Source organism: Nocardiopsis nanhaiensis (genome assembly GCF_054778635.1).
Genome location: NZ_BAAGZJ010000064.1, coordinates 1 through 43693 on the forward strand (window position 1 = coordinate 1; position 43693 = coordinate 43693).

A 43693-nucleotide genomic window follows, 5' to 3' on the forward strand; every position below is an offset into this window, starting at 1 on the left:
CCCCGCTGTGCGATGCTGCCGAGCTTGCGAGGCAGTGCACAGTAGGGGAACTCCTTCTTCGGCCTTGTGCCAGCACCACTGGATGCGCCGCTCGCGACGGGCAGCATCCACCGAACACGCCCTAGCCGGGGCGCTCTGGTGCCCCAAGGGCGGCTTACGGTACGGTCATGCTTTGACACGGTCTGTCGCTTAGTGTGCCTGTCACGCAATCGTGACACTTACCTCCCTAAAATGGTGAGTGGTAGAGATCACATAAGGGCGCTCTGTGGCGACGAGAACCCGCGCCGCAGGTCGGCGGACGTGTTTTATGGCGGCTAAACATGTTATTTGGTAGTGACATATCGCCTGAACTGTGCGTACACATCTCGGTAAGGTGGCGCCCCGACGTGAACCAGGTAGCGGTTTCGCCCATTTTGGGCGCGCACGGGGGGGCTCTGCGCGGGCCGACTACCTGAGGGAACCGCGGGTCGTCCAAGGAGCTCAGGGAGCTACCGGTGCGTCTCGCGGCAGGGAAAGCCCCATAGAGGAGACCGTGCCAGCAGTACGCGCAGACAACCTGTACAAGGTGTTCGGGAGACAGCCGAAGGCGGCCGTGGAACGGCTTTCCGACGGCAGCCACCGGGACACCATCGCCGACCTCGACGTGACAGCCGCCGTCATCGACGTGTCATTCGAGGTCCAACCGGGCGAGATCTTCGTCGTCATGGGCCTGTCCGGGTCGGGTAAGTCGACCCTGATCCGGATGCTCAACGGGCTCCTCGAATCGACTTCCGGCTCGGTCGAGATCGACGGCGTGGACATCACCACCCTGAGTAAGAAGAACTTGCTGAGCCTGCGGAGCCAGAAGATCAGCATGGTCTTCCAGCACTTCGCGCTGCTCCCGCACCGCACGGTGCTGGAGAACGCCGCCTACAGCCTGGAGCTGCGCGGGCTGCCCCGCGCCGAGCGCCACGCCAAGGCGAAGGAGACCCTCGCACTCGTGGGGCTCGACGGCTGGGAGGACAAGCTCCCCCAACAGCTGTCCGGCGGCATGCAGCAGCGCGTGGGCCTCGCCCGCGCCCTCACCGCCGACACCGACATCATCCTCATGGACGAGGCGTTCAGCGCGCTCGACCCGCTGATCCGCCGCGACATGCAGACCCAGCTCCTGGAGCTCCAGAAGAGTCTGGGCAAGACGATCGTGTTCATCACCCACGACCTCAACGAGGCCATGCGCCTCGGCGACCGGATCTGCGTGCTCCGCGACGGCCGTGTCGCGCAGGTCGGTACGGCTGAGGAGATCCTCAACGACCCGGCCACCGAGTACGTCGCCCGCTTCATCGAGGACGTGGACCGGACCCGGGTACTCACCGCGGCGTCCGCCATCGACGACGGTGAGACGGCCGACGCGGGAACCCCCGAGGTCCCGGCCGCGACACCCATCGCCGAGCTGTACGACAGCATGGCTACCGCTGAGCGCCTCAGCGTTGTGACGGAGGACGGGGAAAGCCTCGGTGTGGTCTCCCGGAGCTCCGTGCTCGCGGCGCTGTCCACGGGTAAGGAGGTGCAGGAGTGACCCCCGTCGATTTCCCACCGAGTATTCCGCTCGGTGCTTGGTTCGAGGCTGGCAACCAGTGGCTGAAGAGCAACTTCGCCTGGTTCTTCGACGTCGTCGGAGACTTCATCCGCTGGGCCGTCGGCAACCTGTCCGACTTCTTCATCTCCCCGGGCGCGGGCCAGCTGGCCTTCATCGCCGCGATCATCATCGCCGTGCCACTGGTGCGCACACGCCGGATCCCCCTGCTGGCGACCGTGGCCGTGGTCTCCCTGCTCTACATTCTGGAAGTCCAGGTCGGCCTGGTCAGCGCGCTGATCAACCAGCTTCCGCCCTTCCTGTTCCTGTGGGCGATCGACCTGTTCAGCCTGCCCGAGCGGGTTGACGCCTACTTCATCGTCTCGCTGGTCTTCCTGATCGCGGTGACCGTGCTCGGTGTGCTCGACAGCAGCAGCCGCACGCGCACCATCGTGATGACGGCCGGCTGGCTGGGCGCCGTCATCGTCGGCTGGCTGGTTCTGCCCATGCTGGTCACGAACCCGATGTCGGTCCTCGTGATCCTGCTGCTGAGCCTGCTGGCGGCCTCCGTCGCCGGGTGGCGACTCGGTGTGTTCGGGCTCATCGCCCTGACCCTGGTCGCCTCCGTCGGACAGTGGACCAACGCGATGGACACCCTCGGCCTGGTGTTGGTGGCCAGCAGCATCGCCGTGGTCATCGCGATCCCGATCGGTATCCTCGCCGCCTACAACGACCTGGTCAGCAAGATCGTCAAGCCGGTCCTGGACCTGATGCAGACGCTCCCGGCGTTCGTCTACCTGATTCCGGCGATCTTCTTCTTCTCCATCGGTTCGGTGCCCGGCGTGGTCGCGACCATCGTGTTCGCCATGCCGCCCGGCGTGCGCCTGACCGAGCTGGGCATCCGCCAGATCGACAAGGAACTCGTGGAGGCCGGTGAGGCGTTCGGCGCCCCGACCCGCAAGGTCCTCACCGGGATCCAGCTGCCGCTGGCGGTTCCGACGATCATGGCCGGTGTCAACCAGGTCATCATGCTGAGCCTGTCCATGGTCGTGATCGCGGGCATGGTTGGTGCCGGTGGCCTGGGTAACCAGGTCTACCAAGGCATTTCCCGCAACGACGGTGCACTGGGCTTCGAAGCCGGTATCGCCGTGGTCATCCTGGCGATCTTCCTCGACCGGATGACGGGGGCGATCACCCGCAACACCCCGCAGGCGCGCGCCGAGCGCGCACGCTCGTAAGAGTGAACGATGACGCAGTTTCCAAGGGAAGGAACACTCATGAACAAGCGGATCACCGCGCTCACGGCCCTCGGCCTGAGCGGCGCGCTCCTGCTCTCGGGTTGTGGTGAGGGAAGCGATCTGGCCGATGGGCCCGAGGAAGAAACCAACGGTGCCGCCGACGAGTGCACCCCCGGTGCTGAGCCGCCGGAGGTCGAGGAAGCGGAACTCCCCCTGGTCGACGTTCCCGACGACGGCGAGGACGCCGACGAGATCAACTTCGCGCTGATCCCGTGGGAGGAGGCCATCGCCACCACCCACCTGTGGAAGGTCATCCTCGAAGAGCAGGACTACGACGTCACGGTCACCGACCTGGACGTGGCCCCGATGTACCAGGGCGCCGCCAACGGCGACGTGGACCTGTTCATGGACACCTGGCTGCCCCAGACCCACGGTGACTACTGGGAGGACTACGGTGACTCGCTGGAGAACCTGTCCGTCTGGTACGACGACGCCAGCCTCAAGCTGACGGTGCCCTCCTACATGGAGGACATCAACACGATCGACGACCTGCGGGCCAACGCCGACGAGCTCGGCAACCAGATCGTGGGCATCGAGGCCGGTTCCGGTCTGGTCCGGACCACGCGCGAGCACGCCATGCCGGGCTACTGCCTGGACGACGACTTCGAGCTGTTGGAGTCCTCCACCGGCGCGATGCTCGCCGAGTTGGACTCCGCGATCCAGGCCGAGGAGCCGATCGTCGTCACGCTGTGGCGTCCGCACATCGCCTACGTCCAGTACGACCTGAAGGACCTCGAGGACCCCGAGGGCATGATGGGCGGCGCCGAGACCATCCACGCGGTCGGGCGTGAGGGCTTCGCCGAGGACTACCCCAACTTCGCTTCCTGGCTGGCCGAGTTCGAGCTGGACGAGCCCGAGCTGGAGAGCCTGGAGGACCTGACCCTCGAAGAGCACGAGGACGACCCGGACGAGGGCGCCCGCGCCTGGCTCTCCGAGAACCCGGAGTTCCTCGAGCGCACCATGGGTGACGACGCTGACGGTCTGGACTTCTAAGTCCACAACCGCACATAAGCTCGTTTTACGGGCACATACATGAGACGGCTGCTCCCGTACCGGGGGCAGCCGTCGCCTGTGTGTCACCGCGGAGCCCGTATCGATGGCACCCCCCTCACATCGGTCCGCTCCTTGGAAGTCGAGTACTGAGGGAAGGCGAATCCACGATGGACAGGCGTAAGCGCACGGCTCTGGCAGCCGCGGGTATGAGTGGCGTACTCCTGTTGTCCGCCTGCGCAGGCGAGGGCGAGGGCCTGCTCGACGAAGCGGGCGGCGGGGACGACAAGGAGATCGAGATCGCGCTGATCGCCTGGGAGGAGGCCATCGCGGTCACGCACATGTGGGAGGCGGTCCTCACGGAGATGGGGTACGACGTGACGGTCACCGAGGTCGACGTCGCCCCCGCCTTCGAGGGCGTGGCAGCGGGTGAGATGGACCTGTACCTCGACATGTGGCTTCCGGTCACCCACCACGAGTACATGGACGAGTACCGGGGGCAGATCGAGACCCTGGGCTCTTGGTACGACAACGCCGTCCTCACCCTCGCGGTGCCCGGGTACATGGAGGACGTGCACGCCATCGACGACCTCCCCGGGAGTGCCGGTGAGCTGGACGGCACCATCGTCGGTATCGAACCGGACGCCGGCCTGACCCGGGTCACCAAGGAGGAGACCATGCCCGGCTACCAGCTGGACCAGGACTTCGCCCTGGAGACGTCGTCGGGATCGGGCATGATGGACGAGCTGGGGCAGGCCATCTCGCAGCAGGAGCCGATCGTCGTGACGCTGTGGCGTCCGCACCCCGCCTACGCCCAGCACGACCTGAAGGACCTCGAGGATCCCCAGGGGCTGATGGGCGACACCGAGAGCCTGCATTCGGTCGGGCGCGACGGGTTCTCGGAGGACTACCCCGAGCTGACCGAGTGGCTCCAGAGCTGGACCATGGACGACGAGGAGCTCGCCTCCCTGGAGGTCCTCACGGTGGGCCCCGAGGTCACCGACCCGGAAGCGGGGGCCCGGCAGTGGCTGGCGGACAACCCCTTCTTCCTGGAGCGCACCATGGGTGAGGACGCCGAAGGCCTGGAGTTCTAGGCCGTCGCGCCGTGCGCCGTGCCAGCACCGGGCTGCGCGCCGTGCCCCACTCCGCGCAGCTTGTACTAACGGAAGGGCCGCCTCCTCGAGGGGAGGCGGCCCTTCCGCGTCGCTGCTGGATCCGCTCCGGGCACCGGGCTCAGGGAGCGTAGTAGCCGCCCTGGGCGCCTCCGGGGTTCCACTGGTTGGTCTGGGCCGGCTTGTCACGCTTGGGCAGTGTGTAGGCGGCGATGAGGCCGCCGATGAAGCCGAAGAGGTGGGCCTGCCACGAGACTCCGGGGTGCTGTGGCAGGACCCCCCAGATCATCGTTCCGTAGAAGATGACCACGCAGATCATGATGACGATGTCGACTGTCTTGCGTTCGATGATGCCGCGCAGGACGGTGTAGCCGAAGTAGCCGAACACCAGTCCGCTGGCGCCCACGGTCAGAGTGTGCGGCGCGGAGAACAGCCACACGCCCACGCCGCTGACGAGGGCAATGATCAGTGTGGTGAGCAGGAACCTGCCCAGGCCGCTGAAGGCCACGAGTGAACCCAGTACGAGGAACGGCAGCGAGTTGCCGATCAGGTGGGCGAAGTTTCCGTGCATGAACGGTGCGGTCAGCACGGTCCAGGGTGCGTCGGTGTCCCAGGCGCGCAGCCCGAACTGCCGGTCGAGCTGGCCCCCGAGTGGGGTGTCGAGGATCTCGAAGACCCACATGGCCGCGAGCATCCCCGCTACGGTCAGGATGGCGGTGATTCTGGACTGCTTCACACCACCGAGGGTAGATGAATCAGCCTTGTGACGGTATGTCCTTGAGGCGCGTGGGGGCGAAGAGTCCGATGTGCTGGGAAAGGTCTCACGAGGTCAGGGAGCGCTTTCGGGGCGGGATACCGGAGACGGCCATGAACGACTCCACCTTGGCGGGGTTGGTCATGCCGGTCAGTGGCAGGTAGGTACGCGAGGTCCGGCGGCTCTTCAGCGACGGGAAGCGCTTCGGTCGGCCCGCGTGGTCGCAGAGCCCCAGGGAGCGGATACGCCCGGGCAGGACGTAGTACGAGCCGATGTCGTTGAAGGGGACCGTGACCACGTAGTTCCCGCGCTCGTAGCGGAACTCCTCCTCGGAGACCTCCAGTACCGGCGCCTTGATGAGATGGCCGTGGACGGCGAAGGCGGCGCCGCCGAGCGCGAAGATGGCGCCGAGGACGATGGTGGCCCAGTGCCCCGGGTCGACGAGCGCGACCACGAGTCCGAGTGCAATCAGAGCGTAGCCAGCCCACAGCTCCACGTACTTGCGTCCTACAGGGCAGACCAGACGGACCGATTCGGACACGGCGGATGCCTCTCTCGCTGGGCGGGGCGGCTGGGGGTGACGGAGGCCGTCACCCGGAACCCTATCCGGTTCATGGGCGCTGGGTTCCCGGTTTCGGTCAGGTCGTGCGTGGGGTTCGGGACGTCTCAACGCCGCTGTGGCCGGGGCTGGCGGCCTTCGCTTGGGAGTGCTGCATGACATCCCTTCATCCCATGATTGGTTTAGTGGATGTATAAGAATAGTCCCGGGCGGATGCCTGCTTGAGTCCACCACGATGTATCAGCCCTCAACGAGTGACTTGGGGTGTTTGTCCGCTTCTCGGTGAGTGATCATGTGTAACGGCCTCGTGCATAAACAATGTTTACGCTTCTGTGAAGGGCGCTCCAGGGGAACCCGTGTCCGGCAATGCATTTCGGGAGCGTCCGAATCTCCGTCCAAGTGCCGGATTCTCGTCTGACGCCGCTGGCCTGCGGGTATGCCTCGTTGACTACGTGTTACCAGCATGTTGAGCTGCGATGTCGACGTTGGGGGCCGCATGAGCGCGAACCGGTTGCGGATGGGTCACGAATCCGGCAGTAGGGCTATACAGACATTTCGCTCAATGGTCTTCTGAACGACTAATCGCCTAAGTTCGGCGGGGTATGCGTGTACCGCGCAAACGCCGCATGCACGGCTCGTTTTAGTGATCAAGGGTGTAAGTAATGCACAAACGCGGAAAGACCATGGCAGTCGCCGCTGCGGCGGCGTCAGCCGTGCTGGTGGCCAGCGGTTGCACCGGCGACGGCGGCGGCGATGGAGCGGGCGGTGACAAAGAGGTCACCTGGGTGATCAACAGCCTGCCGGCCGCCTGGCAGGGAATCAGCGCCGCCGGCGGCAGCGTCTACGTCATCCAGATGCTCTCCGGTGTGCTGCCGAGCACCGGCACATGGCTGCCGGACGCGGAGACGTACGAGTACGACATGGACGTCCTCGCCGAGGAGCCGGAGCTCATCAACGACGACCCCGACGAGGGCCCGTTCGAGTGGACGATCACCCTCGCCGACGATGCCGTGTGGAGCGACGGCGAGGACATGACCGGTGAGGACCTCCGGACCACCTGGAAGCTGGCGACCAACCCCGAAGAGGGCCACTGCACCGGCTGCGACTCCCGCCTGTCGACCGACTACGACAAGGTCGAGGACATCGAGGTCGACGGCAAGACCGCGACCATCCAGCTGAAGGAGGGCCTGGGCAACCCCGAGTGGGAGAAGCTCTTCGACGCCCACAACGTCGCCGGCGGCTTCCTCCCCGCCCACCTGGCCGAGGAGCAGGGCTGGGACGTCGACGACCCGGACGACCTGGGCGAGTACTACGACTGGCTGCACGCCGAGCGCCCGGAGTGGTCCGGCGGCCCGTACCAGATCGTCGAGGGCGACCTGGAGAACGAGGTCATCAAGGAGCCGAACCCCAACTGGTTCGGTGAGACCGAGCCGGCCCTGGACCGGATCACGATGCCCTACAACACCGACGAGGGCACCTTCGTCAACGCGTTCGTCAACGCCGAGATCGACGGGGCCAACCCCGCCGACTACAACGAGGACGTCGTCGTCCAACTCGATGACCTCGAGAACGCCGTGATGGAGATCGACGAGGGCGCATCCTGGGAGCACCTCAGCTTCAACTTCGAGAACGAGGCCCTTCAGGACGTCGAGCTGCGCAGTGCGATCTTCACCGCGATCGACCGCGACGACATCGCCGCCCGCAACTACGAAGAGGGCTACCCCGAGTACGAGCTGAAGAACAACCACACCTTCCGGAACGACAGCGAGTACTTCGTCGACCACTACGCGGACGAGACCCAGGGCACCGGCGACCTCGACGAGGCCCAGGAGATCCTGGAGGACGCGGGCTACGAGCTGGACGGCGACACCCTCACCCTCGACGGTGACGAGGTCGGCCCCTTCAGCCTGCGCAGCACCGACTCAGACGTGCGCAACACCTCGGTCCAGGTGATCCAGTCCCAGCTCGAGGAGCTCGGCATCACCACCAACATCGACATGACCGACGACCTGGGCACCATGCTCGCCGAGGCCGACTACGACATCGTCCAGTTCGGCTGGCAGGGCAACCCGTGGTTCGCGACCAACCCGGACCAGCAGTGGAACAGCACCAGCGCCAGCAACTTCGGCGGCTACGAGAACGAGGACGTCGACGAGCTGACCGCCGATGTGGCCAACGCGCCGGACCAGGACACCGCCGCGGAACTGGCCAATGAGGCGATGGAGATCCTGGTTCCCGAGGCCTACGTCATGCCGATCATGGCGGAGCCGAACTACTTCTTCGCCAACGAGGACTTGGAGAACGTCTCCGACCACCTGTTCTCCAGCTACCGCGCCACCTACAACATCGGTGAGTGGGACTTGGCCGACTAGTTCGGCCCGGTGCCTCAGACCCGGCCCCGGGTCACCAACCCGGGGCCGGGTCGGTCCTCGTTCACCCCTGAAGGATCACACCCATGCTCGTTTACACGATGCGGCGGCTCCTGAGCGCGATTCCCGTCCTCGTCCTCGCATCCATCCTCACGTTCGTGATGATCGACGTCTCCGGTGACCCGCTCGCCGACCTGAAGACGGCCCAGCCCCCGCCGGAACCCGCGGTGATCGAACAGGAAGAGGAGCGCCTCTACCTGGACCGGTCGATGCCGGAGCGCTACGTGCTCTGGGTCACCGGTATCGGCGGCGACGGGGACATCGGCCTGCTCCAGGGCGAGTTCGGCCCCTCCGTGCAGGGGCCCCAGTACGACATCGGCGAGAACATCGCCGAACGCCTCTGGACCACCCTGCGCCTGGTCGGTATGGCGATGCTGTTCGCGCTCGGTCTGGCCGTCCTCGCCGGTGTCGTCAGCGCGATCAAGCAGTATTCCAGGATCGACTACACACTGACCTTCATCGGCTTCCTCGCACTGGCGATGCCGACCTTCTGGTTCGCCGGAATCGTCCAGGCGGGCGGTGTCGCCTTCAACGAGGCGGTCGGTGACCAGATCTTCAACACCATCGGGGACGGGCGGTTCAGAGCCGAGGGCGAACCGTTGTGGGACCAGTTCCTCAACGCCTTCGCCCATATGGCCCTGCCCACGATCGTGCTGATGCTGACCACCTTCGCCTCGTGGAGCCGGTACCAGCGCACGTCCATGCTGGAAGTGCTCAACAGCGACTACGTACGACTAGCCAGGGCCAAGGGCCTGCGCAACCACGTGGTCATCCGGCGGCACGCCCTGCGTACCGCGCTCATCCCGTTGACCACGGTCGTCGCCCTGGGCGTGGCCGGCATCATCGACGGTGTCATCCTGACCGAGGTCGTCTTCCAGTGGCGCGGTCTCGGCGACTTCTTCATCACGGCTGTGGAAAACAACGACTCCTACGCGCTGATGGGCTGGCTGCTGCTGAGCGGGGTCGTGGTCATCGTGGCCAACCTCATCGCAGACCTGCTGTACGGCGTGCTCGACCCGAGGATCCGCTATGAGTGACAACGGCAAGACCGCGGCCGATCGCCGCGGCCCCGCCGGGGGCGGGGTCGGGCCCCGTAAGGATCGCACCCAGCTGCAGATGGTCCTGAAGCGGTTCTCCCGCCACCGGCCGGCGATGATCAGCCTGGCAACCCTGATCGCGATCGCCGCGTTCGCCTTCCTCGGTCCCTTCTTCTGGACCTGGGACCACACGGTTTCGCGGGAGATCGCGAGCAACCAGCCGCCCAGTGGCGCGCATCCCCTAGGCACGTCGTCTGCAGGGCAGGACGTCCTGGGCCAGCTCATGAGGGGTGCCCAGCAGACCCTGAAGGTCGCCCTCACGGTCTCCTTCTGCGCCGCCGCCTTCGGTTCCGTGTGGGGAGCCACCTCCGGGTACTACGGGGGCCGTACGGACGCGGTCATGATGCGGGTCGTGGACGTGTTCATCATCGTCCCGCCCCTCGTGGCCGTGGCCGCGCTCGCCGGCAACACCACCGGCGGTACCACCTGGGCCACGATCGCGCTGATCATCGCCCTGTTCGCCTGGGCCACCATCGCCCGTGTCGTGCGCGGTGTGGTGCTCTCGCTTCGGGAGCAGGAGTTCGTCGAAGCGGCCCGGGCCTCCGGCGCCTCGGCCCCGTGGATCATCCTCCGCCACCTGCTGCCCAACGCGGCGGGTCCGATCATCGTCGCCGCGACCCTGCTGGTGGCGGTCGCGATCCTGATGGAGGCGGGCCTGTCCTTCCTCCAGTTCGGTATCCAGCTGCCCGACATCTCGCTCGGGCAGATGATCGGCGACGCGCGGACGGCGGTGTCCACCCGGCCCTGGCTGTTCTACCCGCCGGGTGTGCTGCTGGTGTTGATCTGCCTGACGATCAACTTCATCGGTGACGGACTCCGGGATGCCCTCGACCCACGACAGACCACGGTGCGGCGATGACGACTACTGAGCACATGAGCAACGAAGAGGCGGCCCTCGCCGAACACGACGAGGTGGTGCTGCGGGTCAGCGGTCTCAGCGTCACCTTCCCCTCCGACGACGGGCCGCTGCCCGCCGTCCGGGAGGTCTCCTACGAACTGCGCCGGGGCGAGGCCCTGGGCATCGTGGGCGAGTCCGGCTCGGGCAAGTCCGTGACCTCGATGGCGATCATGGGACTACTGCCCAGGAACGCCCACGTGGAGGGCCGGGCGGAGCTCCTGGGACAGAACGTCATCGGGCTGTCCGACAAGGAGATCAGCAAGGTGCGCGGGCAGAAGATCGCGATGATCTTCCAGGATCCGCTCACCTCGCTCAACCCCGTGTACACGGTCGGGTACCAGATCGCCGAGGCGGTCCTCGCGCACCGGAAGGTGGGCAAGAAGGCCGCGATGGACCGGGCGCTGGAGCTGCTGGAGATCGTGGGGATCCCTTCCCCGGAGCAGCGGCTCAAGCAGTACCCGCACGAGCTCTCCGGCGGTATGCGCCAGCGCGTGGTCATCGCCATCGCGATGGCCAACGACCCGGACGTGATCATCGCGGACGAGCCCACCACCGCCCTGGACGTCACCGTCCAGGCCCAGGTGCTGGACGCCCTGCAGGCTGCCCGGCGCGAGACGGGTGCGGGACTGGTGCTCATCACGCACGACCTCGGCGTAGTGGCGGGCCAGGTCGACCGGGTCGGCGTCATGTACGCCGGGCGCATCGTCGAGATGGGTGCGGTCGAGGACGTCTTCTACCGGCCTGAGATGCCCTACGCGCTGGGGCTGCTGGGGTCGCTGCCCAGGCTGGACGGTGAGCGCGACGACCGCCTCACCCCCATTCTCGGCACCCCGCCCTCCCTGATGGACCTGCCTCGGGGGTGCGGCTTCGCGCCGCGTTGCCCGATGGCCAGGGACCTGTGCCACGAGGAGGAGCCCACGCTGCTCCTCACCAGGGAGAACGGGGACCGGGGGGCGGCCCAGGAGGGTGATTTCAGTGCCCACGTGGCCGCCTGCCACTTCAGTTCCGAGTTGTCGGAGACCCGCGCGGACGAGCTGTTCCAGGCGACCGCGGTGGACACCGAGGGCATGGAATCGGTGGCTGAACTGGCCGGTGCCGAGTCGTTGGCCGCCGAGGCGGCCGAAGAGCTGAAGGAGGCGGCAGAGGAGCCATCGGAAAGTGCCGGGGACGCCGACGGTGCCGAGCCGGAGATCCTCCTGAGCGCGACCGATCTGGTCAAGGAGTTCCCGATCCGGTCCAAGGGCCTGTTGAGGCGCAGGATCGGCGAGGTTCAGGCGGTCTCGGGGGTCTCCCTGGAACTGCGCGAACACGAGACCCTCGCGCTCGTGGGCGAGTCCGGCTGCGGGAAGTCGACCACGGCCCGCCTGCTGCTGAACCTCATCAAGCTCACCTCGGGTGAGGTGGCCTACATGGGTAAGCCGCTGCAGGGCCTCTCGGACAAGCAGATGCGTCCGCTGCGCCGAGACCTCCAGCTGGTCTTCCAGGACCCGTTCGCCTCACTGGACCCCCGGATGACGGTCTCGGACATCATCGCTGAGCCGATGAAGATCCACCGCAAGGGCCACGGGGCCGCGAAGAGCCGGGTGAAGGAGCTGCTGGAGCTGGTGGGCCTCAACCCCGAGCACGGTTCGCGCTACCCGCACGAGTTCTCGGGCGGTCAGCGCCAGCGCATCGGTGTGGCCCGAGCACTTTCACTCAACCCCAAGGTGCTGGTCCTCGACGAGCCGGTGTCGGCGCTGGACGTGTCCATCCAGGCGGGTGTGATCAACCTGCTGGAGGACCTCCAGGACGAGCTGGGCCTGTCGTACCTGTTCGTCTCGCACGACCTGTCCGTGGTCAAGCACATCGCCGACCGGGTGGCCGTGATGTACCTCGGCAAGATCGTGGAGACGGCAACGACGGAACAGCTGTTCCGGGCTCCTGCGCACCCGTACACGCAGGCGCTGATCTCGGCGATTCCGCTGCCGGACCCGGTCAAGGAGCGGACCCGCGAGCGGATCACCGTCACCGGTGACATCCCCAGCCCGGCCAACCCGCCGTCGGGCTGCCGGTTCCGGACCCGGTGCCCGAAGTTCGCCAACGAGCTCTCGGAGCTCGAGCGCACCAAGTGTGTGGACCAGCCGCCGGACCTGTTGGACCGGGGTGCCGGGCACAGGGACGCGTGCCACTACTCCGAGGTAGTCGAGCTGATCTGATCCGGAAGTTCTGAGAGGTCGGGAACGGCGTCGAGGGGCGGCTGTCGCCGCGCCTCGGCGCCGTTTCGCGTTCGGCGGGGCACGGGTGCCGCAGGCGGGGAGCCGGAGAGGGGCGGGTTCGCGAACCGCCGGAAACGCTCTGGCTTGGAGGGCTGACGTTCGGTTAGGTTCGTTCTTCAGCATGCTCCCGAACGGTCGCTTCCGAAGGAGATTCATGACCCCCGCAACCCCCCGACGGTCGGCGGGCCGGAGCCGACGCGGATGGCTGGCCGCGGCCGCCCTCCTGACGGTCCCGCTGGTCCCCCTGTCCCTGACGACCGCACCCGCCGCGGCCGACACGGTCGACCCGGCCGAGCGCGACGACGAACTGCGATCCGATATCGACGCGATCCTGGAGGATCCCGCGCTGGAGGGCGCGACCTCCGGGGTGGTGGTCACCGAAGCAGACACCGGAGAGGTGCTCTACTCGCGTGACGCCGGAACCGAGTTGCTGCCGGCCTCCAACATGAAGACCTTCACCGGGGCGGCCGCCCTGGAGGCGTTGGGCGCCGACCACACCTTCGAGACGGAGGCCGTGGTGGAGGGCCCGGCCGAGGGCGACGTCGAGGAGCTGTACTTGGTCGGGGGCGGTGACCCGACGCTGAGCGGGGCCGACCTGGACACGATCGCCGCGGACGTGGCCGCTTCCGGTGTCACGTCGGTCGGTGACCTGTACGCCGACGACACCTGGTTCGACGACGAACGCCTCGTGGACGACTGGTGGCCCGAGGACGAGCCCTTCGCCTTCTCAGCACAGATCTCGGCCCTCACCGTCGCCCACGGCGACCGCTACGACACCGGGGTGACCGAGGTGACCGTCAACGCGGGCTCGGAGGGCGATCCCGTGACCGTGGACCCGGGTGCCGCCGACGGCTACGTCGAGCTCGACAACCAGGCCGTCACCGGTGCCCCCGGGAGCGAGGACACGCTCGTGATCGACCGGCCGGTCGACACCAACACCATCGAGGTCAGCGGTTCCCTGCCCGCGGACGCCGAGCCGTCCGTGGCGTTGCGCACCGTGGACGAGCCCGCCGGGCTCGCCGGGCACCTGTTCGCCCAGGCCCTGGAGGAGAACGGTGTGCCGGTCGAGGGCGGGGTCGCCCAGGGTGCGGTCCCGGACAAGTGGGATCCGGAGGCGGTGGGCGAGCACACGTCCATGACGCTCGCGGAGGTCATGGTCCCGCTGATGAAGTTCAGCAACAACGGCCACTCGGAGATGCTGGTGAAGAGCATCGGCCAGGAGGCTTCGGGCGAGGGGACCTGGAAGGCCGGTCTGGCGGCTCAGGAGGAGGCGCTGCAGCGGGTGGGTGTGGACACGTCCGACCTGACACTCAACGACGGATCGGGGCTGTCCCGGAGCAACTGGGTCACCGCGGACACCGTCGTCGACCTGCTCACCCACGCCCAGTACGCCCCCTGGTACGACGACTGGCACTACTCGCTGCCGGTCGCCGGTGACAGCGACCCGTTCGTCGGCGGAACCCTGGCCTCCCGTATGGAGGGCACCGCGGCCGAGGGGGTCGCCCAGGCCAAGACCGGCACGATGACCGGGGTGAGCGCTCTCTCGGGCTACGTGCAGGGCCCGGACGGCGGTGAGTTGTTCTTCAGCGTCGTCAACAACGACCACGAGGGTGCGGCCCCCACCGACGTACAGGACGCGATCGTGGTCCGGGTGGCCGAGTACCTCGGCAACCAGGCCCCGGAGCCGGCGGCGCTCGCGCAGAGCGGTTCCGGCGGCGGTGAGCTGGAGTGCTCCTGGGAGCTCACCTGCTGATCCCCCGATGACGCCCTGAACACCCCCGGTCGGGGCATGCGGCCCGTGCTGGGAGCGTGAGGTCGAGGGCCCGCGGGACGACGCGCAGTCAAGCGCTCCCGCGGGCCCTACGTGTGCCGGGACGGGTGCGCGGACGCGCGGCGGGCCGGGGTTATCCACAGGCTGGGGACACTGGCTGTCGCCGCCGCGGTGAACCTGTCAAGGTTGTGCCTGTCCGCCAGCCTCCGCGCGGACACCCACCCCCTCGCGCTGCTACCCGGCCTCTCCGCGCGCTCCCGGTGTCCGCGGGGAGACCCCACCAAGAAGGGCGTTTATGGATTCGCTGACCATCACCTCGGTGTTCGGCATGATCGTCGGCCAGGTGCTGTCCCTGGTCGCGCTCATCCTGATCCTGCTTGGCCTGGGCAAGCTCGCCAGCCGGCTCATGGACGTGCCCTTCAACCTGCCGAGGCTGGCCCTGGCAGCGCTGGTCGGCGCCCCGGTAGGGGCTGTGGGCGGCATCCTGGTCTACTACGGCGACGTGGAGGCGCTCAACACCACCCAGCCGGCGGAGATGGACCAGCCGGGCTTCATGGTGCTGATGCTCTTCGCGATGGCCGTGGGCGCGATGCTCGCCTTCGTTGCCCTGGAACTGCTCATGCCACGGGGGACCCGTGTCCGGCCGGTCGCCATGGCCCGGGAAACCAGGGACTGGTTCGGCCGGATGGGCCGATACCGGCGGATCCTGTGGATCCTGGCCCGGCACGGCCTCGGCGGCTACGTGCTGGGACACCGGGAGGGCGTCGAAGACTCCTCCGCCCAGCGGCGCCTGGCCCGCTCCCTGGCCCGCTCCATGGAGGAGGCAGGGGTGGTGTTCGTCAAGCTCGGCCAGGTGCTGGCCACCCGGCGCGACCTGTTGCCGCCGGTGTTCGTGGAGGAACTGGGCCGCCTGCACAGTGAAGCGGTCCGGGTCCCCTACGTACAGGTCCGCGACTGCCTGGAGGGCGAGCTCGGCCGGGACTCCGACGACGTGTTCGCCGAGTTCGACCCCGAACCCCTCGCCGCGGCCTCCATCGCCCAGGCACACCCGGCCCGTCTGCACGGCGGGGAAGAGGTCGTGGTCAAGGTACAGCGGCCAGGGATCGGCCCGGTGGTCCGGCGGGACCTCGACATCATCCGAAGACTCGCGCGGCGCTTCGACGAGCACACCGACTGGGGGCCCGCGATCGGGGTGGTCGAGCTCGCCGAGGGGTTCGCCCAGGCGCTGCTGGAGGAGCTCGACTTCGAGGTGGAGGCGGCCAACATCGCCGCCGTCGCGGAAGCCACCACGGACTCACCGGTACGCATCCCGCTGGTGTACGAGGCCTACACCAGCCGCCGTGTCCTGGTGATGGAGCGCCTGCACGGAACCCAGGTCGGCGGGGCCGAACTGCCGGGGCCGGACGGGGAGCGCCTCGCCCGGACACTCCTGGACTGCCTGCTCGAGCAGGTGCTGGTGAGCGGGATCTTCCACGCGGACCCGCATCCGGGCAACATCCTGGTCCTCGAGGACGGCGCGGTGGGGCTGCTGGACTACGGGTCGGTGGGCAGACTCGACGCCCAGACCCGGGAGGCCCTGCACATGATGCTGCTGGCCATCGACCGGGGCGACACCGTCCTGTTGACCGACACCCTCCTCGACGTGGTCGCCGATTCCGGGGACATCGACGCGGAGCGGCTGCGCCGGTCGCTCGGCCAGTTCATGGCGCGTTACCTGCACGGCGCGACCACGGCCAGCATGCGCATGTTCACCGAGCTGCTGATGCTGGTCGCGCGCTTCGGGCTGGTCCTGCCGTCCGAGCTCGCGGGGGTCTTCCGCGCGCTGGCCACCCTGGAGGGGACCCTGGTGCACCTGTCGCCGGGGTTCGACACGGTGGCCGAGGCCAAGCGGTACGCCGGGGCACGGATGTCGGAGCAGTTGGGCACGGGCAATCTGCGGGAGATGGCGTCCGGGGAGCTGCTCGCCCTGCTGCCGACCCTGCGGCGGCTGCCCCGCAGGCTGGACCGGATCACCGACCAGCTGTACAAGGGCCGCTTCACCGTGCAGACCCGGATGTTCGCCCACCCCGAGGACCGAAGACTCCTGCGCTCGGTGGTGCGGCGCGCGGTGATGACCGTGTTGGCCGTGGTCACCGGGTTCATGTCGGTGGGGCTGTTCAACGTGACGGAGCAGCCGGGGGTGTCCTGGCCGGAATTGGCCACGCATACGCAGGCGCTCAACTTCCTGGCGTGGTTCCTGCTGGCCACCACCGCGATGTTCGTGCTGCGGCTGTTGGTGGACATGGTCCGGGACGGGGCCGACCGCGACCGGCGCTGAGCCGGCCGTGGAGACCCGTCGGAGCGGGTAGCCGGAGCAAGGTTCAGGGCCAGCGGCCCGGACGGGAGGGCGAAGCAAGCGGCCCGGACGTGCGGTCACTGGTCCCGGGTGCCAGCTCAGCCGACGGCGCGCTCGCGGTCGATGAGGCGGCGCAGTGCCCGGTAGACGTCCGCGGTGTCGGGCCGCGGGTCGCTGATGCAGCAGCGCAGGAAGTAGCCGTCCGAGGCGGCGGCCACCCCGGCCCGGGCGGCGGGATCGGGGAGGTAGGGCGCGAGGAAGGCGTCGACAGCCGCGGTCCAGCGATCGACCTGGGCTTGCAGTGAGGGCCGCCGGGCGGCGATGAGGAACAGCTCCATCTCGGCCAAGGCGTGTGCCCGGCCGGCACCCATCCCTTCGGTGATGAGGGCGGCGAAGCCGCGCAGCGCCTGGTCCGGGTCGTTCGGCAGGGTTTCGACGACGGATACGTAGGCGTCGTTCACCCGGGTCAGCGCGTCGACGAGGAGGTCGTCGACGGTCGCGTAGTAGTACGTGACGGTGCTGGGCGGGACGTCGGCCTCGGTGGCCACCCGGCGCTGGCTGACGGCGGCGACACCGTCCCGCGCGATGACGCCCATGGTGGCGTCGAGAAGCAGTCGGCGCCGCTGCTCGCCCTTGCGTCGGCGGCCGTCGCTGATGTTCTCCGGGTCCTCGCCCCACTGGTTGGTGTTCACGATGCCCCATCTTGCCGGAAGGCCGCCGGTGGTCAGTGCTGGCCGCCCATCTCCAGGGCCATGACCCCGGCGATGACCATGGCGATGCCACCCACCTGGACCCAGGTCAAGGTCTCACCAAGGAAGACGCTCCCGATGACCGCGACCAGGGCTACCCCGGCCGCCGCCCACACCCCGTAGGCCACCCCGAGCGGCATACCGCGGGTGAGGGCCTGGGAGAGCATGAAGAACGCGGAGGCGTAGCCGACGACGACGAAGATCGAGGGCAGGAGCTTGGTGAAGCCCTCGGAGAACTTCAGGGACGTGGTGGCGAAGACCTCGAGGGCGATCGCGAGGATCAACCAGATCCACGGCATGGTACTTCTCCTCCGCGAGTAAATCTGATCAGTTGGTCAGCTTTCTTTCCCAGAAACCTGATCGATCGAACAATATTCTAGGTAGGTAGGATCCGTAACGGCAAGTGCCTGGGCTTTTCCGCGCTTGAGGCCTCGGTCACCCAGTGGATGAGGCGCGTACCCCCTAGGTGTATCCTCGTCGGTTCCGGGCGTGCTGGCCGTGCCTCCGGATAACCGCTCTATACCGATGCATGGGATTTCCGAACCTTTTCGGCGCTGGAGCGTCTTACTTTGGCAAAGGCAGTAGGTCGGGTTCGAGTTGGACTATGGAGGTTCAGACGTGACGGGTAAGACCCACCCGGCGGTGACACGTCGGTTTGGCATCGGTCTGGTGGCGCTCGCGCTCGTCGCCACGGCCTGTACTTCCGGTGACGCCGAGACGCAGAGCAACAGCGATCCCGATGCCGAGCCGGCCGAGCTGAGCATCACGCCGGAGGACGGCGTCGAGGAGATCGAGCCGAACACCCCCGTCCGGGTCAGCTCCGAGCACGGTGTCATCAGCGACGTCCAGGTCGACCAGGTCGAGGTCGCCGAAGCCGACGCCGAGGGGGGCGCCGAGGGCGAGGAAGAGGACGACGGCGACCTGTACGAGATGACCGGAACCCTCAACGAGGACGAGGACGAGTGGGTCAGCGACTGGAACCTGCGTCCGGGCTCCGAGATCGTCGTCACCGCGACGGCGGAGAACGAGGCCGGTGAGGAGACCGAGCTCAGCACCGAGTTCACCACCCTCGACGCGGTCGCCGGCCAGCGCCTCGAACTCGAGTCCAACTTCCCCAGCTCCGGTGACACCGTCGGTGTCGGCATGCCCGTGGTGATCAACTTCGACCTGCCCGTGAGCAACAAGGAGCAGGTCGAGAACTCCATGGACGTCGTCGCCGAGGAGGAGGTCTCCGGCGCCTGGCACTGGGAGACCGACCAGATGGCGGTCTTCCGTCCGGAGGAGTACTGGGAGCCGTACCAGGACGTGACGGTCGACCTGAACCTCTCCGGTGTCGAGGCTTCCGACGGCGTCTACGGCGTGCGCAACTACCAGATCGACTTCGAGATCGGCCGCGAACTCATCGCGACCATGCACGTCCCCGATCACGAGATGGAAATCGAGATCGACGGTGAGCACGAGCGCACCCTGGAAGTGAGCAACGGCGCGGGCACCCGGCGCTTCGACACCACGACCAGCGGTGTCCACGTGCTGATGGAGCGCTACGAGGAGTTGACCATGGACTCCGCGACCGTCGGCATCGCCGAGGACGATCCGGGCTCGTACCTGGTGGACGTGCAGTACGCCGTGCGTACCTCCAACAGCGGCGAGTTCGTGCACGAGATGTCCAGCAACGGCGCCATCGGCTCGGCCAACAACTCCAACGGTTGCACCAACCTGCGGATGGACGACGCCCGGTGGTTCTACGAGGAGACCCTGATGGGTGACATCCTCGACACCACCGGCACCGACCGCGAGTTCGAGTACAACAACGGCTGGGGTTACTGGCAGCCGACCTGGGAAGAGTGGCTCGAGTTCGACGAGACCGGCGAGCCGCAGACCACGGCCCCGGGCACCCCCGGTTCCGTCCACGGTGAGGACCTGTAACACGTAGCCGGTCGGTCGGAACGGCCGACCGGCGGGAGAGCACGACCCTGGGGCGTCGTGGTGCGTAGGGCACCGCGGCGCCCTTGTCGTGTCGCCCGTCCGGGAGGTCGACCGCCCGCGCGGGACCGTCCGGGGCAGGAGCACCCCGGTGCAGTGCGGGGGTTTTCAGGCCTCGCTTCCGTTCTGCCCGCTCAGCCGTGCCACGAGGGCGTCTATCACCAGGTCGGTGACGGTCGCCATGTCCACCGCGTCCGGGTCCAGCAGCCACTGCACCTGGAGTCCGTCCATGGCGGCCAGGATCGCCGCGGCGGCCGACCGGGCGGGGGAGTGTCCGCTCGGCCCAGGGGTCCCGGCGGCCTGCCTGTGTTCCGGCCCGATCCGGTCCAGGACCGCGTCCTCGACTTCCTGCCGCAGAACCGTGTAACGCTCACGGAACCACTCCTGTGCGGGGTGTTCGGCCGTGGCGCTCTCCGCCGACAGCACCGCGTACAGCTGTGTGGTCCCCGGGCGCTCTGCGTTGCGTTCGGCCGTGGTGACCAGGTGGTCGAGCATACCGCTGCCCTCGGGGGCGGGGTCCGTGGTGTCGCGTAGCTCCAGCACGGCGGTGAGCAGGTCCGTCTTGGAACCGAAATGGTGCAGGACCCCCGCCGGGGTGATGTCGAGCATCGCCGCGATGTCGGCCAGCGACGTGTTGTTGAATCCCTGTGCCGAGAACACGTCGGCCGCGGTGCGCAGGATCTGTTCGCGGCGGTTCACCCGTTTGCGCGGAGCGTTCTCGGCGGGTCCGGCCTCGTGGGAACGCGTGTCCGCTGGGGTCGTCTCGCTCATTCCTGCTCTCCACTTCCTCGTGCCGGGGGGTACCCGGGGTCGGTGGTTGGGGGCGACCCCGGGTCGGTACCCACGCTATCGAGATTTCCTTTACCCCTCTTGCTTAATGAACATTAAGTAACTAATGTCTCGGCTCAAGCGACACAGATCACAGGGCAAGGGGCTCATGAGTTCAGACCTTCGCAAGCGCGTCACCCGCCTCTCCCTTGAGGGCAAAGTGCTCCTGCTCACCGGGCGTACCGCGTGGATCCTGCATGGGAGCCCGGAAGCCGGACTGCTGCCGATCACCGTTTCCGACGGTCCGGCCGGGGTGCGCGGCACCGAAGCCACCAGCCAGGAGCACTCGGCCAGCACCCCCAGCCCCACCGCGGTGGCCGCGGCCTGGGACACCGGACTCATGGAGCGCGTCGGGCGGTTCTTCGCCGCCGAAGCCCGCCGCAAGGACGTCGACGTCGTCCTCGCCCCGGTCCTGAACCTCCAGCGCTCCCCGGCCGGCGGCCGCCACTTCGAGTGCTTCTCGGAAGACCCTCTCCTGACCGCCGCGCTGGGGGCCGCCTTCGTCCGCGCCGTCCAGGGTGAGGGCGTGGGCGCCTGCCCCAAACACTTCATCGGCAACGAGACCGAGCGGGAACGCACCTCGTACCACTCCCGTATCGGCGAACGCACGCTCCGAGAGGTCTACCTGCCACCCTTCGAAGCCGCCCTGGACGCAGGAGCCTGGACGGTCATGGCCGCCTACAACGGGTACGACGACGGTGCCGAGGCCGCCTTGGCGACCGAGCACCGCGGCCTCCTCACCGGCCTCCTCAAGGAGGAGCTCGGCTTCGACGGGCCCGTGTTCAGCGACTGGGCCGCCACCCGCAGCACCGCGCCCGCCGCCAACGCCGGGCTCGACGTCGTGATGCCGGGGCCGCACGGCCCCTGGAACGAAGCCCTGGTCGAAGCGGTCCGCTCCGGTCAGGTGCCCGAGTCGGCGGTCGACGACAAGGTCGTCCGCCTCCTGCGCCTGGCCGAGCGAGTCGGCAAGCTCGACCGGGACACCGCCCCCGCGGTCGACGGCGAGGACGAGCAAGCCGTGCTGCGCGAAGTCGGCTCGCGCGGCCACGTCCTCCTGCGCAACGAGGGCGCCGTCCTCCCGATCGACCCGAACGCGGTCCGGCGAGTGGCGCTCATCGGCCCCAACGCCGTCGACGCCTACACCCAGGGCGGCGGTAGCGCACACGTCAACGCCAAGTACCTGGTCAGCCCGGCGGACGGTCTGCGCGAGGCCCTGCCCGACGACGTCGAGATCACGCTCGTGCGCGGCGGCGACCCCCGCCGCCACCTTCCCGTCGTCACCCCCGAACGCCTCACGGACATCGACCTGACCCTGTACGACGGCTCGGGGAAGGCCGTCGACGGTCCGGAGGTCGACAGCGGCGCGTTCCACGTCGGTGCGCCGGAGGGGGCGGAGCGGGCCGCGGTCAGCGCGTCGCTCACCCTCACGGAGCCCGGAACCCACCTGGTCGAGGTTGCCTCGGTGGGCCGGCACACCATCCGGATCGACGGCGTGGTCGACGCCGACGGCGGCGACCGCGCCTCGGTCGACGACATCCTCTATTCCCGCCACTCCAACCCTGACGGGCCCAGGGTCGACGTCGAGGTGCCCGAAGGCGGCGCACCCGCGACCGTGCGGATCGGGATCGACACGGAGGTCGGAGACTTCGGCGGCTTCGGCCGCGGAGTCATCGCCCAGGTCCGCCACCAGCCGCCCGGTATGACCAACGAGGAGGAGATCCGGGAGGCGGTCCGGGCGGCCGAGGACGCGGATGTGGCCATCGTGGTGGTCGGCACCAACAACGAGGTCGAGTCGGAGGGCTATGACCGCCCCACCCTGGACCTCCCCGGCCGCCAGGACGAACTCGTCACCCGGGTGAGCTCCGCCAACCCGAACACCGCGGTCGTGGTCAACGCCGGAGCCCCCGTGCTCCTGCCCTGGCTGGACGAGGTCCCGGCGGTCCTGTGGTCCTGGTTCGGCGGGCACGAGTACGGCCACGCGCTCGCCGACACCCTCACCGGCCGCGCCGAGCCCACCGGGCGCCTGCCCTGGACGCTGCCCCGCACCCACGACGACGTCCCCGTCATGGACACCCACCCCGCCGACGGTGTCCACACCTACGACGAGGGCGTGTTCGTCGGCCACCGCGCCTATGACCGCGACGGGGTCGAACCCCACCGGCCCTTCGGCTTCGGCCTGGGCTACACCAGCTGGGAGATCGGCGGTGCCGCGCTGTCCGCCACCGCCGTCACCGCTTCCGACCAGGACGGCGGCCTGCTGGCGGAACCCCTCACCGTCACCGCCACCGCCACCAACACCGGCACCCGGGCCGGGCACCACGTGGTGCAGGTCTACGTGGAACCGCCCGCCGACAGCGCGGGGACCACCCGACCCGTCCGGGCCCTGGCCGCCTTCGCCTCCGTGCACGCTGCACGGGGGGAGGAGGTCACGGTCCACCTCGACATCCCGCCGCGCAGCCTCGCGGTCTGGGATCCCGCTGCACAGTCGTGGCGCACACCGGAGGGTACCTACCACCTCTCAGTGGGGTCCTCCAGCCGCGCCATCGCGCACCGGCTGGCTTTCGACGTGCGCTGAGTCCACCCCCCACCGCAGGTTTTCCTAAGGAACCAGCATGAAAGTTCCCATCCCCCGAAGAGGGACGGGCAGCCTCGCCCGACAGCGACTCACCGGACAGGGGCGTCTCCGGAAGGGCCTCTCCCGCCGCGGGTTGCTCCGAGCCGGCATGGCAGCCTCCGCCGCCGGCTCGGCGGCCGCGCTCGGCGGATGCGCCGCCACGGTCGGACCGGCGGGCACCCGTCCACTGGTCCCGCCGAAGGACCCGGACGAGAACATCGAACTCACCTACTGGACTTGGTGGCCCAACTTCCAGGCGGTCGCCGACATCTGGAACGAGGAGAACCCGGACATCCAGGTCCGGGCCGTCACCATCCCGGGCGGCCTGGACGGCGGCTACGCCATGATGTTCAACTCACTGGTCGCGGGCAACCAGCCCGACCTGGCCCAGGTCGAGTTCTTCCAGATCCCCTCCTTCCTGCTGGAGAACGGCCTGGAGGACCTGAGCCAGTACGGCGCCTTGGACCACGCCGACCGCTACGACGAGTGGCAGTGGTTGCAGGCCGCCTACATCGACGGCCACTACGGGATGCCCGTCGACTCCGGTCCGATGCTGTTCTTCCACAGGGCGGACAAGTACGAGGAGTGGGGGATCGAGGCCCCCCAGACTTGGGACGAGTACGCGGAGGCGGCCCGGCGGGTCGTCGCCGCGGAGGACGGCGCCTTCATCGAGTCCTTCCCGGTCGGCGACGCCGACTGGCTGGCGGGCCTGTGCATGCAGGCCGGGGCGCAGTGGTTCAGCTCCGAGGACGACGAGTGGTCGGTCAACTTCATGGACGACGGGTCGGTCAGGGTGGCCCGCTTCTGGGAGGAGCTGGTCCGGGAAGGAGTCCTCAACCTCACCCACCCCGTGTGGTCGACCGGCTGGTTCCAGGCCTTGCAGCAGGGCACCATCGGCTCTTGGGCCGTGGGCAGCTGGGGCGACGCCATCATCGAGGGCAACGACCCCGACAACCCCGGCGCCTGGGCGGTCTCCGGCCTTCCCCAGTGGGAGGGCGAACCGCGCCGTGAGGGCGCCTGGGGCGGTTCGGCCTCGGTCGTGCTCAGCGGCGCCGACCACCCCCACGAGTCGGTCCTGTTCGCCAACTGGCTGTCCACCGACCAGCGGGCCGTCGACGCGATGATCACCGAGTGCGGCATCGGATGGGCGGCCTCTCAGGAAGTCAACGAGAACTCGGTGCGCAGCCAGGGGCCGGACCCCTACTTCTCGGACCAGGACTTCACCGAGATCGTCGGTGAGACCGCCGATCACATCCCCGAGGACTGGATGTGGGGCCCGACGCTGAGCGCCACCAAGAACCACATCAGTGACGCCTTCGGCGCCGCGGTCTCCAACGAAACCTCCTTCGTCGACGCGCTCGCGGCCGCCCAGGAGAACACGGTCAGGGACATGCGCGCCAAGGGCCTGTCGGTGAGGAGCGAGCCATGACCGCCACCGCTCGCACCCCCACCACCACCTCCGGTGCGAAACGGCCGACGGGGCAGCCGCCCAAGCGCCGGTTCAAGGCCGGAACGTTCACGCCCTGGGGGTTCCTGGCACCCTTCCTCAGCCTGTTCGTCCTGTGCTTCCTCGTGCCGATCGGCTACGCGGTCTACCAGAGCTTCATCCAGGTGCAGCGGCACGGGCTCTTCGGTGAGCTCGGCCGGGAAGCGGCCTTCGCCGGGTTCGGCAACTACAGCCGGGCACTCGCGCAGGACACGTTCATCGACTCGATCGGCCGCGTGCTGCTGTTCGGCGTCGTCCAGGTACCGATCATGCTGGGCTTGGCGCTCGTCCTCGCGCTACTGCTGGAGTCGGCCTCGGCGAAGTGGCCCGGCTTCTTCCGGGCGATGTACTTCATGCCCTACGGCGTACCCGGCGTGGTGGCCACCCTCCTGTGGGGCTTCCTGTACGTGCCCGGGCTTTCGCCCATCGTGGACGCGGCGGGGTGGGTCGGGCTCGAAATCGACCTGCTCGGCGACGGCACCGTCCTGTGGTCGATCGCCAACATCATCACGTGGCTGTTCATCGGCTACAACATGCTGATCCTGATCGCCCAGCTCAAGACCATCCCGAGCGAGCTCTACGAGTCCGCGCGGATCGACGGGGCCGGCCCCTTCCAGCTGGCCCGCCACGTCCAGCTCCCGCTGATCCGCCCGGCCCTGGTGCTGACCACGATCTTCTCGATCATCGGCACCCTCCAGCTGTTCGCGGAGCCCCACATCCTCGCGGGCTTCACCACGGCCATCGACTCGTCGTACACACCCAACATGGCGGCGTACAACTCCGCCTTCACCGACAACGACTACAACGTGGCCGCGGCCCAGTCGGTCATCGTGGCCCTGACCGCGTTCGTGCTCTCGTTCGGGTTCCTCTGGTTGGTCAACAGGAAGGACCGGCAGCGATGACCGCGACGAACAAGGCCTCGACGAAAAAGACCGGGCCGAAGGGTAAGGCGCCGACCCGCCGCAACCCCACCGGCAAGGGCGTGGCCACCGGTGCGCCGCTCCGGTCCAAGATCCTGGTCACCTCGATCCTCGCGGTCGCCGCCTGCTACTTCCTGGTGCCCGTGTACTGGGTGTTCGTGGCGGCCACCAAGACCACCTCCGACCTGTTCAACTCCCACGGCTTCCTGCTCGGTGACACGTTCGCGCTGTGGCAGAACATCGTGGACGTCCTCACCTACCACGACGGCATCTTCTGGCGCTGGACGTTCAACAGCCTCCTGTACTCGGTGTTCGGCGCGCTGCTGGCCACGGTGCTCGCGGCCGCGGCCGGGTACGCGCTGGCCAAGTACGAGTTCCGGGGCCGGGAACTGGTCTTCGGGCTGGTCCTCGGCGGGGTGCTCGTTCCGGCGGCGGCCACCGCACTGCCCCTGTACCTGCTGTTCAGCCAGATCGGGCTGGCCAACACCTACTGGGCGGTGCTGCTGCCCAGCCTGCTCTCCCCGTTCGGCCTCTACCTGTGCCGGATCTACGCCGCCGCCTCGGTACCGGACTCCATCGTGGAGTCGGCCCGACTGGAGGGGGCCGGTGAAGCGAGGATCTTCTTCACGCTGGGGTTGCGCATGATGGCCCCGGCGCTGGTGACGGTCTTCCTCTTCCAGCTGGTGGGCATCTGGAACAACTTCTTCCTGCCCCTGGTGATGCTCGCCGACGAACGCCTGTACCCGATCACGCTCGGCCTGGTGACCTGGCAGTCCTACCAAGGCCGTGACATCGACATGTACATGCGGGTGGTCACCGGCTCGATGCTGTCGGTCATCCCGCTGATCATCGCCATCATCGTCCTCCAGCGCTACTGGCGGGGAGGTATGACCGCGGGAGCCATCAAGGGCTGACCCGCGCACAGACCGGCGGGGCCCCCGACCGAGCCCTTCGGGGGTCCCGCCGCCCACTCTTACAAGGGCCGACCTGCCCGGGGCCCGTGGACGCCTCCCGGGCGGGTCTCATCCGTGCCCGGGGCGCGGGGTGAGCCGGGAGTTGTGCGCGCCTGCCGGGAAGTCCCCGACCCCGGGCGGCAGGTGGTCGGCGGCCAGGCGGCGCATGCCCGCCTCGCTGGGAGATCCGGGTTCGGTGCAGTACAGCATGACCCGCTGGTCGGACTCGGGTACGTGCAGCACCTGGCACTCGAACTCCAGCGGCCCGACCAGTGGGTGCTCCACGCGCTTGTGGTAGCCGCGCCGCTCCTGGACGTCCCGTTCCGCCCACAGCCGGGCGAACCTGGGCGAGGTGCCGAGCAGTGTCGTGACCATCCGGCCGATACCGGGGTCACCGGGGTAGCGGGCGTAGGCAGCGCGCAGGTCCGCGACGGAGTTGCGTTCCATGCAGTCGCCGGAGCTCCGCTCCGCCACGCTCGGATCGTCGTCGGGCCGCCGGAACATCCACATGATGATGTTGCGCTCTGGGGCGGCGACCGCGGACATGTCCCCGATGAAGTGGGTGGCCAGCCCGTTCCAGGCGAGTACGTCGTACTTGGCGTCCAGGACGTAGGCGGGTGTGGCGGTGAGGCTGTCCAGCAGGTGCCGGATCGCAAGCGTCACCTCCCGGTCGGGTCCACGGACCGGCGGCGGCTCCTCCCCGGACACCCGGAAGAGGTACGCGCGCTCGTCCGCCGTCAGCAGGAGCGCCCGGGAGAGCGCGGACAGGACCTGGCGGGACGGGCGCGGACCGCGTGCCTGTTCGAGCCGGACGTAGTACTCCACCGACATTCCGGCGAGCTGGGCGACCTCCTGGCGGCGCAGCCCGGGGGTGCGCCGCCGACCCGTGTCGGGCAGTCCTACGTCGGCGGGCACGACGCGGGCGCGGCGGTCGCGCAGGAACGCCGCCAGTTCGGAGCGATCGGCCATCAGGGGCCTCCTCGGGGCGCTTCGGACGCGGTGGGGCTCGGACGCGGCGCCGTGCGCTTTGGACGTCGGCCAGTCTCCAGGGTGCACGACGGCAGCGCAGAAGACACTGGTACCGCCGGTACCACCATCGGCCGGTCCCTTTCCCCGGTCGTTGGCGCCGCCCACGATGGGGGCATGAACGAGTACACGAGCGAAGCACAGGCCGATCGGACCACCGGCGGCACCGGCGTCGCCCTGGTCACGGGCGCCAACAAGGGCATCGGGTTGGAGACGGCCCGGCTGCTGGGCAGGGAGGGCATGACCGTTCTGGTCGGGGCGCGGGACACGGAGCGCGGCGCGGCGGCGGAACGGGTTCTGCGCGACGAGGGACTGGACGCGCACACCATGCGCCTGGACGTAGCGGACAACGAGAGCGTGAAGGCGGCCGGGGCCCGGGTCGAGGCGGAGTTCGGACGGCTGGACGTGCTCGTCAACAACGCGGGGGCGGCCTTCGGCCGGGGGTCGGGGCCGAGTACCTCCGACCCCGACCAGCTCCGCGCGCTCTTGGACGTGAACACGGTGTCCGTGGTGACGGTGACCAACGCGTTCCTGCCGCTGCTGCGCCGCTCCCGTGCGGGACGGGTGGTGAACGTGTCCAGCGAGGTCGGTTCGATCGGCTCCATGACCGACCCGGACAACCCCTTCTTCGGGATGACGGGATCCGTCGCGTACCCGGTGTCCAAGACGGCGGTCAACATGCTCACGGCCCTGTACGCCAAGGAGCTCGCGCACACGTCCGTGAAGGTGAACGCCGCCAACCCGGGATACTGCGCCACCGACCTCAACGGGCACAGCGGCGACCGCACGGCGGAACAGGGCGCGCGGGTGAGCCTGCACCTGGCGACGCTGCCCGAGGACGGACCGAGCGGGGCCCTGTGGGGCCATGTGGCGGTGGCGGGGGATCCGGACAGGTACGGGGTCCTGCCCTGGTGACCGGTGCCCCGGGGCGGACCGGAGCTGGGCGGGTGGCACGGATCCGTCGTGCCACCCTCCGGCAGCGGTCGGTTCAGGCCGTCTCGGCGGCGAGTCTCGCTCTGGCCTCCATGAGGGCGAAGCCCAGCAGGTTGCGTCCGCGCCAGTACTGGGGGCGCTCGGCGTTCTCGTCCTCCTTGCCGATGCCGATGCCCCACACGCGGTCGCGGGGGCTGGCCTCGACCAGTACCCGGTCGCCGGTGCTGAGCAGGAACTCCCGCAGCTCCTCGTTCTGGCCGAACTTGGCGACATTGCCCTGGACGACGATCTCGAAGCGCTCCCGCTCCCAGACTTCCTGGTCGAATCCCTGGATCTCCCGGCCGATCTCCTTGGCGTCGCGCGGGTCGTCCGCGGCGATGATCCGTTCCGCGGCTCCGGTGTCTCCGAATAGCCGTGCCTTGCCGGTCATCATGAAGTGCTCGGCGGTGCGGTAGGTCGTTCCGTCCACGGTGAAGTCGGCCGGCCACCACTGGGAGAGGCAGTTCGCCGATATCCCGTTGGACGTCGGTTGGTGCTCCCAGAAGTGCACGTACTTGATCCGCCCGTCAAGCTTGAGCAGATCCTCGACTGTCCTCGCGTCGGCAGAGTTTCGTGAGCCCGTCATGGACGGGAGTTTCCCAGAACCCCATGAGGGGTGGAAGCCCTTGACAGGGGGTTTCGTGTGTTTCGGCGGGTCTGTGTGCCTACGGGGCGGGGATAGCGGGCCCCGGGCGCGCCACCTGGAGCGTGTCGGCGTCGTATCGGTGACGGCGCAGTGACGGAGTTCCGTGAGCGGGGCCCGGGGGAGAGGGCCTACCGGACCAGTGGCGGGTTCGCGGACCCGGTCGGCGGGTCCGGCACACCCGGAGCGGCGCGGGTCACGTCGTAGTAGCGTTGCGGGGTAGCCCCGGAACCGTAGGTCAGAAGGGGTATCGTCCGCAGTGGCGCCGACGGTGAGAGGTGCGTTCTCCCACGAGGGGAGAGCACCGGGACCGCTGTCGGGCGGACGGTGTCACCAGACCAGCCGGGGATCCGTGTTGCTTGCAGCACCAACACAGTTGACGTTTCAAGTATGTGTGGGGGCCCAGCTCCGATGGCCGAGACGCGTTGGCTCGACGATGACGAGCAAGAGGCCTGGCGTGCCTTTCTGAAGGCCACCCACCTGCTCGACAGTGCCCTGGACCGGCAGCTCAGGCACGCGTCCGGCCTGTCGCACGCCAACTACCAGATCCTGGCGATGCTCTCCGAGGCTCCCGGGCGCGAGCTCACGATGACCCAGCTCGCGCGCCTGCTGCGCTCCTCGCAGAGCAGGCTCTCGCACGCCGCCGCGCGGTTGGAGGCCGACGGGAAGATCCGCCGGTACAAGCGCCCGGACAACCGGCGCACCACCATCGTGGAGATTCTGCCCGCCGGGCTGAAGGCCCTCGAAGCCGCGGCTCCGGGGCACGTGCTCGAGGTCCGGCGGGTGCTGTTCGACACACTCAGCCGGGAGCAGGTCGGGCAGCTGCGGGAGATCTCGGAGTCGATGCTCTCCGTGCTCGACCCCCTGGGCGAGGAGCCCAGGTACTCGGATCCGGGCGGGATCAAGCCCCAAGACTGAGCCGTGTTCTGTTATCTGCGCTGACCAGGGCGGGTCCCGGGTGCCCCACATCCGGCGGCGCACACGCTTTGTGTTCGGGCGGATGCCCGTTAGCATGTGGTTTCCTGGCAAAAAGTTGCGGTCTCAAGTATTTTAACCGCGCGTCGAGAGACCGGGCCAGCGCCGGACCACCCGCTCACAGAACAGGAACCACCATGACCGAAACGCTCCGATCAAGGGTCAGCGACGTCACCACCCTGCTCGCCAGGGCCGTCGTCGGCGTCGTGTTCATCGCCCACGGGCTGCCCAAGGCGACCGACCTCGACGGTACGGCACAGGGCTTCGAGGCGATGGGCATCCCCTTCCCGCAGTTCTCCGCCCTTCTGGGCGCGACCATCGAGGTGGGTGCCGGGGTCGCGCTCATCATCGGCTTCGTCCTGCCCGCCGCGGGGGTACTCCTCGCCTTCATGATGGGCTCGGCGTACTACTTCGCCCACGTCGGCGACCCGCTGCTCGGTGGCTACGAACTGCCCTTGGTCCTCGGCGCCGTGGCGCTGGCCCTCGGTTTCGCCGGCGGCCGCTACCAGGTGGACCGCCTGATGCCGTGGGGTCGTCCCCGCCAGCAGGTGAAGGACAAGACCGCGGAGTCCGTGCCCTCCTGAGCCAGATCCCCTGAGGCAGATCTCCTGGGACGGGCCGGTCGAGGCCCGAGAAGGCCGGGGCGCCGGCCCGCTGGCGCGGTCGCCCACCAACGAAGCTGGGCGGCCGTTCGCCGCTGCTGGAGGACATGACGGTTCACGACCCTGCGGGTCGCCGCTCCCTGCATCCCCCGCCGGTAGTCCTAGGACCCCTGGCCGCGTGCCCACTGGAACGGGCGGTCCGAACTCTGCCTACTATGACTAGCCATGCGTATTCTCGTGGTCGAGGACGATGACCGGGTGGCACGCGGGCTGGTGACCGCCCTGCGCTCGGCCTCCTTCGAAGTGCAGCGGGTTGCCACCGCCGAGCGGGCGATGTCGGCGCCCGCGGCCGACGTGGTCCTGCTGGACCTGGGGCTGCCCGACGCGGACGGGATCGAACTCCTGCGCAAGCTCCGGGAGCGGCCGCAGACGGCGATCATCGCGGTCACGGCGCGCAGCGAGGAACGGGACCGGGTGCGCGGGCTCCGCGCCGGGGCCGACGACTACGTGGTGAAGCCCTTCGGGGTGGCCGAACTCCTCGCCCGCATCGACGCCGTACTCCGGCGGACCAGGACCGCGAGGGCCGAGCCGGAGCAGGAGGACGCTCCGCTGCGCGCCGGGGAGCTCTCCCTCGACACCGACTCCCGGGAGGCGTGGATCGGTGCCGAACCCCTGTCGTTGACCCGTAAGGAGTTCGACCTGCTGCGCCTGCTGGTGGAGCGCTCGCCGAAGGTGGTGGCGCGGGACCAGATCCTCGACCAGGTGTGGGGCGCCTCCTGGGAGGCCTCCTCCAGAACCCTGGACACGCACATCGCCTCGCTGCGGGCGAAGGTGAACGACGCCGTACGCATCCGGACGGTGCGCGGTGTCGGTTACGTACTCGACGGGGCCTGACCCGTGCTGCGGCGGCTCCTGGCCATCCTGCTCCCGGCCGCCTTCGTGCTGGTCGCGGCGATTCTTGCGCCCCTGGGCGCGGTGATCGCCCAGCAGCAGACCCAGGACGTCTACGTCGACCGGTTGGGCGACGCGGGCCGGTTCGCCTCGCTGGCGGGTACGGCCCTGGAGACCGACCGGCACAACGCGCTCGCCCAGGAGATGGCCCGCTACGAGCAGCTCTACGGTATTCCGGTCGCCGTGGTGTCCCCCGACGGCCAGGTGGTCGCGGGCTCAGGAGAACCGCCCAGGATGCGGGAACTGGTGGCGGACGCGGCGACCGGCGGCGGGATCACCGCCGCGCTGGCGGGAGAGCGGCCGGAGCCGCCGAGCACGATGTGGCCGTGGGACTCCGGCCCCCTGGTGATCGCCGAACCCATCGGCCGCGACAGCGAGGTGGCCGGTGCGGTGGTACTGGTCGCGCCGACCGAAGAGCTGAGCACGGCGGTCCTCGGCACGTGGGGGTGGATGGCCCTGGCCAGCGTCATCCCGCTGGCGCTGCTGGTCGCGGCGGCGATGCCGCTGTCCCGCTGGGTCCTCCAACCCATCCAGCGCCTGGACCGGGCCACCACCGCGGTGACCTCCGGCGACCTGGAGGTGCGCGTGGACGCCGAGAGCGGACCGCCGGAGCTGCGCCGGCTCACGGACTCCTTCAACACGATGGTGGAGGTCGTGCGCCGGGCCCTGGAACGGCAGCGCTCCTTCGTCTCGGAGGCCTCACACCAGCTCCGCAACCCGCTCGCCAGCCTCCGCCTTTCCGTGGAGAACCTCGGTCCCTACCTGAAGGGCGAACGGGCCCGCGAGGCGCACGCGGTCGCGATCGACGAGGCCACGGCGATGCACCGGATGCTGAACTCGCTCCTCGCCGCGACCCGGTTGGAGAGCGTCACCGGTACTGAGGCAGTGGAGGTCACCGGACTTGTCGGCACCCGGGTGACGCGTTGGAGCGCGCTGGGGGAGTCACAGGGCATCGAGGTGACCACGGACCTGCCCGAAGCGGTGTGGGCGATCGCCCCGGCGGGCGGTCTGGGCAGCATCCTGGACGAGCTGGTCAGCAACGCCCTGAGGCTGTCCGGCGGTTCCAGGATCGAGGTACGCGCCGAGGACGGGGAGGAGGTCCGGATCCGGGTCCTCGACAACGGCACGGGGCTGCCGGAGGAGGAGCGCGATTCGGCACTGGACCGGTTCTGGCGTTCGACCACCCACCAGAACACCGAAGGCACCGGGTTGGGACTGGCCATCGCAGCCGACCTGGTCCGCCAGGCCGGTGGCCGGCTCACCCTCGGCGACGGTCTGGCCGACCAGGGGCGGCACGGGTTCGGCGTCGTGATCACCCTGCCCCCGGCCGAACCCACCGCCGACGAGGACTGATATGTAGTTCGTCTTGTCAAGTGGGCAGGGTGAAGCGGCCCGGGACCGGCTCAGGCGCTGCCCGTGCCCTCCGACGCGGGCTTGTGGTCCCGGTACCACTGCTCCGCCCCCGGGTGCAGGGGCACGATGCCGGTGGAGATGCCGGTGCGCACGTTGATCTGCGCCGCCTCCGGGCGCTGCTCGGCCAGCCGGGAGGCCCCGGTGTACACCGAGTCCGTGATCAGGTGGACGAGGTCATCGGGCAGGTCGTCGCGGCACAGCAGCAGGTTGGGGATGGACATCGTCGGGCAGGCGGGGATGTCCGCGTACGTGGTGGCCGGGATGGTCGCCGGGAAGTAGGACTCGGGGTAGGCCGTGGCCATCACGTCGGCGGTGCCGGACAGGTCCACCAGGTGCAGGGGGGCCTCCTCGGCAAGGCTCACGATGGCCGGTGTGGGCAGTCCGGTCAGGGAGAACATCGCGTCGATCTCACCCGACTCCAGGGCGGTCGCCGATTCGGCCTGGTCGAGCCGGACGACGTCCGGGGCCACCCCGGTCTCCTCGAGGATCTGTTCGGCGGTGAACTCGGTGCCGGAGTTGACCGCGCCGATCGAGACGCGCAGACCGTCGAGGTCCTCCAGGGCCCGGACGGAGGAGTCGGCGGCGACGACCAGGTGGACGAAGCTGTCGTAGAGCCGTCCCACGGCGCTGACCTGCGCCTGGCCGCCGATCTCCGTGGCCAGGATCGAGTCGAGGTTGGCCAGGCCGAGGTGTGCCTCCCCGCCCTCCAGCAAGTACAGGTTGTCGTGCGAGGCACGGGTCTCGACGGTGGTCACCTCGTTGCGGGGGAGGCGTTCGTCGAGGAGGAGGGCGAGCTCACCGCCGATCTCCCGGTAGACGGCTCCGGGAGGCCCGGTGGCGACTACGAGGAGCGGCGGGTCGGCGGCGGGGCCGCGTGTGCAGCTGGTCACGGCAGCGGCGACGAGGGCTCCCGCACCGGATAGGAGTGCGGTTCGTCTACTCGGCCCCGTCGCTCGCATATGTGCAGCTTAGGCCGTATTCAATGGTCGGTTGAGAGGATGCCTCGGATCACCCCGTGTTCTTCGACACACACCTAGGGTCGCCCTACGTCAGAGGAATCCCAAGTTTGGTGGAGTTGCGTTGCACACACACCCGGGTGAAATCACTATCTGTTGGGTCAGGACGTAACGCGGAGGCAATCCCCCGGTAACCCGTGGGTGGGGCCTTCGACGGCGGGGAGCCGTCACCCCCCGGCCCCAACAGGAGGAGGTTTCCATGGCGACCCAGTCGGGCGTCGATACCACCGAAGGACCGCAGATCAAGCGGGAGGAGAGGGGCACGGCAGGGATGACCCGCGGCCGGGTCGTCGGACTCGTGCTCGGCCCCCTGCTCGGTCTCCTGGTCTACCTCCTGATGCCGGAGATGCACATGCCGGTGGGGGAGGACGGCGGAGAGCCGGTCCTCTCCGCTAACGGCAGCGTCGTTGCCGCGATCACCACCTGGGTCGCCATCTGGTGGGCCACCGAGGCCATCCCGATCCCGGTGACCTCGCTCCTGCCTCTGGTGCTCTTCCCCCTGATGGTGGAGGGCACGGAGGTCGACGATGTGGCCTCAGCCTACGGTTCTGACACGATCTTCCTGTTCATGGGCGGCTTCATGCTCGCCCTGGCCATGCAGAAGTGGAACCTCCACAAGCGCATCGCCCTGACGATCGTCTCCAAGGTCGGCTCCAACACGGTGGGCCTGATCGGTGGCTTCATGATCGCCACCGGCTTCATCTCCATGTGGGTGTCCAACACCGCCACTGCTGTGATGATGCTGCCGGTCGGCCTGTCCGTCATCGCGGTGATCGCGCAGTTCCGCGGCGGCCGCACGGACGCGAACTTCGCCACCGCGCTCATGCTGGGCATCGCCTACGCCGCGTCCATCGGTTCGGTCTCCACCCTCATCGGTACCCCGCCCAACGTGCTCATGGTCGGGTACCTCTCGGAAACGCACGGCATCCACATCGGCTTCGGCCAGTGGATGATGGCCGGTGTGCCGCTGGCGGTCGTCTTCATGCTCGTCGCCTGGTTCGTGCTGACCCGGGTCTTCCCGCCGCAGATCAAGAAGGTCGAGGGGGCGCAGGAGCTCATCCGAGAGGAACTGGCGAAGCTGGGCGCCATGTCCCGCGGCGAGAAGCTGGTCCTGGCCATCTTCTTCTTCGCCGCCATCTCCTGGATCTTCGCGCCGATGCTCGCCGACATCGACGCCGTGGCCAACGCCGCGCCGTGGCTCGGCGACGTCACCGACGCCGGCATCGCCATGACCGTCGCGGTCCTGCTCTTCCTCGTCCCGGTGGACAAGAGGACCCCGCTGATGGACTGGGACACCGCGGTCAAGCTCCCCTGGGGCATCCTGCTCCTCTTCGGCGGCGGTCTGGCCATCTCCGCCCAGTTCACCGACTCCGGACTCAGCGAGTGGGTGGGTAACCAGGTCGCCTTCCTCAGCGGTGTGCCCGTCTGGGTGCTCATCCTGGCTGTCGCCGCCCTGGTCCTCTTCCTCACGGAGCTGACCAGCAACACCGCGACCGCCGCCACCTTCCTGCCCATCATGGGCGGAGTGGCACTGGGCATGGACATCGACGTCTTGGGCCTGGTCGTCCCGGTCGCGCTCGCCGCCACCATGGCCTTCATGCTCCCGGTGGCCACCCCGCCCAACGCGATCGCCTTCGGGTCCGGGTACGTCAAGATCGGCGAGATGATCAAGGGAGGCCTCTGGCTCAACCTCGTAGCCCTCCTCGCCATCGTCGGCACGATGTACGGCCTGATGACTTGGGCACTCGGGATCTCCCTGTAGCCGGTTCCCGCCACGGGCCGTCCACTGTAGAGGGCGGACGGCCCCTCCCCGGGGCGGTGGTCCCTCCCTCTCCCGGACACCGTCCCGGCACTCCCAGGGCGCCCCGCCCGGTTCCGCGCCCGTCCAGCGGAACCGGGCAGGGCGCCCCTCTCGTGTGTCCGGGCCCCGGGACCCGTTCCTGACGCTGCGCCCCGTTCCTCCTTCCGGCAGCGCCCCGACAAGCCACGAAACACGCGGAAACACGGGGAAACCCAGGCTTCACGCCGCGACAGGCCCCATGAAACAAGCGCTTCCTAGCGTCTTGAGCCATGGACACACCGATGTATACGCGGCCGGAGCCAGTCGCCGGGGACAGTGCGGTCTCCCGCCGCGACCGGGTCCACGCCCTGATGCGTGAGGAGGTCCTGAACGGCCGCGTCACGCCGCACACCCGCCTCGGCGAAGTGCGCCTCGCCGAGTACTTCGGGGTCTCCCGCACCCCCGTCCGCGAGGCCCTCGCCCGGCTCCACGCCGACGGCCTGGTCGAACGCCGCGACAACGGCTTCTACGTCACCGTTCCCAACCTCGCCGAGCTGCGCGACCTCTACGAGCTCCGGGTCGCCCTCGAGCTGCGCGGCATCGCCCGCGCCATAGAGGACCGCACCATCCGGCACGACCCCGGGATCCTCCTGGCCGAACTGGAGCGCTGGGAGAAGCTGCGCGCCGACCCGCCGGAACCGGACCCCTCGTTCGTCCTCCTCGACGAGGAGTTCCACGCCGCCGTCTCCAAGGCCTCCGGAAACGGCGCCCTCACCGAGGCGCTGGTCTCCGCCAACCAGCGGATCCGCCGCGTACGCATGCACGACTTCCGTACCGGTGACCGGATCACCTCGACCATCGCGGAGCACATCCGGATCGTCGAGTACCTGCGCGCGGACGAACTCGACTCCGCCTACCGCGCCATGCACGAACACGTCGGCGCGTCCATGGAGGTCGTCCTGGAGCGCGCCCAGCGGGCCCTGACCCAGATGGCGCTGCACACCGCCCCCTCCTGACCCGGCACCGCGCACCACCCGCCCCAGCCTCCGACAGAGGGAGAGCCCCGTGTTCGACTCCGTGCTCGTCGCCAACCGAGGCGAGATCGCCTGCCGCATCATCCGCTCCGCCCGTGCCGTCGGCCTGCGCACCGTCGCCGTGTACTCCGACGCCGACGCGGGCGCGCCGCACACGAGACTGGCCGACGAGGCCGTCCGCCTCGGCCCCGCACCCGCCAACGAGAGCTACCTCCACATCGGGCGCGTCCTCGCGGCCGCGGCCCAGACCGGTGCGGGCGCTGTGCACCCGGGTTACGGTTTCCTGTCCGAGAGCGCGGAGTTCGCCCACGCCGTCGAGGCCGCCGGGATGGTGTTCGTTGGGCCCGAGCCCCGCCACCTCGAGGAGTTCGGCGACAAGCACACCGCCCGTAAAGCTGCTGCCGCCGCCGGCCTGCCCATGGTCGCGGGAAGCGAGACCCTCCCCGACGTCGGGCAGGCCGTGGTGGCCGCCGAGCGGATCGGCTACCCGGTGATCCTCAAATCCACCTCGGGCGGCGGCGGGATCGGCCTGCGCCCCTGCTTCGACGAGGAAACCCTGCGTGCCGCCTTCGACCAGGTCAGCCGGATGGCCGAGACCCACTTCGGCGGCGGCGGGGTGTTCGTCGAGCGCTTCGTGGCCAAGGCCCGCCACATCGAGGTGCAGGTCTTCGGTGACGGTCAAGGCGGCGTGGTCACCCTCGGCGACCGCGACTGCTCGCTGCAGCGCCGCAACCAGAAGGTCGTGGAGGAGGCCCCCGCCCCAGGCCTGTCCGACGCCCTGCGCGCCGAGCTCCACCGCACCGCCCGCGACCTGTGCTCCGGTGTGTCCTACCGCAGCGCCGGGACGGTGGAGTTCGTCTACGACGTCGAGCGGGGCGAGGCCTCCTTCCTGGAGGTCAACACCCGGCTCCAGGTCGAGCACCCGGTCACCGAGGAGATCGCCGGGGTGGACCTGGTCGCCTGGATGCTCCGCCTGGCCCGGGGCGAGGACGTCCTCACCGACCTCCCGCCGGAGGGTCCGGTCCACACCGGACACGCCGTCGAGGCCCGCGTGTACGCCGAGGACCCCGCCCACGATTTCCGTCCCAGCTCAGGGCTGCTCACCCGGTTCGAGGCCCCCGCCGACGTCCGCGTGGACGGCTGGGTGGAGACCGGTCAGCGGGTGACGAGCGACTACGACCCCATGCTCGCCAAGGTGATCGTGCGCGGCGACGACCGCGAGGACGCCCTGGACCGACTGGGGCACGCCCTGGACAGGGTCCGGATCGACGGGGTGCAGACCAACCTGGGGATGCTGCGCGCCCTGAGCGCCCACCCGGACGTGCGTTCCACCGCGCACACCACGGCGACCTGTGCCACCGTCGGCGACCCCGAACCGCGGATCGAGGTGGAGCGCGCCGGGACCCTCACCACCGTCCAGGACTTCCCCGGGCGCACCGGCTACTGGCAGGTGGGCGTGCCCCCGTCGGGTGCCATGGACGACCTCTCGCTGCGCCTGGGCAACACCGCTCTGGGCAACCCCGAAGGCACCGCGGGCCTGGAGTGCACCATCGAGGGCCCGGCCCTGCGCTTCACCCACCCCGCCACCGTGTGCGTGACCGGTGCCCCCGCCGACGTCACCGTGGACGGCGCGCGGGTGCCCCAGTGGGAGCCGACCGAGGTGCCCGCCGGTGCCCTGCTGGACGTCGGCCCCGCCAAGGGCCCGGGCATGCGTACCTACGTCCTGGTCCGGGGCGGTCTCGACATCCCCGAGTACCTGGGCAGTACGTCCACTTTCACCGCCGGGGAGTACGGCGGGCACGCGGGACGGGCACTGCGCCTCGGCGACGTACTGCGGCCCGCGCCGCCCTCAGCGGCCGCCCCGGACCCGCGTCCGGTGTCCGCGCAGAAGCGTCCGGGATTCCGCGCGGCGGGGGAGGGTGACGGCACGCACTGGGACATCGAGGTCTCCGAAGGGCCGCACGCCGCCCCCGAGTTCCTCACCCGCGAGGGCCTCGCCGACTTCTACGCCACACGCTGGCGCGTCCACCCGCAGTCCGCCCGCAACGGCGTCCGGCTCTCCGGGCCCAAGCAGTCCTGGGCCCGCCCCGACGGCGGCCAGGCCGGGCTGCACCCCTCCAACGTGCACGACACCGCCTACTCGATCGGTTCCGTCAACCTCTCCGGCGACACCCCCGTCCTCCTCGGCCCGGACGGCCCCAGCCTCGGGGGGTTCGTCTGCCCCGTCACCGTGGTCACCGGTTCCCGCTGGAAGGTCGGCCAGGTCCGCCCCGGCGACACCGTGCGGTTCCACCCGGTCACCGAGGCGGCCGCGGAGAAGCTGCACACCGACCCGGTTGCCGCGCCCCTGCTGCGCTCCTCCGGGGCCGACGGCGACGACGGCGTCCTCGCCCGCGTCCCCGCCGGCGCGGACACCCCCGAGGTCACCTACCGGCGAGGCGGCCACGACAACCTGCTCGTCGAGTACGGCCCCATGGTGCTCGACCTCGGCCTGCGCATGCGCGTCCACGCGCTCATGGCCGCGCTCGACCGGGCCGCGCCCAAGGGCATCGTGGACACCACACCGGGTGTGCGCTCGCTGCACTTGCACACCGACCCCGAGGTGCTGCCGCTGCGCACGCTGCTCGGCCTCCTCCAGGAGATCGAGGCGTCGCTCCCGCCCACCTCGCGGCTGCGGGTGCCCAGCCGCACCCTGCACCTGCCGATGTCCTTCGACGACCCCTCCATCCACGAGGCCGTCGCCCGCTACGAGACCGGTGTGCGCGACGACGCCCCCTGGAACCCCGACAACATCGAGTTCATCCGCCGGATCAACGGGCTCGACACCGTCGACCAGGTCCGCGACATCGTCTTCGACGCCTCCTACCTGGTCCTCGGCCTCGGCGACGTGTACCTCGGCGCCCCCGCGGCCACCCCGCTGGACCCCCGGCACCGCCTCGTCACCACCAAGTACAGCCCCGCGCGGACCTGGACGCCCGAGGCCGGTGTGGGGATCGGCGGCGCCTACCTGTGCGTGTACGGCATGGAGAGCCCCGGCGGATACCAGCTCATCGGCCGCACGGTCCCGATCTGGTCGGGGCTGCGCCAGTACGGCCGGTTCGAGCCGGGCACGCCCTGGCTGCTGCGCTTCTTCGACCAGCTCACCTGGTACCCCGTCGGCCAGGAGGAGCTGCTCGACATCCGGGCCGACCTGCTCGCCGGGCGCCACGAGCTGGAGGTCACCGAGGGCGAGTTCGTCCTCGCCGACCACGAGCGGTTCCTCGCCGAGAACGCCGACTCCATCCGGGAGTTCGAGCAGCGGCAGGCCACCGCGTTCGAGGCCGAACGGCAGCGGTGGGAGGCCGCGGGGGAGTTCGAGGACAGGCCGGAACCCGAGCCCGTGGCGCTCGCCGGAGAACCGGACCTGCCGCCGGGTGCCTCCCTGGTGGAGGCGCCGCTTTCCGCGAGCGTCTGGAAGGTGGACGTCGAACCGGGCGAGACTGTCCAGGAAGGGCAGCCCATCGTCCGATTGGAGGCCATGAAGCTGGAGGTGGTGGTCAGGGCCCCCGAGGCCGGAACCGTCTCCGAAATCCTCGTCAGCCCCGGACAGCACCTCGATCCGGGACGCGCCATGGCCGTCATCACCCAAGGAGAAGCCGCCTGATGCACACCCCCGCCGACCCCGCCCCCACGGAAAGAGTGCACGCCGCCTACCGCCGGATCGCCGAGACCGACCGGCCGGAGGTCTGGATCACCCTGCGGCCCGAACAGGACGTGGCGGTCGAGGCCAAGGCGCTGGAGGAACGCCTGGCCTCAGGGGAAGACCTACCGCTGGCCGGAACGCTTGTGGCGGTCAAGGACAATATCGACGTGGCGGGCCTGCCCACCACGGCCGGGCACCCCGGCTTCGCGTACACGCCCCAGGAGAGCGCGACCGCCGTGCAGCGGTTGGTGGCGGCCGGGGCGCTGGTGCTCGGCAAGACCAACCTGGACCAGTTCGCCACCGGCCTTGTCGGGACCCGCAGCCCCTACGGCGCGGTCCGCAACGCCTTCGACCCCGCCCGTGTCTCCGGGGGCTCCAGCTCCGGGTCGGCCGCGGCGGTGGCCCTGGAGTTGGTCGACTTCGCCCTGGGCACCGACACCGCCGGGTCCGGCCGGGTGCCCGCGGCCCTGCACGGCATCGTCGGCCTCAAGCCCACCCTGGGCCTGGTGCCCAACACCGGGGTGGTGCCCGCAGCCAGGCCCTACGACAGCGTCACCGTGTTCGCCCGGGACCTGGGCAGCGCCCAGCACGCCCTGGCGGTCATGACCGGCCCGGACCCCGAAGACCCGGGCAGCCGTACCTGGCCCGCCGACGTGCGTCTGGCCCCCCGGCACCCGGCCCGGATCGCGATGCCCACGGCAACGGGCCTCGAACCGCTCAGTGCGGAGGAGCGGCAGGCCTTCCACAGGGCTGTGGACGGGTTCGTCCGCGCCGGAGTGAGTGTGGAGACCGTCGACATCTCCCCGCTGCTGGCGGCCGCGCGCCTCCTCTACGACGGCGCCCTGGTGGCCGAACGCCACGCCGCGGTGGGGGAGTTCCTCCGGGCGAACCCCGAGGGCACCGACCCCACGGTCGCCGGGATCATCCTGGCCGCCGCCGACCTCCCCGCCAGCCGCCTCGCCGCCGACCAGCACCGCCTGGCCGAGTACCGGGCGGCCGCCCGGCGACTCCTGGACGGCTTCGACGCCCTCCTGCTCCCGACGACCGTCGGTCATCCGACGTTGGACGAGGTGGCCGCGGACCCGGTCGGAGTGAACTCGCGGCTGGGCACCTACACCAACTTCGTGAACCTCCTCGACCTGGCCGCCGTCGCCGTCCCCGCCGGCAACGCCGACGGCCACCCGTTCGGGGCCACCCTGGTCGCCTCCGCCTTCGAGGACCAGGTGGCCCTGGACCTGGCCGGTCTCCTCAACGGTGAGGACACCGGCCAGGTCCAACCCGACACGGGCGTGGAGCTGGCGGTGTTCGGCGCCCACCTGCGCGGTCAACCGCTCAACCACCAGCTCACCGACCTGGGTGCGCGGTTTGTGGAGGCGACCACCACCAGCGAGGACTACCGACTGTTCGCCCTCGCGACAACGCCGCCCAAGCCCGGACTGCTGCGGGTCAACAGCGGGGGTTCGACGCTGCGCTGCGAGGTATGGTCCATCTCCCCGGCCGGACTCGGCACGTTCCTCGCCCAACTCCCGGCTCCGATGTCCCTCGGCGCTGTCACCCTCGCCGACGGTCGCGCCGTGGTCGGCTTCGGCTGTGATCCCGCTGCTACTGAAGGCGCCGAGGACATCACGTTCCACGGTGGTTGGATCGCCTACCGGGAGTCCCTGACCTAGCTACCCCCGGCAACGCCAAGCGAGGGGCCAACGCCAAGCGAGGGGTGGATCGTCCACAGAAAACCCTTTCGCGCAGCAAGGAACTTGCCTGATTTCTCAGGGTGCGCAGATATTTCAGGGAAAATACACTGATGTTTGGGATGGTGGAAGGCGGGAGATATATTGCTGGCGCAACCTGCCCTTCAGGGAACGATTAGGGTGCCCTCCTTTCCCGCCGCGTGATTGTGGCCGTCTCCGCTGCGCGCGTCAAGGTCGTCGCCGTCGGGCGCTTCGCGCGTCAACGGCGCTCCACCTTGACCCGCTCCGCTGCGACGGCGGGTTGGCGGCTATCGGGAAAGGGGGACGGGTGGTCGAGGTCCGATCCCTTTCGGGCTTCGCCCGAAAACTGATTCTGTCGGCCTGGCGGCCGATGCCTGCCACGCCGCCGGTGCGTTGGCGGGTCGGGTGTCGCGGCCGGTCATGGTGGGAGGCGAACCCCGAACGGCGGGGCCTTCGGCCGGGTGGGCTCCTGCGCCGGAGCCTACCGGTTGCGGGTGTCGCGGCTGGTCAATGCGCGCGGCGAAAACCCCGATGATCTTGCTCCTGTCTCCACCCTCGGCCGTCGAGAATGGCGATAGGAGCAAGATCTTTCCCATTCGGGTGCGCATATGCCCGCTTTGTCCAAGAATGCGGCCAGGGGGGGTGACTCCCTTTCCTGGAAGGCTTCTTTCCGGGGAATGGAAAAGGCGGGTCGGGGTGGCCTGGTAAGGGTGTTATCACCTCCGGGATAGGTCCTTTCTGGGCCTTTCTTGGTATCCTTAGTGGTATGACTTCTTCTTTCGGGCAGTGCGGGAATGCGGCGGGAAACACCCCCGCCGTTTCCGCCACGCGCACCGCCCGGGAGAAGATCGCTTCGGAGATGGCGGAGGTGCCCCCGGCGGGTGCGGCTGGTGAGGTCCTGGATGTGATTTCTCAGGTGTTCGAGGACTTCGATCGGGCCCAGCTTGCGATGCTGCTCCGGTTGGCGCAGCTGGAGGCGGCCGGGACGTTGTTGGAGGCGGGTGGGCAGAGGTCGGTGCAGAACTGGCTGATCCACTCGGTGGGGATGGCCCCCGTTGAGGCCAACGGGCGCGCCGAGCTGGCGCGGCGGTTGTTCGCCCAGGAGCTTCCCGCCACCCGCCAGAGCCTGGACTCCGGGTTGCTGTCCATCGGCGAAGCCGTCGCCGTGTGCCGGACCGCCGATAAGGCGGTGGGGGCGCGCAACACTGGCCGCTACCCGGATGCTGGCCTCTTCCGGCGGATGGTGGAGGCCGGGATTTTGGCTTCCAAGGCCAGGGAGCCGGCGATGTCGAGCTCCGACATCGCCC

32 protein-coding genes and 1 pseudogene are annotated in these 43693 nt (G+C 69.2%); 25 read left to right on the top strand and 8 right to left on the bottom strand.

The window, feature by feature from the left end; translation table 11 throughout:
- Positions 1–556: 556 nt before the first annotated feature.
- The 4 genes from ACYVD1_RS24970 (at position 557) to ACYVD1_RS24985 (ending at position 4934) form a co-directional block, all read left to right on the top strand.
- Positions 557–1555, top strand: coding sequence for a quaternary amine ABC transporter ATP-binding protein (locus ACYVD1_RS24970; RefSeq protein WP_460776967.1), 999 nt, complete (start codon positions 557–559; stop codon positions 1553–1555).
- Positions 1552–2790 carry an ABC transporter permease gene (locus ACYVD1_RS24975; protein WP_460776934.1) on the top strand — a complete coding sequence of 413 codons (1239 nt, stop codon included), beginning with the start codon at positions 1552–1554 and terminating at the stop codon, positions 2788–2790. The genes ACYVD1_RS24970 and ACYVD1_RS24975 overlap by 4 nt, the downstream gene beginning before the upstream one ends.
- Positions 2791–2829: 39 nt before the next feature.
- Positions 2830–3843, top strand: a complete 1014-nt coding sequence (locus tag ACYVD1_RS24980; protein WP_460776935.1) for a glycine betaine ABC transporter substrate-binding protein — start codon at positions 2830–2832, stop codon at positions 3841–3843.
- A gap of 167 nt (positions 3844–4010) precedes the next feature.
- Positions 4011–4934, top strand: coding sequence for a glycine betaine ABC transporter substrate-binding protein (locus tag ACYVD1_RS24985; RefSeq protein WP_460776936.1), 924 nt, complete (start codon positions 4011–4013; stop codon positions 4932–4934).
- Between the two features lie 139 nt (positions 4935–5073).
- Here the strand turns inward: ACYVD1_RS24985 and ACYVD1_RS24990 are convergent, their stop codons facing one another.
- Positions 5074–5688 carry a rhomboid family intramembrane serine protease gene (locus ACYVD1_RS24990; protein WP_460776937.1) on the bottom strand — a complete coding sequence of 205 codons (615 nt, stop codon included), beginning with the start codon at positions 5686–5688 and terminating at the stop codon, positions 5074–5076.
- Positions 5689–5773: 85 nt separating this feature from the next.
- Complete coding sequence (locus tag ACYVD1_RS24995; protein WP_460776938.1) at positions 5774–6247, bottom strand: hypothetical protein; 474 nt, start codon at positions 6245–6247, stop codon at positions 5774–5776.
- A 680-nt stretch (positions 6248–6927) separates the two neighbouring features.
- On the opposite strand from ACYVD1_RS24995, the gene ACYVD1_RS25000 reads away from it, so the two are divergent.
- The 6 genes from ACYVD1_RS25000 to ACYVD1_RS25025 all read left to right on the top strand — a co-directional run bounded on the left by ACYVD1_RS25000 (position 6928) and on the right by ACYVD1_RS25025 (position 17032).
- Positions 6928–8637 (top strand): ABC transporter family substrate-binding protein, encoded by a 1710-nt coding sequence (locus tag ACYVD1_RS25000; protein ID WP_460776939.1) that lies wholly within the window; start codon positions 6928–6930, stop codon positions 8635–8637.
- Between the two features lie 83 nt (positions 8638–8720).
- Positions 8721–9731 (top strand): ABC transporter permease, encoded by a 1011-nt coding sequence (locus tag ACYVD1_RS25005; RefSeq protein WP_460776940.1) that lies wholly within the window; start codon positions 8721–8723, stop codon positions 9729–9731.
- The gene (locus ACYVD1_RS25010; RefSeq protein ID WP_460776941.1) at positions 9724–10650 is read left to right on the top strand and encodes an ABC transporter permease; all 927 of its coding nucleotides are present in this window, start codon (positions 9724–9726) and stop codon (positions 10648–10650) included. The genes ACYVD1_RS25005 and ACYVD1_RS25010 overlap by 8 nt, the downstream gene beginning before the upstream one ends.
- Positions 10647–12884, top strand: a complete 2238-nt coding sequence (locus ACYVD1_RS25015) for an ABC transporter ATP-binding protein (RefSeq protein WP_460776942.1) — start codon at positions 10647–10649, stop codon at positions 12882–12884. The genes ACYVD1_RS25010 and ACYVD1_RS25015 overlap by 4 nt, the downstream gene beginning before the upstream one ends.
- Before the next feature lie 214 nt (positions 12885–13098).
- On the top strand, positions 13099–14697 hold the full coding sequence (dacB, locus tag ACYVD1_RS25020) for a D-alanyl-D-alanine carboxypeptidase/D-alanyl-D-alanine endopeptidase (protein WP_460776943.1): 1599 nt from the start codon (positions 13099–13101) through the stop codon (positions 14695–14697).
- A 313-nt stretch (positions 14698–15010) separates the two neighbouring features.
- On the top strand, positions 15011–17032 hold the full coding sequence (locus ACYVD1_RS25025; RefSeq protein ID WP_460776944.1) for an ABC1 kinase family protein: 2022 nt from the start codon (positions 15011–15013) through the stop codon (positions 17030–17032).
- A gap of 116 nt (positions 17033–17148) precedes the next feature.
- Here the strand turns inward: ACYVD1_RS25025 and ACYVD1_RS25030 are convergent, their stop codons facing one another.
- Together ACYVD1_RS25030 and ACYVD1_RS25035 are read right to left on the bottom strand one after the other, a co-directional pair.
- Positions 17149–17646 carry a TetR/AcrR family transcriptional regulator gene (locus ACYVD1_RS25030; protein WP_460776968.1) on the bottom strand — a complete coding sequence of 166 codons (498 nt, stop codon included), beginning with the start codon at positions 17644–17646 and terminating at the stop codon, positions 17149–17151.
- A gap of 128 nt (positions 17647–17774) precedes the next feature.
- Positions 17775–18098 carry a DMT family transporter gene (locus ACYVD1_RS25035; RefSeq protein WP_460776946.1) on the bottom strand — a complete coding sequence of 108 codons (324 nt, stop codon included), beginning with the start codon at positions 18096–18098 and terminating at the stop codon, positions 17775–17777.
- 319 nt (positions 18099–18417) lie between these two features.
- On the opposite strand from ACYVD1_RS25035, the gene ACYVD1_RS25040 reads away from it, so the two are divergent.
- Positions 18418–19725: a L,D-transpeptidase gene (locus ACYVD1_RS25040; RefSeq protein WP_460776947.1), complete on the top strand. Its 1308-nt coding sequence runs from the start codon at positions 18418–18420 to the stop codon at positions 19723–19725.
- A 165-nt stretch (positions 19726–19890) separates the two neighbouring features.
- Here ACYVD1_RS25040 and ACYVD1_RS25045 read toward each other — a convergent pair whose 3' ends face one another.
- On the bottom strand, positions 19891–20553 hold the full coding sequence (locus ACYVD1_RS25045) for a TetR/AcrR family transcriptional regulator (RefSeq protein ID WP_460776948.1): 663 nt from the start codon (positions 20551–20553) through the stop codon (positions 19891–19893).
- A gap of 166 nt (positions 20554–20719) precedes the next feature.
- Here ACYVD1_RS25045 and ACYVD1_RS25050 point away from each other — a divergent pair, with 166 nt between their 5' ends.
- The 4 genes from ACYVD1_RS25050 (at position 20720) to ACYVD1_RS25065 (ending at position 26544) form a co-directional block, all read left to right on the top strand.
- Positions 20720–23185 (top strand): beta-glucosidase family protein, encoded by a 2466-nt coding sequence (locus tag ACYVD1_RS25050; protein WP_460776949.1) that lies wholly within the window; start codon positions 20720–20722, stop codon positions 23183–23185.
- Positions 23186–23333: 148 nt separating this feature from the next.
- Positions 23334–24653 (top strand): ABC transporter substrate-binding protein, encoded by a 1320-nt coding sequence (locus ACYVD1_RS25055; protein ID WP_460776950.1) that lies wholly within the window; start codon positions 23334–23336, stop codon positions 24651–24653.
- Complete coding sequence (locus tag ACYVD1_RS25060) at positions 24650–25612, top strand: carbohydrate ABC transporter permease (RefSeq protein WP_460776952.1); 963 nt, start codon at positions 24650–24652, stop codon at positions 25610–25612. The genes ACYVD1_RS25055 and ACYVD1_RS25060 overlap by 4 nt, the downstream gene beginning before the upstream one ends.
- Complete coding sequence (locus ACYVD1_RS25065) at positions 25609–26544, top strand: carbohydrate ABC transporter permease (protein WP_460776953.1); 936 nt, start codon at positions 25609–25611, stop codon at positions 26542–26544. Before ACYVD1_RS25060 ends, ACYVD1_RS25065 begins: the two co-directional genes overlap by 4 nt.
- A gap of 108 nt (positions 26545–26652) precedes the next feature.
- Here the strand turns inward: ACYVD1_RS25065 and ACYVD1_RS25070 are convergent, their stop codons facing one another.
- Positions 26653–27552 (bottom strand): helix-turn-helix transcriptional regulator, encoded by a 900-nt coding sequence (locus tag ACYVD1_RS25070; protein WP_460776954.1) that lies wholly within the window; start codon positions 27550–27552, stop codon positions 26653–26655.
- Between the two features lie 174 nt (positions 27553–27726).
- On the opposite strand from ACYVD1_RS25070, the gene ACYVD1_RS25075 reads away from it, so the two are divergent.
- Positions 27727–28524: an SDR family oxidoreductase gene (locus tag ACYVD1_RS25075; RefSeq protein ID WP_460776956.1), complete on the top strand. Its 798-nt coding sequence runs from the start codon at positions 27727–27729 to the stop codon at positions 28522–28524.
- Between the two features lie 73 nt (positions 28525–28597).
- Here ACYVD1_RS25075 and ACYVD1_RS25080 read toward each other — a convergent pair whose 3' ends face one another.
- A complete protein-coding gene (locus ACYVD1_RS25080; RefSeq protein ID WP_460776957.1) occupies positions 28598–29167 on the bottom strand; it encodes an NADAR family protein in 570 nt (189 codons plus the stop codon).
- A gap of 468 nt (positions 29168–29635) precedes the next feature.
- Between ACYVD1_RS25080 and ACYVD1_RS25085 the strand changes: the two genes are divergently transcribed.
- The 4 genes from ACYVD1_RS25085 (at position 29636) to ACYVD1_RS25100 (ending at position 33105) form a co-directional block, all read left to right on the top strand.
- On the top strand, positions 29636–30142 hold the full coding sequence (locus ACYVD1_RS25085; RefSeq protein ID WP_460776958.1) for a MarR family winged helix-turn-helix transcriptional regulator: 507 nt from the start codon (positions 29636–29638) through the stop codon (positions 30140–30142).
- Between the two features lie 194 nt (positions 30143–30336).
- Entirely contained in the window at positions 30337–30783 is a 447-nt protein-coding gene (locus tag ACYVD1_RS25090; RefSeq protein ID WP_460776959.1) for a DoxX family protein, read from the top strand.
- Positions 30784–31026: 243 nt separating this feature from the next.
- Positions 31027–31695 (top strand): response regulator transcription factor, encoded by a 669-nt coding sequence (locus tag ACYVD1_RS25095; RefSeq protein ID WP_460776960.1) that lies wholly within the window; start codon positions 31027–31029, stop codon positions 31693–31695.
- A gap of 3 nt (positions 31696–31698) precedes the next feature.
- Positions 31699–33105 (top strand): sensor histidine kinase, encoded by a 1407-nt coding sequence (locus ACYVD1_RS25100; protein ID WP_460776961.1) that lies wholly within the window; start codon positions 31699–31701, stop codon positions 33103–33105.
- Between the two features lie 50 nt (positions 33106–33155).
- Here ACYVD1_RS25100 and ACYVD1_RS25105 read toward each other — a convergent pair whose 3' ends face one another.
- Positions 33156–34124 carry a TAXI family TRAP transporter solute-binding subunit gene (locus tag ACYVD1_RS25105; RefSeq protein ID WP_460776962.1) on the bottom strand — a complete coding sequence of 323 codons (969 nt, stop codon included), beginning with the start codon at positions 34122–34124 and terminating at the stop codon, positions 33156–33158.
- Between the two features lie 256 nt (positions 34125–34380).
- On the opposite strand from ACYVD1_RS25105, the gene ACYVD1_RS25110 reads away from it, so the two are divergent.
- From ACYVD1_RS25110 to ACYVD1_RS25130, 5 genes and pseudogenes are all read left to right on the top strand, one after another.
- Entirely contained in the window at positions 34381–35943 is a 1563-nt protein-coding gene (locus ACYVD1_RS25110; RefSeq protein WP_460776963.1) for an SLC13 family permease, read from the top strand.
- 308 nt (positions 35944–36251) lie between these two features.
- Complete coding sequence (locus tag ACYVD1_RS25115) at positions 36252–36977, top strand: GntR family transcriptional regulator (RefSeq protein ID WP_460776964.1); 726 nt, start codon at positions 36252–36254, stop codon at positions 36975–36977.
- A gap of 49 nt (positions 36978–37026) precedes the next feature.
- Complete coding sequence (uca, locus tag ACYVD1_RS25120) at positions 37027–40638, top strand: urea carboxylase (RefSeq protein ID WP_460776965.1); 3612 nt, start codon at positions 37027–37029, stop codon at positions 40636–40638.
- Entirely contained in the window at positions 40638–42347 is a 1710-nt protein-coding gene (gene atzF / locus ACYVD1_RS25125; RefSeq protein WP_460776966.1) for an allophanate hydrolase, read from the top strand. The genes uca and atzF overlap by 1 nt, the downstream gene beginning before the upstream one ends.
- Positions 42348–43152: 805 nt before the next feature.
- Positions 43153–43693 (top strand): annotated as a pseudogene (locus ACYVD1_RS25130) (HNH endonuclease signature motif containing protein); the annotation flags it as partial.

Excerpts from the sequence above, each read along its gene's own strand:
- ACYVD1_RS25045 (WP_460776948.1), bottom strand. The coding sequence starts at position 20,553 with ATGAGCGAGACGACCCCAGCGGACACGCGTTCCCACGAGGCCGGACCC.
- atzF (WP_460776966.1), top strand. The coding sequence starts at position 40,638 with ATGCACACCCCCGCCGACCCCGCCCCCACGGAAAGAGTGCACGCCGCC.
- ACYVD1_RS25055 (WP_460776950.1), top strand. The coding sequence starts at position 23,334 with ATGGCAGCCTCCGCCGCCGGCTCGGCGGCCGCGCTCGGCGGATGCGCC.
- ACYVD1_RS25050 (WP_460776949.1), top strand. The coding sequence starts at position 20,720 with ATGAGTTCAGACCTTCGCAAGCGCGTCACCCGCCTCTCCCTTGAGGGC.
- ACYVD1_RS24985 (WP_460776936.1), top strand. The coding sequence starts at position 4,011 with ATGGACAGGCGTAAGCGCACGGCTCTGGCAGCCGCGGGTATGAGTGGC.
- ACYVD1_RS25025 (WP_460776944.1), top strand. The coding sequence starts at position 15,011 with ATGGATTCGCTGACCATCACCTCGGTGTTCGGCATGATCGTCGGCCAG.
- ACYVD1_RS25060 (WP_460776952.1), top strand. The coding sequence starts at position 24,650 with ATGACCGCCACCGCTCGCACCCCCACCACCACCTCCGGTGCGAAACGG.
- ACYVD1_RS25065 (WP_460776953.1), top strand. The coding sequence starts at position 25,609 with ATGACCGCGACGAACAAGGCCTCGACGAAAAAGACCGGGCCGAAGGGT.
- ACYVD1_RS25015 (WP_460776942.1), top strand. The coding sequence starts at position 10,647 with ATGACGACTACTGAGCACATGAGCAACGAAGAGGCGGCCCTCGCCGAA.
- ACYVD1_RS25090 (WP_460776959.1), top strand. The coding sequence starts at position 30,337 with ATGACCGAAACGCTCCGATCAAGGGTCAGCGACGTCACCACCCTGCTC.
- ACYVD1_RS25095 (WP_460776960.1), top strand. The coding sequence starts at position 31,027 with ATGCGTATTCTCGTGGTCGAGGACGATGACCGGGTGGCACGCGGGCTG.
- ACYVD1_RS24980 (WP_460776935.1), top strand. The coding sequence starts at position 2,830 with ATGAACAAGCGGATCACCGCGCTCACGGCCCTCGGCCTGAGCGGCGCG.
- ACYVD1_RS25010 (WP_460776941.1), top strand. The coding sequence starts at position 9,724 with ATGAGTGACAACGGCAAGACCGCGGCCGATCGCCGCGGCCCCGCCGGG.
- ACYVD1_RS25105 (WP_460776962.1), bottom strand. The coding sequence starts at position 34,124 with ATGCGAGCGACGGGGCCGAGTAGACGAACCGCACTCCTATCCGGTGCG.
- ACYVD1_RS25080 (WP_460776957.1), bottom strand. The coding sequence starts at position 29,167 with ATGACGGGCTCACGAAACTCTGCCGACGCGAGGACAGTCGAGGATCTG.
- ACYVD1_RS25070 (WP_460776954.1), bottom strand. The coding sequence starts at position 27,552 with ATGGCCGATCGCTCCGAACTGGCGGCGTTCCTGCGCGACCGCCGCGCC.
- ACYVD1_RS25115 (WP_460776964.1), top strand. The coding sequence starts at position 36,252 with ATGGACACACCGATGTATACGCGGCCGGAGCCAGTCGCCGGGGACAGT.
- ACYVD1_RS25005 (WP_460776940.1), top strand. The coding sequence starts at position 8,721 with ATGCTCGTTTACACGATGCGGCGGCTCCTGAGCGCGATTCCCGTCCTC.
- ACYVD1_RS25000 (WP_460776939.1), top strand. The coding sequence starts at position 6,928 with ATGCACAAACGCGGAAAGACCATGGCAGTCGCCGCTGCGGCGGCGTCA.
- dacB (WP_460776943.1), top strand. The coding sequence starts at position 13,099 with ATGACCCCCGCAACCCCCCGACGGTCGGCGGGCCGGAGCCGACGCGGA.
- ACYVD1_RS25110 (WP_460776963.1), top strand. The coding sequence starts at position 34,381 with ATGGCGACCCAGTCGGGCGTCGATACCACCGAAGGACCGCAGATCAAG.
- ACYVD1_RS25030 (WP_460776968.1), bottom strand. The coding sequence starts at position 17,646 with ATGGGCGTCATCGCGCGGGACGGTGTCGCCGCCGTCAGCCAGCGCCGG.
- ACYVD1_RS25035 (WP_460776946.1), bottom strand. The coding sequence starts at position 18,098 with ATGCCGTGGATCTGGTTGATCCTCGCGATCGCCCTCGAGGTCTTCGCC.
- ACYVD1_RS25075 (WP_460776956.1), top strand. The coding sequence starts at position 27,727 with ATGAACGAGTACACGAGCGAAGCACAGGCCGATCGGACCACCGGCGGC.
- ACYVD1_RS25085 (WP_460776958.1), top strand. The coding sequence starts at position 29,636 with ATGGCCGAGACGCGTTGGCTCGACGATGACGAGCAAGAGGCCTGGCGT.